This window comes from Paraburkholderia sp. ZP32-5, assembly GCF_021390495.1.
GTDB lineage: Bacteria > Pseudomonadota > Gammaproteobacteria > Burkholderiales > Burkholderiaceae > Paraburkholderia.
Window position 1 is genome coordinate 2,355,822 of record NZ_JAJEJP010000002.1, and the last position, 57,671, is coordinate 2,413,492.

Annotated in this window: 53 protein-coding genes (2 of these 53 cut by a window edge); 31 read left to right on the top strand and 22 right to left on the bottom strand. The window is 59.0% G+C overall.

The genetic code is table 11. From position 1 onward, the window contains the following. Positions 1–520: the 3' portion of an SDR family oxidoreductase gene (locus L0U82_RS29250; RefSeq protein WP_267929716.1), read on the top strand. Its footprint begins 218 nt before the window's first position; the window shows 520 of its 738 coding nt (coding positions 219–738); its start codon lies off the left edge, out of view; its stop codon occupies positions 518–520. Positions 521–673: 153 nt separating this feature from the next. Here the strand turns inward: L0U82_RS29250 and L0U82_RS29255 are convergent, their stop codons facing one another. Together L0U82_RS29255 and nhaR are read right to left on the bottom strand one after the other, a co-directional pair. Then, positions 674–1,297, bottom strand: a complete 624-nt coding sequence (locus L0U82_RS29255) for a TetR/AcrR family transcriptional regulator (protein WP_233836547.1) — start codon at positions 1,295–1,297, stop codon at positions 674–676. A 100-nt stretch (positions 1,298–1,397) separates the two neighbouring features. Then, positions 1,398–2,294: a transcriptional activator NhaR gene (nhaR, locus tag L0U82_RS29260; protein ID WP_233836548.1), complete on the bottom strand. Its 897-nt coding sequence runs from the start codon at positions 2,292–2,294 to the stop codon at positions 1,398–1,400. Between the two features lie 147 nt (positions 2,295–2,441). Here nhaR and L0U82_RS29265 point away from each other — a divergent pair, with 147 nt between their 5' ends. The 12 genes from L0U82_RS29265 (at position 2,442) to L0U82_RS29320 (ending at position 14,635) form a co-directional block, all read left to right on the top strand. Next, complete coding sequence (locus L0U82_RS29265) at positions 2,442–2,936, top strand: CBS domain-containing protein (protein ID WP_233836550.1); 495 nt, start codon at positions 2,442–2,444, stop codon at positions 2,934–2,936. A 79-nt stretch (positions 2,937–3,015) separates the two neighbouring features. Continuing rightward, entirely contained in the window at positions 3,016–3,975 is a 960-nt protein-coding gene (locus L0U82_RS29270) for a Tim44 domain-containing protein (protein WP_233836552.1), read from the top strand. A 156-nt stretch (positions 3,976–4,131) separates the two neighbouring features. After that, positions 4,132–4,740 carry a thioredoxin fold domain-containing protein gene (locus tag L0U82_RS29275; RefSeq protein ID WP_233836554.1) on the top strand — a complete coding sequence of 203 codons (609 nt, stop codon included), beginning with the start codon at positions 4,132–4,134 and terminating at the stop codon, positions 4,738–4,740. A gap of 296 nt (positions 4,741–5,036) precedes the next feature. Then, positions 5,037–5,348, top strand: a complete 312-nt coding sequence (locus L0U82_RS29280; RefSeq protein WP_233836555.1) for an ArsR/SmtB family transcription factor — start codon at positions 5,037–5,039, stop codon at positions 5,346–5,348. Beyond that, the gene (locus tag L0U82_RS29285; protein ID WP_233836556.1) at positions 5,345–6,352 is read left to right on the top strand and encodes a 3-oxoacyl-[acyl-carrier-protein] synthase III C-terminal domain-containing protein; all 1,008 of its coding nucleotides are present in this window, start codon (positions 5,345–5,347) and stop codon (positions 6,350–6,352) included. Before L0U82_RS29280 ends, L0U82_RS29285 begins: the two co-directional genes overlap by 4 nt. 1 nt (position 6,353) lies before the next feature. Beyond that, the gene (locus L0U82_RS29290; RefSeq protein WP_233836557.1) at positions 6,354–7,361 is read left to right on the top strand and encodes an NAD-dependent epimerase/dehydratase family protein; all 1,008 of its coding nucleotides are present in this window, start codon (positions 6,354–6,356) and stop codon (positions 7,359–7,361) included. After that, the gene (locus tag L0U82_RS29295) at positions 7,361–8,209 is read left to right on the top strand and encodes an MBL fold metallo-hydrolase (protein WP_233836558.1); all 849 of its coding nucleotides are present in this window, start codon (positions 7,361–7,363) and stop codon (positions 8,207–8,209) included. The genes L0U82_RS29290 and L0U82_RS29295 overlap by 1 nt, the downstream gene beginning before the upstream one ends. After that, a complete protein-coding gene (locus L0U82_RS29300; protein WP_233836559.1) occupies positions 8,196–9,557 on the top strand; it encodes a F390 synthetase-related protein in 1,362 nt (453 codons plus the stop codon). Before L0U82_RS29295 ends, L0U82_RS29300 begins: the two co-directional genes overlap by 14 nt. Continuing rightward, the gene (locus L0U82_RS29305; protein ID WP_233836560.1) at positions 9,554–10,714 is read left to right on the top strand and encodes an ATP-grasp domain-containing protein; all 1,161 of its coding nucleotides are present in this window, start codon (positions 9,554–9,556) and stop codon (positions 10,712–10,714) included. The genes L0U82_RS29300 and L0U82_RS29305 overlap by 4 nt, the downstream gene beginning before the upstream one ends. 11 nt (positions 10,715–10,725) lie before the next feature. Continuing rightward, complete coding sequence (locus tag L0U82_RS29310) at positions 10,726–11,841, top strand: hypothetical protein (RefSeq protein WP_233836562.1); 1,116 nt, start codon at positions 10,726–10,728, stop codon at positions 11,839–11,841. Between the two features lie 20 nt (positions 11,842–11,861). Continuing rightward, the gene (locus L0U82_RS29315) at positions 11,862–12,863 is read left to right on the top strand and encodes an aromatic ring-hydroxylating oxygenase subunit alpha (protein ID WP_233836564.1); all 1,002 of its coding nucleotides are present in this window, start codon (positions 11,862–11,864) and stop codon (positions 12,861–12,863) included. Positions 12,864–13,198: 335 nt separating this feature from the next. Continuing rightward, positions 13,199–14,635: a hypothetical protein gene (locus L0U82_RS29320; protein WP_233836566.1), complete on the top strand. Its 1,437-nt coding sequence runs from the start codon at positions 13,199–13,201 to the stop codon at positions 14,633–14,635. Between the two features lie 176 nt (positions 14,636–14,811). Here the strand turns inward: L0U82_RS29320 and L0U82_RS29325 are convergent, their stop codons facing one another. Beyond that, positions 14,812–16,395: a hypothetical protein gene (locus L0U82_RS29325; protein WP_233836568.1), complete on the bottom strand. Its 1,584-nt coding sequence runs from the start codon at positions 16,393–16,395 to the stop codon at positions 14,812–14,814. Between L0U82_RS29325 and L0U82_RS29330 the strand changes: the two genes are divergently transcribed. Continuing rightward, the gene (locus L0U82_RS29330) at positions 16,379–16,735 is read left to right on the top strand and encodes a hypothetical protein (protein WP_233836570.1); all 357 of its coding nucleotides are present in this window, start codon (positions 16,379–16,381) and stop codon (positions 16,733–16,735) included. The two genes, L0U82_RS29325 and L0U82_RS29330, sit on opposite strands and share 17 nt — an antisense overlap. 218 nt (positions 16,736–16,953) lie before the next feature. Here L0U82_RS29330 and L0U82_RS29335 read toward each other — a convergent pair whose 3' ends face one another. The 3 genes from L0U82_RS29335 to L0U82_RS29345 form a co-directional block, all read right to left on the bottom strand. Next, positions 16,954–18,399 carry a DEAD/DEAH box helicase gene (locus L0U82_RS29335; protein ID WP_233836571.1) on the bottom strand — a complete coding sequence of 482 codons (1,446 nt, stop codon included), beginning with the start codon at positions 18,397–18,399 and terminating at the stop codon, positions 16,954–16,956. A 102-nt stretch (positions 18,400–18,501) separates the two neighbouring features. After that, the gene (gene dctA, locus L0U82_RS29340) at positions 18,502–19,848 is read right to left on the bottom strand and encodes a C4-dicarboxylate transporter DctA (protein ID WP_233836573.1); all 1,347 of its coding nucleotides are present in this window, start codon (positions 19,846–19,848) and stop codon (positions 18,502–18,504) included. A gap of 163 nt (positions 19,849–20,011) precedes the next feature. Further along, positions 20,012–21,178 (bottom strand): mandelate racemase/muconate lactonizing enzyme family protein, encoded by a 1,167-nt coding sequence (locus L0U82_RS29345; RefSeq protein WP_233836575.1) that lies wholly within the window; start codon positions 21,176–21,178, stop codon positions 20,012–20,014. Positions 21,179–21,297: 119 nt separating this feature from the next. Here L0U82_RS29345 and L0U82_RS29350 point away from each other — a divergent pair, with 119 nt between their 5' ends. The 4 genes from L0U82_RS29350 to L0U82_RS29365 all read left to right on the top strand — a co-directional run bounded on the left by L0U82_RS29350 (position 21,298) and on the right by L0U82_RS29365 (position 24,256). After that, complete coding sequence (locus L0U82_RS29350) at positions 21,298–22,260, top strand: LysR family transcriptional regulator (RefSeq protein ID WP_233836577.1); 963 nt, start codon at positions 21,298–21,300, stop codon at positions 22,258–22,260. A gap of 51 nt (positions 22,261–22,311) precedes the next feature. Beyond that, positions 22,312–22,719, top strand: a complete 408-nt coding sequence (locus L0U82_RS29355) for a GFA family protein (protein ID WP_233836579.1) — start codon at positions 22,312–22,314, stop codon at positions 22,717–22,719. Between the two features lie 477 nt (positions 22,720–23,196). Beyond that, positions 23,197–23,481, top strand: a complete 285-nt coding sequence (locus tag L0U82_RS29360; protein WP_233836581.1) for a hypothetical protein — start codon at positions 23,197–23,199, stop codon at positions 23,479–23,481. 247 nt (positions 23,482–23,728) lie between these two features. Further along, complete coding sequence (locus L0U82_RS29365) at positions 23,729–24,256, top strand: hypothetical protein (protein WP_233836583.1); 528 nt, start codon at positions 23,729–23,731, stop codon at positions 24,254–24,256. 10 nt (positions 24,257–24,266) lie between these two features. Here L0U82_RS29365 and L0U82_RS29370 read toward each other — a convergent pair whose 3' ends face one another. After that, on the bottom strand, positions 24,267–25,169 hold the full coding sequence (locus tag L0U82_RS29370; RefSeq protein ID WP_233836585.1) for a LysR family transcriptional regulator: 903 nt from the start codon (positions 25,167–25,169) through the stop codon (positions 24,267–24,269). A gap of 105 nt (positions 25,170–25,274) precedes the next feature. Here L0U82_RS29370 and L0U82_RS29375 point away from each other — a divergent pair, with 105 nt between their 5' ends. After that, positions 25,275–25,934 carry a peroxiredoxin-like family protein gene (locus L0U82_RS29375; protein ID WP_233836587.1) on the top strand — a complete coding sequence of 220 codons (660 nt, stop codon included), beginning with the start codon at positions 25,275–25,277 and terminating at the stop codon, positions 25,932–25,934. 641 nt (positions 25,935–26,575) lie between these two features. Here L0U82_RS29375 and L0U82_RS29380 read toward each other — a convergent pair. Further along, positions 26,576–27,220 (bottom strand): alkyl hydroperoxide reductase, encoded by a 645-nt coding sequence (locus tag L0U82_RS29380; RefSeq protein ID WP_233836589.1) that lies wholly within the window; start codon positions 27,218–27,220, stop codon positions 26,576–26,578. A gap of 310 nt (positions 27,221–27,530) precedes the next feature. Here L0U82_RS29380 and acpA point away from each other — a divergent pair, with 310 nt between their 5' ends. Continuing rightward, positions 27,531–29,282: an acid phosphatase gene (acpA, locus tag L0U82_RS29385; protein WP_233836590.1), complete on the top strand. Its 1,752-nt coding sequence runs from the start codon at positions 27,531–27,533 to the stop codon at positions 29,280–29,282. 45 nt (positions 29,283–29,327) lie between these two features. Here acpA and L0U82_RS29390 read toward each other — a convergent pair whose 3' ends face one another. The 4 genes from L0U82_RS29390 to L0U82_RS29405 form a co-directional block, all read right to left on the bottom strand. Then, a complete protein-coding gene (locus L0U82_RS29390; protein ID WP_233836592.1) occupies positions 29,328–30,794 on the bottom strand; it encodes an alkaline phosphatase family protein in 1,467 nt (488 codons plus the stop codon). A gap of 91 nt (positions 30,795–30,885) precedes the next feature. Then, complete coding sequence (locus L0U82_RS29395) at positions 30,886–32,016, bottom strand: M35 family metallopeptidase (RefSeq protein ID WP_233836594.1); 1,131 nt, start codon at positions 32,014–32,016, stop codon at positions 30,886–30,888. 194 nt (positions 32,017–32,210) lie between these two features. Further along, positions 32,211–33,131, bottom strand: a complete 921-nt coding sequence (locus tag L0U82_RS29400; RefSeq protein ID WP_233836596.1) for an AEC family transporter — start codon at positions 33,129–33,131, stop codon at positions 32,211–32,213. Between the two features lie 318 nt (positions 33,132–33,449). Then, entirely contained in the window at positions 33,450–34,433 is a 984-nt protein-coding gene (locus tag L0U82_RS29405; RefSeq protein WP_233836598.1) for a LysR family transcriptional regulator, read from the bottom strand. A 106-nt stretch (positions 34,434–34,539) separates the two neighbouring features. On the opposite strand from L0U82_RS29405, the gene L0U82_RS29410 reads away from it, so the two are divergent. Both L0U82_RS29410 and L0U82_RS29415 read left to right on the top strand, forming a co-directional pair. Then, complete coding sequence (locus L0U82_RS29410) at positions 34,540–35,274, top strand: SDR family NAD(P)-dependent oxidoreductase (protein WP_233836599.1); 735 nt, start codon at positions 34,540–34,542, stop codon at positions 35,272–35,274. Between the two features lie 71 nt (positions 35,275–35,345). Further along, complete coding sequence (locus L0U82_RS29415; RefSeq protein WP_233836600.1) at positions 35,346–35,945, top strand: NADPH-dependent F420 reductase; 600 nt, start codon at positions 35,346–35,348, stop codon at positions 35,943–35,945. Positions 35,946–35,999: 54 nt separating this feature from the next. Here the strand turns inward: L0U82_RS29415 and L0U82_RS29420 are convergent, their stop codons facing one another. After that, a complete protein-coding gene (locus L0U82_RS29420) occupies positions 36,000–37,295 on the bottom strand; it encodes a hypothetical protein (RefSeq protein ID WP_233836601.1) in 1,296 nt (431 codons plus the stop codon). 301 nt (positions 37,296–37,596) lie between these two features. On the opposite strand from L0U82_RS29420, the gene trpS reads away from it, so the two are divergent. After that, positions 37,597–38,607: a tryptophan--tRNA ligase gene (trpS, locus tag L0U82_RS29425; RefSeq protein ID WP_233836602.1), complete on the top strand. Its 1,011-nt coding sequence runs from the start codon at positions 37,597–37,599 to the stop codon at positions 38,605–38,607. 66 nt (positions 38,608–38,673) lie between these two features. Here the strand turns inward: trpS and L0U82_RS29430 are convergent, their stop codons facing one another. After that, entirely contained in the window at positions 38,674–39,507 is an 834-nt protein-coding gene (locus L0U82_RS29430) for a DUF817 domain-containing protein (protein WP_442793705.1), read from the bottom strand. A gap of 586 nt (positions 39,508–40,093) precedes the next feature. On the opposite strand from L0U82_RS29430, the gene L0U82_RS29435 reads away from it, so the two are divergent. Next, the gene (locus tag L0U82_RS29435; RefSeq protein WP_233836604.1) at positions 40,094–42,202 is read left to right on the top strand and encodes a beta-propeller fold lactonase family protein; all 2,109 of its coding nucleotides are present in this window, start codon (positions 40,094–40,096) and stop codon (positions 42,200–42,202) included. 211 nt (positions 42,203–42,413) lie between these two features. Here the strand turns inward: L0U82_RS29435 and L0U82_RS29440 are convergent, their stop codons facing one another. The 5 genes from L0U82_RS29440 to L0U82_RS29460 form a co-directional block, all read right to left on the bottom strand. After that, entirely contained in the window at positions 42,414–42,905 is a 492-nt protein-coding gene (locus tag L0U82_RS29440) for a hypothetical protein (RefSeq protein WP_233836605.1), read from the bottom strand. Between the two features lie 24 nt (positions 42,906–42,929). Further along, positions 42,930–44,102, bottom strand: coding sequence for a hypothetical protein (locus tag L0U82_RS29445; protein ID WP_233836607.1), 1,173 nt, complete (start codon positions 44,100–44,102; stop codon positions 42,930–42,932). Between the two features lie 74 nt (positions 44,103–44,176). Beyond that, positions 44,177–44,410, bottom strand: a complete 234-nt coding sequence (locus L0U82_RS29450; protein WP_233836609.1) for a DUF2167 domain-containing protein — start codon at positions 44,408–44,410, stop codon at positions 44,177–44,179. Positions 44,411–44,514: 104 nt separating this feature from the next. Next, entirely contained in the window at positions 44,515–45,669 is a 1,155-nt protein-coding gene (locus tag L0U82_RS39930) for a PDZ domain-containing protein (protein WP_233836611.1), read from the bottom strand. 231 nt (positions 45,670–45,900) lie between these two features. Next, positions 45,901–46,227, bottom strand: coding sequence for a hypothetical protein (locus tag L0U82_RS29460; RefSeq protein WP_233836613.1), 327 nt, complete (start codon positions 46,225–46,227; stop codon positions 45,901–45,903). A 705-nt stretch (positions 46,228–46,932) separates the two neighbouring features. Between L0U82_RS29460 and L0U82_RS29465 the strand changes: the two genes are divergently transcribed. Continuing rightward, positions 46,933–47,781, top strand: coding sequence for a hypothetical protein (locus L0U82_RS29465; protein WP_233836615.1), 849 nt, complete (start codon positions 46,933–46,935; stop codon positions 47,779–47,781). A gap of 155 nt (positions 47,782–47,936) precedes the next feature. On the opposite strand, the gene L0U82_RS29470 is transcribed toward L0U82_RS29465, so the two are convergent. The 3 genes from L0U82_RS29470 to L0U82_RS29480 all read right to left on the bottom strand — a co-directional run bounded on the left by L0U82_RS29470 (position 47,937) and on the right by L0U82_RS29480 (position 50,800). Continuing rightward, positions 47,937–49,097, bottom strand: coding sequence for an IS30 family transposase (locus tag L0U82_RS29470; RefSeq protein WP_233828879.1), 1,161 nt, complete (start codon positions 49,095–49,097; stop codon positions 47,937–47,939). A gap of 294 nt (positions 49,098–49,391) precedes the next feature. Continuing rightward, positions 49,392–49,577, bottom strand: coding sequence for a hypothetical protein (locus tag L0U82_RS29475; RefSeq protein ID WP_233836617.1), 186 nt, complete (start codon positions 49,575–49,577; stop codon positions 49,392–49,394). Positions 49,578–49,873: 296 nt separating this feature from the next. Then, the gene (locus L0U82_RS29480; RefSeq protein WP_233836618.1) at positions 49,874–50,800 is read right to left on the bottom strand and encodes an AraC family transcriptional regulator; all 927 of its coding nucleotides are present in this window, start codon (positions 50,798–50,800) and stop codon (positions 49,874–49,876) included. 133 nt (positions 50,801–50,933) lie between these two features. Here L0U82_RS29480 and L0U82_RS29485 point away from each other — a divergent pair, with 133 nt between their 5' ends. From L0U82_RS29485 to L0U82_RS29510, 6 genes are all read left to right on the top strand, one after another. Further along, positions 50,934–51,776, top strand: coding sequence for an SDR family oxidoreductase (locus L0U82_RS29485; RefSeq protein WP_233836619.1), 843 nt, complete (start codon positions 50,934–50,936; stop codon positions 51,774–51,776). Positions 51,777–52,042: 266 nt separating this feature from the next. After that, positions 52,043–52,432 (top strand): RidA family protein, encoded by a 390-nt coding sequence (locus L0U82_RS29490; RefSeq protein WP_233836620.1) that lies wholly within the window; start codon positions 52,043–52,045, stop codon positions 52,430–52,432. 168 nt (positions 52,433–52,600) lie between these two features. Next, the gene (locus L0U82_RS29495) at positions 52,601–53,371 is read left to right on the top strand and encodes an FkbM family methyltransferase (protein ID WP_233836621.1); all 771 of its coding nucleotides are present in this window, start codon (positions 52,601–52,603) and stop codon (positions 53,369–53,371) included. Positions 53,372–53,539: 168 nt separating this feature from the next. After that, a complete protein-coding gene (locus L0U82_RS29500) occupies positions 53,540–54,565 on the top strand; it encodes an IS110 family transposase (RefSeq protein WP_233831573.1) in 1,026 nt (341 codons plus the stop codon). Between the two features lie 419 nt (positions 54,566–54,984). Continuing rightward, complete coding sequence (locus L0U82_RS29505; RefSeq protein ID WP_233836622.1) at positions 54,985–55,689, top strand: hypothetical protein; 705 nt, start codon at positions 54,985–54,987, stop codon at positions 55,687–55,689. A gap of 790 nt (positions 55,690–56,479) precedes the next feature. Then, positions 56,480–57,671 carry the 5' portion of a S53 family peptidase gene (locus L0U82_RS29510; RefSeq protein WP_233836623.1) on the top strand. 422 nt of this gene lie beyond the right edge of the window, so only the first 1,192 of its 1,614 coding nucleotides appear in the window; its start codon is at positions 56,480–56,482; its stop codon lies off the right edge, out of view.

Genomic DNA, 57,671 nt, shown 5'->3' on the forward strand with positions numbered 1-57,671 from the left:
CGTGCAGAAGACGGTCGAAGCGCTGGGCGGCCTCGATATTCTGGTGAACAACGCCGGCATTCTGCGGATGGGCGATGTGAAGGACATCTCGATCGAAGACATCGACGCGACGCTCAACGTGAATGTGCGCGCACCGATCGTCGCAGCCAAAGCTGCGATTCCGCATCTGAAGAAGGGTGGACGCATCATTTCGATCGGCAGCTACTTCGCCGATCGCGTGCCGGCATCGATGCTCGGTGTTTACTCCGGTTCGAAGTCCGCGCTCGTCGCGTTCACGCAAGGTCTGGCGCGAGAACTCGGCCCGCACGGGATTACGGCGAATCTGGTGCAACCCGGTTCGATCAATACGGACATGAACCCGGTTGAAGGTCCGTTCGGCCCGACGCTGAAAGCACTGACGGCCACCGGCGAGTACGGCACGGGCGAGGACATCGCACAAGCCGTGGTGTTCCTCGCGAGCGAAAACGCCAGCTATATCACGGGCGCGGCGCTGACTGTCGATGGCGGCGCTAACGCGTAACGCGTAGCTGAGATTTGGGTGTGGTCGGCACGCGCCTGGTTTGTATTCGACAGCGCGTGCCGACAGTATGAAAGTACAACTGCCTGATCCGAAGCCCGTTCTACTGCTCGTTGAACGGGCTTTGTTGTTGACCGAATGGTTGCCCAGCTATTGCTATCGGCCAGGCCACGCATTCATCGCCACTTCAGCCGTGCCGGTCAGTTCCGCTCGCGTCGCGCCATCTCGTGCCTGAATGGCCATGCCTTGAACCACGCCCAGATAAAACCGGCTCAGCTGATCGACGTTCGTCGAGCGGGACAACTCCCCGGACGCGACCGCGCGCTTGATCCCCGACCTGAACGCTTTGAGCCCACCGTGGCGCGCCGTCTTCACGGTCTTCGCTATCGATTCCGCGCATCCGTCGCCGGCCGCCAGGTTCACCATGCAGCCCGACGGAATGCCCGCGCCGCCCGGCAATACCGACGCGGCAGCCAGCAGCACGTTACGCACGCCGTCTTTGGCCGTAGGACCATCTTCGATGTGATCCCAGATCAATGAATCAGCAGCCGCGTTGTAGCGCCCTACCGCTTCGAGATAGAGATCTTCCTTACTTCCGAACGCTGCGTATAGGCTTGGCGAACGAATGCCCATCGCCTCGCAGAGATCATTCATCGAGGTTGCGACAAAGCCCTTTTTCCAGAACACCAGCATGGCTGAATGCAAGGCGGCTTCGCGATCGAATTCCCTCGGTCGACCTGAGGTAGCCATATCAATTCCTTTCTGTGTCGATTGACACATTAATGGACTTCCTGCTGAAAATCAACGACGTGCAGCGGGAAGAACAATCTCACCCGGCGGATGCCCGCAGATAACGCGTCGTTTGCATCAACGGAGCCTTCTAGCTAGTGAACAATTCACTGCGCGCCGCATCCATGATCAACGCGACAGCCGGATGACTGATATGGCGTTCGATCGAAATCGCAAAGAACTCTTCCACGATGGTGTCGATCTGTCCGGCCACCATCAGTTTGTGCTCTGCCTGCAACTGGCTCTCCAGCACCGTGGGGGCGAACAGCAGGCCGCAGCCTTCGCGGCCGAATGCGAGAGTCATGGCTCCGTCGTCGAACTCGCCGACGATGCGCGGTGAAATGGCATGCGACGCCAGCCAGTGATCCAGCTTGCGACGCACCGCGGATTCCGTGCCGGGCAGCAACACCGGCAATTGACCGAGCGATAACGGGAAACGCTTTTTGCCGTTCTGGACCAGCGCCTCAGCGCCGAAGCAACTGAGCGTCGAGCGGCCGAGCGGGTGATTGAACGCCTTGATATTGACGTCGGAGGGAATGGGCGCATCCGCGATGATCAAGTCGAGGCGGTGCAAGGCCAGTTGCGCGAGCAGCGCATGCAGCTTGCCTTCGTGACAGATCATCCGCAGCGACAGCGACGCGTTCAGCGCGGGTTCCAGCAGCCGGTAAGCAATGGCTTTCGGTACCGAATCCGCGATCCCGACGCGAAACCGCATCGGTGCGCCGGATTCGCTCTCGCGTCGCAGCGCGCTCTCCAACTCCGAGCCCAACGAGAATATTTCGTCGGCGTAATCGAGCGCGAGCCGGCCCGCGTCGGTCAGTTCGATCATGCGCCCGCTTTTCCTGAACAGCTTTTTATCCAACGCCTCTTCAAGCAACTTGATCTGGCCGCTCAGCGTTTGCGGCGAAATATGCAATTGCTCGCCGGCACGGACGATCCCTCCCGCGCGCGCGGCAATCCAGAAGTAATACAGATGCTTGAAGTTCATGTCGCCTCCAACGATCGACAAACCATACGATTTTCTCGAAGTGTCCGCAATAAAAATACGAATTTTCTATTCCGCGGGAGTCAGTTAGATTCAAGTCTCGCAGCTGGGCACCAGTGGGTGACTCATGACAACTGATAGAGGTGACATATGGCATCAGTCGAGCAATTCCTTCGTTCAAAAGCATCCCGGACGGTGTGGTCGACGCAGGCGTCAGCGTCGGTGTACGACGCGATCGCGATCATGGCGTACAGGCAGATCGGCGCGCTTATCGTCGTACACGATGGGCGTATGGCCGGCATCGTCACCGAGCGTGATTACGCGCGGAAAATCGTTCTAATGGAGCGCTCATCAAGGGATACGCCGGTGCGCGACATCATGACGGCGGAGGTGCTCTACGTAAGCCCGCGGCAAACAACTGAAGAATGCATGGCACTGATGACGGCGCACCGGATATGTTATTTGCCCGTGATTGCGGCCGCGCAAGTGGTCGGAATGGTGTCGATCGGCGACCTCATCGCGAATCAGATTTGCGAGCAGGAACAGACGATCCGGCAACTCGAACACTACATCCACGGCAGCGGATTACAGGTCAGTCAGAGTCGACCGATGCCGCAGAGAGTTGAAAGATTCATGACGCCATGACATTACTTTTTGTAATTCCTTAAATGGCTATTGGAAGTGCGATGCGGGCAGTTCCCTGACTCACCGAAAGAGGTTTCTTATGTTCACACAATTGCTCAATCAACTTCGACGCGCTGCCGCCGCGATAACGCGCGGAACCGCGGCGCTCGGTCTGGCGGCAGTGCTTGCGCTCGGCGCGGTGGCGTCGAACGATGCCGAAGCGAAGCGGGTCGGCGGTGGCCAGAGTGTCGGACGCCAGTCGCAGACAGCGTCGCCGTCGGGCCAGGGGCAATCGGGCCAGCAGGCTCAGGCTCAAACGTCGCAGCAGGCTGCACAGCCGGCCGCCACGTCGGCAAACCGCTGGATGGGTCCGCTCGCCGGCCTCGCCGCAGGCTTTGGCATTGCAGCGTTGCTGTCGTCGTTTGGCCTCGCTGAAGAACTGGCGCAGATGCTGGCGAATACGCTGCTGATCGGGCTAGTGGTTGTCGCCGCGGTGATGCTGTTCCGCTTTATCACGAGGCGTCGTCGGCCGGACCTCGCTTATGGACATGGCGCCGCGAACCGGCAGCAAGCGAACGGCTCGCTATTTTCGAATCCGCTCGGGCAGCCGCGGCCCGAAGCGAATCCGCGGAACTGGCCGCACGCAGTGACGGATTCCATCAACACGGCGAAGGTGTCGGATCATCTGCCCAAGGTAGACCAGGCCGTGTTTCTTGGCTTCGCAAAAAGCATGTTCGTGCGTCTTCAAGGTGCGTGGGACCGCAACGAGCAAGGCGACCTGTTCGAGTTGACGACGCCGCAGATGTTCGCGCAAATCAAACAGGATCTGGAAGCCCGCGGCGGCCAGCCAAGCGTGACGGAAGTCACGCAACTCGATGCCGAAGTATTGGGCGAGGAAAACAGTGCGAACGAAACGCTGGTCAGTGTTCGCTTTTACGGCCAAATGCGCGAAGACCACGCGCAGAACGCCCAGCCGTTCCAGGAGATCTGGAACCTCGTCAGGAGCGTGCACGGCGACCAGTCATGGCGGCTGGCGGGTATCCAGCAGATAGATCGTTAGCGGCGGGTGTGGAACCGGCAGCGGCTTGCTGCCGGTTACCACGTCGAGTATTTGTCGCGCGCCCCGATATCTCTGCTCCGTTGTCAGGGCGCCGCTCGTCCGACACTCATGCATGCTAGAGTCCGACGACATCTATTCGCGTGGAGTTATAGATAAATGAAAGCTTTGGGGTCCGCCATTCTGTCGGCATTTCTGGCGATATCGCCGCTCGCTCTCGCAGCCGAACAGCCGGCGCCAACGTATCTGCCGGCGTCGGCCGCCGCGCAACTGGATAAAACATCGGTGATCGTTGAAGGTGCAACCGGTGACAAGGTGAAGTCCACGATCTATGTGTTCATGGACCCGAACTGCATTTTCTGTCACTACGCATGGCAGGCTTTCCAGCCCTACGAGGCCGTTGGACTGCAAGTGCGCTGGATCCCGCTGGGCTTCCTCAAATCCGATTCGCCGGGCAAGGCCGCGGCGTTGCTCGATGCGACGGACGCCTCCGCGCTTTTGCGCGAGAACGAATTGAAGTTCGTGGAAGCCACAGAATCGGGCGGCATCAAGCCCGCGAACCCTGTTTCGTTTTCGGCCCAATCGAAGCTGAACGAGAACACCAACCTGTTCAAGGCAATGGGCTTCGACGGCACGCCTACGATCATTTACAAGACCGCCGATGGCCGCTGGGCTGATACGAGCGGTATGCCGGCGCTGAGTGCGCTGCCCGCGATGCTCAAGCTGCCTGAGCAGGCGGAAAGTCCTTCGCTTCAACGGTTTCGTTGATATTGGAGCGGTGCGGGGAGCGTTACGGCGCTGACCTCGCATCACCGCAAAGCAAACTTTGAATCACCCGCCCGACGAGCCAGCTTCGGGCGGGCGCAGATCCTCCATCGGCGTCCGCGACAGGCTTTGTCATGTGATCAACCATGGTCCGCAATGCGTCAGCCAAGCCGAATCAGCCTGCCCATTCATATATCCACATCGAAGCGCTCGAATCTAGGTGAACCCTAGCAGCCACCTGTGGCGACTATGGTCAATCGACCTTGACAAGTTTTGACTAAAAAACTAGCTTTATAGTCATGCGCACTCAATTTGCCAAATCCATTCCCACCGAGTGGGAGCGCTTCGCTAGCGTGTTCTCGGCCATGGGCGATAGCTACCGGCAGCGGATCATGCTGTTTTTCGAACCGGGCGAGCGCCTGACGATCAAGCAGATCGTCGACTGGCTGCCGTTGAGCCGAACGGCCACGATCCATCACATTCGCGTGCTGCAGGGCGCTGGGCTGCTGAGTGCCAAGAAGGAAGGCCGCGATGTGTATCTGACAGCAAACAAATCGCTGTTGATTAACGCACTCGACACGACGGCCCGATATGCGGAGGAAGTGCTATGAACCGCAACTCGACACGTGGCATCCGTATCTGCGGCACAGGCACCGCGGTACCGGCCAACACGCTGACCAGCGAAGAAATAGACAGGCGTTTCGGTCTGCCCGTCGGCACGATATTCGCGCGCTACGGCGTGCGGACCCGGCACTATGCGAGGAATGAAAACGCGGCGACGCTCGCCGTCGAAGCCTGCGAACAGGCGCTGCAGCGCGCAGGTTTCGATTGGAGCGACATCGACTGCCTGGTTGCATCATCCGCGACGATGGATCAGGCGCTGCCGTACAACGCCGCGATGATTCTCGCGGCCGTCGGACCGGGCGTCGGTCATATCAGTGCGTTCGATATCGGTGCCAGTTGCCTGTCGTTTCTCGTCGGCCTCGATACGATCAGTTATCTCGTGGAATGCGGCCGATATCGCAACGTGATGGTCGTGTCTTCGGACATCGCGACCTTCTCACTCGACTGGACGACACTCGGCGAATCCGCGATCTTCGGCGACGGCGCGGCAGCGGCCATCATCCGTAAAAGCGAGCCCGGCGAGCGATCCTGCATTCTCGCGTCGCAGATCGAGACGCATGCAAGCGGAGCAAACGACTGCCATATCAAGGCGGGCGGCTCTCGTTACCATCCACGCAGACCCGGCGTCGATTTTGGTCCGCTCACCTTCTTCCATATGGATGGGCCGCGCCTCTTCCGGACCGTATCCAGAGAACTGCCCCGTCTCGTTTCGCAGTTGCTCGACGGCGCAGCACTGACACTCGAACAGATTCGTCTTGTGATCCCGCATCAGGCGAGCCGCCTTGCGCTCGATCATCTGTCGAAGCGCTTGCGGATCGAGCCGGCTCGCGTGATGGATATCCTCGCGGAGTCCGGCAATCAGGTTGGCGCTTCGCTTCCTTCGGCACTGCATCGCGCGATCGAAGATAGCCGGATAAAGCGCGACGAACCGCTGATGCTGCTCGGCTCGGGCGCCGGACTGACGCTCGGCGGCATGGTGCTGGTGTACTGACATGCGGATACTCGTGACAGGCGGCACCGGCTTTCTCGGGCGACACGTCGTATGGCGCCTCAATGCAGCGGGCCACGATGTCGTCTTCACCGGCCGCAACCAGCAGCATGCAGCGACCGTAATCGCGGGCGCGAAACGCGCCGATCACGAAACGCGCTTCGTCGAGCTCGAACATGGCGGCGCCCAAAGCCGCGAGACGATGCTTGAAGCCGCGGCAGGCGCCGAAGCCGCGGTCCACTGTGCGGCGCTTTCCTCACCGTGGGGACGACCCGAAGCCTTCCACAAGGCAAACATCGCGTCGACACAGGAAGTGGTTGATGCCTGTCGCGCTCGTGGCGTGTCCCGGCTCGTCCATATCTCGACGCCAAGTCTTTATTTCGATTTCCGCGATCGCATCGGCATCCGCGAAGACGAACCGCTGCCCTCGCCCGTCAACGACTATGCGCGCACCAAGGGCATCGCGGAACAACAGGTCATGCAGTCGTCGCTCGACTCGGTCGTGGCGCTCCGTCCTCGCGCGATCATCGGCCCTTACGACGCCACGCTATTGCCACGGCTTCTGCGGGTTGCGCGCGTATCGCGGCTGCCATTGATGCGCGGCGGCAACGCGCTCATCGATCTGACCTATGTAGACAACGTCATCGATGCAATCGAAGCCGCGCTCTCGGCCGATCTCCGGCGCGCCGTCATCAATATCAGCAACGGCGAGCCGATGCCCGTGCGAACACTATTCGCGATGCTTGCGGACGCATTCAACATCGAGCTACGCGTGCGCCGAGTACCTTATTGCGTCGCCGACGCCGCTGCTACGTTGCTGGAGTGGGCCGCGTCCTTTCGGCAGGATTGGGAGCCGCCCGTCACGCGATATTCAGTGGGACTGCTCGCCTGGTCGCAGACACTCGATCTAACCCGTGCCCGCGATCTGCTCGGGTATATACCGCAAGTGACGCTTGCCGACGGCATCCGGCGCACGGCTGCGTGGGTCAATCAGTCGGAGCAGACGCGCTGATGACGACGACGCTCGGCTTCCACCTGCTTCGGATTGGCCATTGCTCGCATCCCGAGTGCGTGACGCAACGTGGCGGGCGCCTGGGCAGCGTCCCGTTCCCGGCGCTTGCAGGCCTGCTGCTCCATCCGCGCCTCGGCCCGATGCTGTTCGACACAGGCTACAGCAACGCATTCTTCGCGGCGACGCAGCCATTTCCCGAGCGACTGTATCGGCTGGTGACGCCGGTGTCACTGACAGCAGACGAATCGCTGCCCGCGCAGCTCGCCCAACACGGGCTCGCATTGCACGATATCGGGAACGTGTTCCTGTCGCATCTGCATGCCGACCATATCGCCGGCATCGGAGAGTTGTCGAATGCAAGATTCTTCGCAATGCGCGACGAAGTCGATGCAATGCGCCGCGCCTCTCGCATTGGCGGCCTGCGTCGCGGCTATCTGCGGACCTTGCTGCCGAGTTCGTTCGATGCACGCTTGACCTGTGCGGATGATTGCGAGCGCGTCGCGCTGCCGCCCGACATGCATCCATTCGCGCACGGCTTCGACCTGCTGGGCGACGCAAGCGTGATTGGTGTTCCGCTGCCCGGTCATACGCCGGGCCAGCTCGGCATTCTGTTTCAGACAGCGGGTGCGCGGACCGTGTTTCTCGTCGCCGATGCATGCTGGTCCCTCGAAGCTGTCCGGCACGACAAACCGCCGACATGGATCGCGTCGCGTCTGTTCTCCGACAAAAGGGCATACCTCGCGACCTTTGCCGGATTGCGCCATCTGCTAGGCCGCAACGACGCACTCACCATCGTCCCATCGCATTGCGAATTCACATGGAGGCGCGTAGCCCGTGAATTTCACTGACTTCGCCCAGATGATGGGTGCCTTCGCATCGACACGCTACGGTCTTCGCTTCGATGACCGTGCATCGTTCGAGCGCTGGCAGACGCGGCGGCTCGATGCATTCCTGCAGACGCGGCTAAAGCAGGCGAGCTTCTATCGCGACTACCCATGTCGCGAGCTTGCCGCACTACCCATCGTCGACAAGGCATTCACGCTGCAACGCTTTTCCGCGTTCAACACCCGCGGCATTGCACTGGAGACGGCATTGGCAGCGGCACGCGCTTCGGAGGAAGCCGGCGTACTGCCAGCGCAATTCGATTCGGACCTCACGGCGGGACTGTCGAGCGGCACCAGCGGCCGTCCCGGCGTCTTTCTCGCGAACGCATCGGAGCGCGCGAAGTGGGCGGGCATCATGCTCGACCGCACGCTCGATCGCGACCTGCTCAGGCTGCTCGCCACACGTGCGAAACCGCTCCGCGTCGCGTTTTTCCTGCGCGCAAACAGTTCGCTCTATACGACGTTGCGCAGCCGCCGCATCGACTTTCGCTTCTTCGATCTTCAGGCGGGAGCACATACCCACATCGATGCCTTGGCCGGCTTTGCGCCGGAAGTGCTCGTCGCGCCCGCGAGCGTGCTCGGCTGGCTTGCAGTTGAAACGCTTGCGGGACATCTGCGCCTGTCGCCGCGCAAGGTGATCTCGGTCGCGGAAGTTCTCGAGCCCGACGATGAAACGCTTATCCGCGACGCGTGGAGCAAACCCGTTCATCAACTGTATCAGTGCACCGAGGGCTTTCTCGGCTACACATGCTCACATGGCACGCTGCATCTGAATGAAGAATTCGTGCATGTCGAGCCTGAATGGATCGACGATGCACGCACGCGGTTCATCCCTGTCATCACGGACTTCACACGTCGCACGCAGTTGATCGTCCGCTATCGGCTCGACGATATTCTGCGTGTGCGAGCGACGCCCTGCCCGTGCGGACGCGTGACGATGGCGCTCGATGCCATCGACGGCAGGCTCGACGACGTGCTGTGGCTGCCGTCCCGCCACGGCGGTCCGCTGCTTCCGCTTTTTCCTGATTCAGTCCGGCGTGCCGTCGCACGTTGCGGCGCGGCCGTCGACGACTACTCGCTCGTGCAGTATGGACGCACATTGTCGCTCGGCGTTCGAGGTTCGGAGACTGCGTTCCCTTCGATCCAGCATGCGCTCGACGACCTGATCGCATCGCAGGGCATGTGCAGTCTTCCATACCGGCGCGCCGCGCTTGATCTACGGTTACCGGCGGCAAAACGCAGGCGGATCGTCTGCGCCACGAAGCCATCGGCTGATGACGAAATCCCTTCCTTCGGTCGCGATCACCCATGAAAAGTAAGGTGCTCATCCTTGGCGGACGCGCACCCGTGGCGCTCGATCACGCCCGGCGTTTCGCGCGTCAGGGCTGGCAGGTCACGGTGGCGGACAGCATCCCTTGCCTGATCAGCGGAGCGTCGCGCGCAGTCGATGCATCGCTGCGGATCGCTTCGCCACGCCATGCCCCCGCGCAATTCGCCGCCGATCTCGCCAGTGCCTGCGACAGACATCGCTTCGATCTGATCCTGCCGACATGCGAGGAGGTGTTCTTCCTGTCGCGATACCGGCGGCAACTGCCCGATCAGGTACGTGTGCTTGCCGATGACTTCGACACGCTGCGCGCGGTTCATAGCAAATGGCAGTTCCTTGCGCTCGCGCGAGGCTGCTGCGTGAACGTGCCGGACTCGACGCTCGTCGGTTCGATTCACGAGGCGCGTGAGTGGGCACAAGGTGCGCCCATCGTGCTCAAGCCGGAATTCTCGCGATTCGGCGTGCACGTGCGGCTTTACGGATATGGCGTGCCAGATGATGCACCGCCCCTCCCTTCGCTCGGCAACTGGGTCGCCCAACGTTATGTGAGCGGCACTGAATACTGTTCATACAGCGTCGCCGATCGGGGGCAGTTGCGGGCGCACAGCCTCTACCGACCCACCTGGCGCATGAACAGAAGTTCGAGTTTCTATTTCGAGCCCGCACGAATCGAAGCGATCCACACATTCGTCGCGAACTTCGTGCGCAAGCTCGACTTCACCGGACAGGTGTCGTTCGACTGGATTCAGGATGCCAGTGGAAACGTGAGCGTACTCGAATGCAATCCGCGTGCGACGAGCGGCTGTCATCTGTTTCCGCTCGACGCGCCGCTTCCCGCGGCACTCGCCGGCACGCTCGATCAGTGCATCGAACCCCGCGCGGCAGCACCACGCATGATCAGCGCGGTCATGCTGAGTGCGGGGCTGATCGATGCGTGCCGGCGCCGTGACGTGCGCCGCTGGTCGCGCGACTATCGCAATGCAGCCGATGTAATCGGCGTGCCGGACGACCGGCGTCCGATTGCAGGTGCACTCATCGACCTGATGTCGTATGCGCGGCTCGCGCTTGCGCAGCGCTGCAACATGCGGGAAGCAGCGACGCGAGATATCGAGTGGGACGGCGAAGCGCTGCCTGACGTATGAACGTAACCGGCATGGGTGAAACCCTCTACGCGCCACAGCAATGCTTCGTCGAACTGGCGACTGCATTCTCGACCCTTCATGCAGGCGTTGAAACGCAAAAGTTCGTTCGCAACGTCGACGTGCGCATCGAGTCCGTCACGTTCGGCGGCATGCCGTTTCCCGTGACGATCAACGACATCGATAGTGAAAACGCGTGGGTGTGCTCGCCACTGACGACCTATAGCAGGTACGCACTGGAAGAAACGCGCCGCCTGTTTCCCCGCGCGCTCGCATGGCCACTGTGCGGTGTGATCGGCACGGTAGACCGCTGGTTGCGCAATGCAGGAATCGATCAGGCGGTATCGATCAATAACTGGCTGCTCAGCACGAACCTCTATCCGTCGACCGAGAGCCTCGATTTTGCGGCGATACGTGAGGCGCTGAAGTCGCGTTGGCCTGGACATGCTATCTGGTTTCGCTCGCTGAATTACATGCAGCACGCCGAGTGGCTTCACGCGCTCGAACGCGCGGGATTCGAACTGATTCCCACGCGTCAGGTTTATCTGTTTCATGACATCGATCGATGTGCCGCGAACCATCAGAACCTGCGACGCGATCTGAAGCATCTGATCTCGACACCGCTGCATCGCGTCGCGGGCCACACATTCTCCGACACGGATTTTACGGAAAGCGAGCGGCTATACAGCCTGCTCTATCTCGACAAGTATTCCCGGCTGAATCCTCACTATACGGCGACGTTCCTGAAAGCATGGCAACGCAACCGGCTACTGGACCTCACCGGCTTCAAAGACGATTCGGGGAAACTGCGCGCCGTCGTCGGTATCTTTGCGCAAGGCCGATTGCTGAGTGCGCCTATCGTCGGATACGACACATCGGCGCCCGTCTCGGATGGCTTGTACCGGCTATTGATGGCGCACGTTCTGTCCGAGACTCGCGAACGATCGGGCATCCTCAACCTCAGCGCGGGCGCGGCCCACTTCAAACGGCTTCGAGGTGGCGAACCGGCAATCGAATATAGCGCGGTTCTCTCGGAACATCTGCCGGATTCGTTGCGTCGCGCGCTGCGGCGCCTTCGACTCCTCACTCAACATCTCGGCGTGCCGCTGATGCGGCGCTTTCAGCTATGACTCCATGGAATGCGACGCTGTTGCGTAGCTGGTTCGTCGTCGCGCGGTCACGGCAGGTCGGCGACAAGCCGCTCGCTGTGACGCTTCTCAACCGTCCGCTCGTGATCGCCCGCGATCGCGAAGGCACGCTGATGGCGCTCGACGATTGCTGCCCTCATCGCCACGTTCCGTTGTCGCTTGGGCGAATGACGGACGACGGCTTGCAGTGCGCGTATCACGGCTGGACCTTTCGGGCCGATGGTCGCTGCGTGTCGGTGCCGGGCCTCGTGCCACCCGCTTGCGCGCCGGCTGCACGAGTGGGCAGCGCCAGCGTGATGGAAAACGATGGCCTCGTGTGGGTAAGACTCGACGGCCACGGAACGACACAGAACGGGACGCTGCCCGCGTTCCTTCATCGGCTTTCGCCATCGAGTCGACGTTTTGTTTGGCAGTCGACATGGCGTGCGCGCGCAGTCGATGCGCTTGAAAATTTTCTGGACGCACAGCACACGCATTTTGTGCATGCAGGACTGGTTCGCAGTGTCCAGAAACGCAACATCGTTGAAGCGACGGTATCGAAAACGCCGGGCTCGATCCAGGTGGATTATCGCGGGCAACCGACGCAAAGTGGATGGTTGTACAGACTCTTCGAATCACCTCGCGAAATCGAACGCGCCCACTTCTGCGCCAGCGCAGCGGGTACGGCACAACTGGAGTATCGGTATCAGAACGGAAGCGCACTGTATTTCACGCTTCATTTCAGCCCGATCGATGAAACGCGCGTGCGCGTGCACGGAACGCTTCACGTCGAGAACAGATGGGCGCCTGCATGGGCGTTACGACTGATCGCATGGCCGTTCTTGCGACGGGTATTGGCACAGGATCAGGCGATCGTCGAGGCGCAGCAAAGGAACAGAGAGCGCTTCCGAAGAGGCGAAGGGATATGCAGCGAACTGGACCTCGTAAAACCTGTTCTTGATGCAACGTGGTTACAGAGCAGTAGTCCGTGCAACGTTGTGTCCGTCGTGTCGATGAGCATTTAGTATCGGAGTACGCCACCCCGGCGCCGACGAATCGCGGAACGACTCCTTCGGCGTTAGCACGTTGGCTGATTCAGGATTAGCATCGTACGACACCAACTCCGCTCGCCGGATGAATTGCTGCACCTTCGATACTTGCCGAGATGGAACGTGCCGACTATGAGTCCGGACGAAGCCCGGTCTGTTGGGTTTAGTGGGCAATCGAGCGTCCTCGACGCAGCAGGCGTTCAGACTGGTAAAGTGAGCCCCGTCCCAGTTTTTCTGTGAAGTTGGATTCAGTCTTGCTGCTTTTTCCTTCATCGGGCATACGCGGCCCAACTTTCTAGCGAGTGTGAACCGTGCATCAGGACTTACTCGACGCGCTGACCATCATTGGTGCAATTTCCTCCGTCAGCCGCCTGAAAATCGAAGCCAAGCTACGCGATCTGTCGCAGCGGGAACAGTTGCAGATCGTCGACCTGATCAAAAGCGCGGATAACCTCGCGTATTTCTGGCAGGGAAGCTGGGTGCAAGCGGCGCGCGCCTGGCTGCTAGCGCGTGTAGCGCAGTGGGCCGCGCCGGGCATGTTCCTGCCACCCCGCGACGCCCAGGCGCAAATGGCCGGGTGGGTCGGGCAGTTGCGCGCGATGGCGGAAACAGTGGTGCGCCGGCAGTTGCTCGATCTGGTCACCGGTCGCGCTACGCTGGACGCGTTGGCGCTGGCGCAGTGCAATATCGAGCGGCAGCTATGGCAGCCGGACTCGGCTTTTACCGAACCGCGAAGGCACAGCGACGACAAGTTCTGCTATCTCGTCCATGCGATGCGCCCTACTACCGGACTGGGTGTGCCGGCACCGGACACGCTGCAAATGCACGAGTACACGGTGCAAAAGCTGGGGCACTTCATCGAGACCGGCGACGACCGTTCGCTGACGCTGAAATCCGCCGCGCTTTACCTGAGCAATCCCAGCGTAATCGAAGCCGAGATGCTCAGTTGCTCGCTGATCAGCGAAAAGCATAAGAAGCTCTATGGAAACTTCAGCTTCGGTTTTATCCTCAAGGCGCCCAGCACCAATATCTGCATGGCAAGCAAGAGTGATCTGGCGATTTCCAACTCCAAGGCGCGCGCCGCCGTGCTGGCCATGCAGCCTACTCCGTTGCACCGGCTGGTGCAGGTAGACGACTTCCTGGAGTCGCTGCTTGGCATGTATCAGCAACCGCTGCCCTCGCCGTCACAAGTACTCGAACTCAGTCTGCCCACCGGCCACAACGAAGTGGTGGTGTTGGGTTTTGCCGGCACCGCGCGGGTGAAAGTGGCCGGGATCTTTATCAAGGTCACCGGCAAGAACATGCTGTGGCAATCCTTCGTGAAGGATGACGCCGCACATCAACTGCGGGACATGATTCTGATGTGCGCCGACATGTGCAAGGTGCCCATCGTGCCGATTCAGGACGACAACGTCGAATGTCCGGGCTCGGAGATCGGCTTCCATGAATGGTTGAAAGGAACGAAGAAATCGCCTGCCCCCAGCAACAGCCCGTCGATCCAGGCGACACCGTCGATGCCGATGTCTGGTTCGCCGTCGCTGGTGGTAGGCGACATGGTTTCGGTCTACCGCGATCAAAACGTCATCCGCGAATACGACATGATTGCCATCCGCGGGGATGCCCGTTTGTACCTGGAGCAAGGCATGACTCCAGAGCAGGTGCATCGGCGTTTACACGATAAGGATGGCCTGCCGCACGCGGTGGTGGAGCGTGCACTCGCGTTGCTGGGGCATCGCAATTACATGTAAAGCCCTGCTTCTTTGACGGAACATCAGTCCACCTCGACCGCTTATCGCTCCACTCATTCCATCTCGGCGCATCGTTCCAGCCCGTGACCGTCGCTCGTCGCGATGCTCGCCGGCCAGATGCCGGTGTCAGGTACAAACACGCGGCATTCCTCGGTCGATGCGCCGATCGTCCACCATCACGATCCCAGCACGACGACCGGATGAAGCGGCGATCCAGGGCCTTGCGTATCCGGCGTCCGCTTCATCCCACGCATCGTTTGGCGATACCAGTGCGGAATAGTCGCGCCAAACAGACCGCCGATCGCCGCACTCAATATCATCGGCATCCAGGGCTGCGGCGGAGTACGCCAATGCTCGGCATGGAGGTCCGCGGCAATCCATGTAATGACGAGATAGCCGACGAGTGCCATGCCGCAAGCGACACCTACGCTCTCGGCCGCTCTCAGCCAGCGAGGATCGCGCTCTTCAAGGGCGTAGTTGTCGCAAGCAAACGCAAGCAGAACGGCCAGCGCGGTGGACAGAACGAGCCATTTACTCTGCACGCTGAATGGAACGAGCGACTCGGTGTGAGGCACGGCCAATCTGATTGCATAGACGATTGCCGATAGCGAGAACACCACGGTTAGCGTAAGCAGCCCCGAGATAAGGTAGGCGAGCACCGGCCGTTCGCGCTCGTGGCAACGATTGGCAAAAGCCCAAAGTTGCTTCGGGATAACGGCAAACGCAGCGGCGACACAGTGGTTGATCGCGATGAGTAGGCCTATCGTGAGCCGCCGGGTCATTGCGCCGCCGTCATGCGGCGCCGTGAGCACCGCCACCGCGGCGAACAGCACCACCACGGCGAGCCAGTTGAGTGCGAGAACATTGAGCGGGAATGCAACGCCTCTCAACGCAGTGATCTCGAAGCCCAATGCCTTGAGTTTGTCGGCGATCTGCGCTTCCCTGTTATTGCTGTCAAGCAGTATCCGGGCAGCCATCAGCCGGACGTCCTCATAGGCCGCCGAGGTCAACGCCGAATACGTCCTGGTGGAATCAGGGAGCACAGCAAGCTGCTGAGGCGAAAGCTGCGCAACGACCGTGAAAAAGCCGACGCATTGGGCAAAATAATTCTTCATGCGCTTTTCGAATGCATCGACATCCTCCGCAAAATCCGCCTCGAAACGCGCGCGGGCCTGATATTTCTTCAGCCAGACATAGAGAACAAGGATTCGTGTAAAGCGATACTGCTGTGGAGCCCCATCCTTGTCGGTACTGATTTCCGCGACCAGCGCGGTTGGCAGATCCTCGCTCTCGCGAATGTACTCCCGGGCTTCTTCGACAAGACGCTCGGGCATCTCGAACGGCGCATCCTTCATGCGTTGTGCCCAGCGCACAGCGCCAAATGGAATCTCGCCCATTCGATGGAAAAGCGCGAGGATCTTGTCATCGATTCCGTGCAGGATCGGCACGGAAGGCAACAACGTGGTGAGCATCAACGCGGCGACGAGGGGCGCTTCCAGTCCATCGATTTTCGTGCCCTCGGTGCCCGTTGGATGCAGTATCGATAGCCACTGGGGGTTTTGCTGGATCGCCAGCGTGAGACCGGTCCACAGGCCCGCGCAGGACAACACGTACATCACGGAGCTTGCCAGGTACTGGAAGCGGCTGGTTTGAGAACGTACAGCCCTGGGCGTATTAAACCGGCTCCAGGCATAAAAGCCGACGAGAAGGCAAGCGAGCACGTGGCTCGCCGGCAAATGCGCGATGAAATTCAAGCCCATCACTCACCTCCATGTGAAGCACTCAGTGGCGAAACTGCGAGTCACGGGCAAGCGCGTTGGCGTGACGGTGACCACAGGCAATCAGGGAAAAAGCCCGCACCGCAGGCTCACGGGAGTTCTGCAAAAGCCGCACCAAGCGTGCGAGCGGGCCATGATTAGCGAGGGCTTTCTCGCGCGGACGTCAAGGTCCGATGAGCGTCGGGTCGGCAGTAATGTTCAGGAGAACCTTGCCGGCGAAGCGCCTCGAGCATCTGGCGCACGACTGGAATCGCCGTTTTCTCCTGATCACAAAAGCAACCCGAAGATGCGATTGCGCGCGCTGGACGGAGCGTCGGACTAGCACAGTGTCGCTGTCGGAACGACAGGTTCGTTGGTCTGTTGGTATTGGCCCAACAGTGGATGAATGCATGGCCAACGCGCTGCACTCTGGCAAGCGAACGGCCATTTGCACGGCAAAGCCGGCTCATGAACGACCGACAGGGGCCGTGGCTTCAACCTGTCGACGCAACCCACTACAGCCCGCGAGAGCGGCGAATACTCATCCCGCGCCGATCAGGGTTACCGTTTGCCGCTACCGCTACCACCAGTAGGCTTGCCCCCAGGCTTACGTGAACCCGCAGCCGCCTTGCTGGCGGGTTTGCTGCGCGGCTTCTTCACGCTGAATGGGCTACCGCTAGTAAAACGTGCGCTTTCACCCGCAGCCACATCGCGCGGCACCTCGGGCTTGCGTTTGCTTTCGCCACCTTGCGCCCCCGGCTTCTTGCCGGGCACCTGCACAGCACCCTGCGCAGCTTGCGGCACCTTGGGCTTCTTCGGTTTTTTGGGTTTCTTGATGATCTGGCCCGTCGCGCTGGTTTGCGGCACGCGGTGCTCGGCTTCAAAACCCGGCTCTTCTTTACGCGGCAGCGTCTGCCGGATCAACGCCTCGATTGCGGCCAGTTGCGGCGCTTCATCGGCGCAGACGAGCGACACCGCCACACCGCTTGCGCCCGCGCGGCCGGTGCGGCCAATACGGTGCACATAGTCTTGCGCGACGATCGGCAGATCAACATTGATCACGAGCGGCAAGTCGTCGATATCCAGCCCGCGCGCAGCCACATCGGTGGCCACCAGCATATTGACTTCGCCGGTCTTGAAGCGCTCCAGCGCGCGCAGGCGCGCGGGTTGCGGTTTATCGCCGTGGATGGTGTCGACCGCGTAGCCCGCTTCATCCAGCACGGCTGCCAGGTAGTCCACGCCATTGCGGGTTTTGACGAACACCAGCGCGTGTTCCCAGTTGTTTTCGGCCACCAGGTGCATGAACAGATCAGGCTTGTTCTTTTTATCCACCGGCACGACCCACTGCTTGATCCTGGCCGCGGTGGCATTGGGCGGGCTGACGCTGATATCGACCGGGTCGCGCAGAATGCCCGCCGCCATCGCGCGGATATCGTCGGTAAACGTGGCGGAAAACAACAGCGTCTGGCGCTGCGTGGGCAACGCCGCAAACACGGCGTTGAGTTCGCGCGCAAAGCCCAGATCCAGCATGCGATCAGCTTCATCCAGCACCAGCGTTTGCACCTGATCGAACTGCACCGCGTTCTGGCGATTGAGATCCAGCAGACGGCCCGGCGTGGCAACGAGCACGTCCACGCCTTTGCGCAACTTCATCATCTGCGGGTTGATACTGACACCGCCGTAGGCGGCCAGAAATCGCAAATCGAGGCCTTTGCCATAAGCGATAAAGCTTTGCAGCACCTGCTCAGCCAGTTCACGCGTGGGCACCAGCACCAGCACGCGCGCGCGGTTGCTGGACACCGACGGGCCGTGCTGCACCAGCCGTTGCAATAGCGGCAGCGCAAAACCCGCCGTTTTGCCGGTGCCCGTCTGCGCCGCGGCCATGACGTCCTTGCCACTGAGCACCACGGGAATCGCCTTGGCCTGCACCGGCGTCGGGGTCTGGTAATTGAGGTCCTGCACATTACGCAGCAACGCATCGATCAGGCCAAGCGAGGCAAAAGACATGGACGTATTCCGGGCTAAAACCGCAATTCTAGCGGTTGCCGCGCGGATTGCATCGCGCACCGATCGATTGTCATGCACGCGCGGTCAGCGCGGACGGCCCCCCTACCGAACCGCCACTTCGCAACCCGAAGCCGACTCAATCGCCGGATGCCCAACTGGCTGCAAATCGTCGAGCCCGTCGATATTCTCCCGATTCAGCACTGCACGGGCTCTGTTCAGATCGAGTTGCCCTTCCCAGCGCGCCACCACCACAGTCGCGACACCATTGCCGATCAGGTTCGTCACTGCGCGAGCTTCGTTGAGGAAGCGGTCGACGCCGAGCAGCAGTACCAGACCTTCAACCGGAATCTTGTGCATCGATGCGAGTGTGGCAGCCAATGCAACGAACCCCGCTCCGGCGACCCCAGCCGAGCCTTTCGATGTCAGCAGAAGCACGCCGAGTACAAGCAACTGGTCCCAGATGGACAGATCGATGTTCATCGCCTGAGCAATGAACAAGGCCGCCATCGTCAGATAGATTGCCGTTCCGTCCGCATTGAACGTGTAGCCGGTGGGCAATACCATCCCGACCACGGGACGCGAGCAGCCCATCTTCTCCATCTTGATCAGCATCTGCGGCAATACCGCTTCCGTCGACGCCGTGCCGAGCGTGATCAGGATTTCGTCCCTGATGTAGCGGAGATATTTCCACAGCGACAGCCCGCACATCTTCAGCACGAGACCGAGTACCACAACGATGAAAACAATCGAGGTCAGATACAGGCAAAGCATCAGCTCGCCGAACGACGCGAGTGTGCCGATTCCGTACTTGCCGATTGTGAAGGCCACGCCGCCGAATGCGCCAATCGGTGCAACGTACATCACGATCCGCACGACGCCGAACATGCCTTGCAGAAACATGTCGAGCATATCGACGAAAGGCGCGGTTCGCGGACCCAGTTTCGCAAGCGATATCGCCAGCAGAACCGAGAAGAAAATGATCGGCAGCATTTCACCGTTGGCGAATGCCCCGACAATGCTATTGGGAACGATGCTCATGAAAAATTCGAGCATCCCATGTTGCTTTGCCGCGTGCGTATAAGTGGCGATCGCCGAGCCATCGATATGCGACGGATCGATATTCATCCCGCTGCCGGGCTTGATCACATTCACGACGACCATGCCGATCACAAGTGCGATCGTCGATGCAACTTCAAAGTACAGAACCGCCTTGACGCCGACTCGACCCGCTTCGTGAAGGTCATTCATGCGCGCGATGCCGACGACGACCGATGCAAAAATGATCGGTGCCAGCAACATCCGGATCAACTTGATGAACAGATCTCCGAGCGGCTTCATTTGTGAGCCGATATCCGGATAGAAATGCCCCACCAGGATGCCGGCGACAATGCCGATCAGAACCTGTACGTAGAGCCTGGAAAGGGTTTTCCTGAGTTTCGAAACCAGCATGCCTGTCTCCTGGGACTGGTGTCTTTGGTGGAAAAGCGGCGAGCGACATCACTGCGAAGCGCAGTCTGCTGTGATGAGCGCGGCGGTCTTTCGCGTGCGACGAATTGTTTTTATTTTTCGCCGCACCGGCGCGAAGCACCGGTGCGTTTGCAACTGCCCAGCGCTATGCGGAGAGCTTTTTCATTTCGACGATCAGATCGGACTTGCCTTCGAAGCCGATGCCGGGAAGATCGGGCATCGTGATATAGCCGTTATCCACCTTGACGCCATCGGGGAATCCACCGTACGGCTGGAACAGATCCGGATAGCTTTCGTTACCGCCCAGTCCAAGGCCGGCAGCGATATTCAGCGACATCTGATGGCCGCCATGCGGGATGCAGCGGCTCGGCGACCAGCCATGCTCGCGCAACATGTCGAGCGTGCGCAGGTATTCGACGAGGCCATAGCTCAGTGCGCAGTCGAACTGCAGCCAGTCGCGATCGGCACGCATGCCGCCGTAGCGAATCAGGTTGCGCGCGTCCTGCATCGAGAACAGATCTTCGCCGGTCGCCATCGGATTGGCGTAGTAGTTGCGCAGCGTGGCTTGCAACTCGAAGTCGAGCGGATCGCCCGGTTCCTCGTACCAGAACAGATCGTATTGCGACAGCGCCTTCGCGTACTGGATCGCGGTATCGAGATCGAAGCGGCCGTTCGCATCGACAGCGAGCTTCTGACCATCCTGCAGCACGCTCAGGATCGAGTCGATACGGCGCAGATCTTCATCGAGGGATGCACCGCCGATCTTCTTCTTCACCACCGTGTAGCCCCGGTCGATATAGCTGCGCATTTCGTCTTTCAGCTTCTCGTGATCCTGGCCGGGGTAGTAATAGCCACCCGCCGCGTACACGAAAATCTTGCGATCCGGCTGACCATTGCCGTAGCGATCGGCGAGCAACTGAAACAGCGGTTTGCCTTCGATCTTCGCGACGGCATCCCAGATCGCCATATCGATCGTGCCGATCGCGACCGAGCGCTCACCGTGACCGCCGGGCTTTTCGTTGGTGAACATCGTGGCCCAGATCTTGTGCGGGTCGAGATTGTCGCCCGTATCGTTGACCAGCGATGCCGGATCGGCTTCGAGAATGCGAGGGATAAAGCGCTCGCGCATCATGTTGCCCTGACCGTAGCGGCCATTCGAGTTGAAGCCGTAGCCGACCACGGGCTTGCCGTCGCGGATCACGTCCGTGATCACGGCGACCAGACTCAGCGTCATCTTGCTGAAGTCGATATAGGCGTTGCGGATCGGGGAACTGATAGGAACGGTTTTTTCGCGGATTTCAACGATTCTCACGGCACTGTCTCCAGAGGTTTAGACGAGTATTGCGTCACGTCAGCTGCAATATGGGAGGTAGCTTAGCGGTGAAAAACGCTGCTAGACTGCACTTTCATTCATTTCATTTTTCACATCTGGTGAATACTGAAACCCAAACCGCCACCGATTTCGAGTTTTTCATTTTGCTTGCAAAGCTCCGGAGCCTGTCCGGCGCGGCGCGAGCGCTCGACCTTTCGCCGCCTGCCGCGACGAAGCGGCTCGGTGTGATCGAGCAACGCCTGGGTGTGCGTCTGGTGAATCGCACCACGCGAAGCGTGAGTCTCACGCCCGAAGGCGAAACGTATCTGCGCTACGCGTCGCAGATCGTCGGTCAGGTCCGCGAAATGGAAGAAGCGATTTCCGGAGCGAAGCGCGACCCGCACGGACTTCTGCGCATCAACGCGACCCTCGGATTCGGGCGGACGACGATCGCGCCGATCGTGTCGGAGTTTGCGAAGCGCTTTCCCGCTGTCGAGATTCAGTTCGAGGTGACGGACCGGCCCGTCGATCTGACCGAAGGCGCGTTCGATATCGCAATCCGATTCGGCGAATTGCCCGATAGCCGCCTCAGTGCCCGGCGGATCATGAGCAATCGCCGCTTTCTTTGCGCGTCGCCGAAGTACCTGGAAAAGTTTGGAACGCCGGAACGGGTCGAGGATCTCGCGCAGCATCGGTGCATCATTCATCGACAAAACGATGATGCGTACGGCGTCTGGCGTTATATCGTGAACGACCATACCGAGGCCATCAAGGTGAAAGGTGCGCTTTCAAGCAACGACGGTGACATCGCGCTTCGCTGGGCATTGGACGGACATGGCATCCTGATCCGCTCGGAATGGGATCTGGCAAAGTATGTGCAGAGTGGGCGGCTTAGTCTGGTATTGCCGAATACCGTGCTGCCTTCCGCCGATCTTTTCGTTTATTACCCGCGGCAGAAGAATCAGACCGCTCGTGCGAGAGCGTTCATCGACTTTCTGGTTGGCCGGTTTCAGGCGCCGTTCACGCCGGTTGATACGGGTGTCGAACCGCGTGAAAGGCAGAAGCGAAGCGCTCGCAAATGAGTTCGCGTGGCGACGTATCGATCAACGACTACCAGTTGAATAGAGCGTGTTATGACTACTCCATTTTCCGGCGGATGTGCATGCGGATCCATCCGCTATGTATGCGCGCGCGCGCCCGTTGCGACGCTGAACTGCCACTGCCTGGACTGCCAGCGCTCGAGTGGTGCTCCTTTTGCTTCCGGCTTCATCGTGCAGGTGTCGGATGTGACGATCACCGGCACGCCGAAGACGTACTCGGTTCGTGCCAGTAGTGGCAGGCTCGCTACTCGCAGCTTTTGTTCCGATTGCGGCTCTCCTTTGTTCACGCATGGCGAGGCGGCTCCGGAAGTTATGTCTATTCGTTTCACTACGCTGGATGATCAGTCGGAATTTCAGCCGATGCTGGATATCTGGACGTCTAGCGCGCAACCGTGGGTTTGTCTTGATCAGGCGATGCCTCGTTATTCTGAGTCGCCGTAGTCTGGTTGTTGCAGAAACGGATTTCCGCGATCGACCCTTAGCCGTGGTCTAACTCATACAACCGCAGCGGCCGCTTGCTGGATGCGATGGTCATCGACGCAATCGGACGTCGAGGGACGTACTCATAGCTCGCAAGCTGCTTAATCAGATCGTCCGTTTGATGTCTGGTATCACGCACTCATTGCCCTCTTTACAGCAGTGCCGGTCTGTATCGACTCGTTCCGTTGATCAAGATCAACCCGCCATATTGGATAGGCGCGACGATCCAACCAAAGGACAGGCCGCTCGCAAGATTCAACGACCGTGATGAGGGCCCGACGCGAGGGTGCGCAGCCCCCTGTTTCCAACAGATGATTGAGCACACACCGTGGTGATCACGCTGGGGCCTGTTCACGCCGAGGCTTGGCACCCCTGAGCAGGTCCGCAATCGTTATTGCCAATGAAACTCAATCGGTCGACGTCGTGTAGGAGGCAAACATGAAGAAGCTGGTGATACTGATCGGGCTCGTGCTCTCCACAAGTGCATTTGCGGAGTGCGCGACAAATTCGCGCGGTGAGACTGTGTGTGGCAACGGGCAGACGGCTGGCGGTTACAACCGGAATTCCGGAACGGCATGGTCGGCCCAGAAAAATCAGAACGGGGTTACGACGACGCAGACAAACCGGGGTGGGCAGGCAAAAACCATGAACGGCAAAGGCGTAGCCAAGGGACCCGGCGGCACGACCTGCTACCGCACCGCGAATAGTCACGGCTGCAATTGAATGCGCCTTCATCGCCCCGCGCTTCCGGCAACCGCCATTCTGTTCGCGCGACTGGCTAGTATTTGCCGGTTAGCTCGACCGTAACGAAGGCCGTTAGCGGTGGGCGGTGTCAAGCCACTCTGCGAAGATCTCACGCCAACTTCCGTTGAGACCGCTTGTCATCGGCTATCGACATTCCGATACGCCCGGCGTTGTACCAGGCACGCCTCCTTGTTCGTTTCCTGGGTCAAACGCTTAGGAGAGGGATATGAGTAAGCTGGCTGCCATGTGCAAGCATGAGTTCATGGAGATGCTGCCACCGACCATCTTCTTTTTTGTGATTCTTCACATCGTCGCGTTGGTCCGCACGTTGATGTCGGAGGGTACCTTGCCGTCGTGGCATACCTCGGGCACGGTCACCATCGTCGCGCTGATCCTCGGCAAGTCGGTATTGGTCGCGAACATGTTGCCTTTCATCAATTGTTTCCCCGAAAAGCCGCTGATCTGGAATGCGGGCTGGAAGACCTTGATCTACACGCTCGTGGCGCTGGTCGTGCATTTTCTTGAACACTTGTACGATTACTGGAAGCTTTCGCCAAGTCTCGTGGTTGCCTATCACAAGCAGCTCACCGAACTTAATTGGGCCCATTTTTGGGCAATTCAGATTCTTCTCGTGACCCTGATTCTCAACTACTGCGTGCTGGCGGAACTGTCCCGTATCATCGGGCGCCAAAAATTCAAAGCGATTTTCTTTGGCCCGATGCCGACCAATCCAGCGGGACAGGCCACCATGTAATGGCTGGACTTCACCCCCCTTCAGCCGAAATAGCTTCAACCTCCCCCACCAGATAATCGACCAACGCACGAGCCGCCGGACGTATAGCCCTGCCCGGCGGAAACACTGCATGTATCTCGACGGGTTCGAGCTGCCAGTCCCGCAGTATCTGCACGAGGCGCCCATCCGCGATCTCGCTGCGGCATCCCCACAAACCCACCGGCAAGATGCCGAGCCCGGCGACCGCCGCGGCCGTCGCGCCTTCGTTCACGGTCGTCGTGACGCGGCCTTCCGCGCGAAACGCAGCCTCCAGTCCGTCCTTTCGCAGCACCCAGCCTAACGACGCCACGCTCGATGGGCCCAGCACAAACGTATGCCGAGCCAGATCGGCTGGATCGACGGGGCTGCCGGCGCGAGCGAGATAGCTCGGCGCGGCAACCAGCAGTCGCGGCGAACGTCCGATCAGTCTCGATCTGGCGCTCGAATCCGGCAGAGCGCCGAAGCGGATCGCCACATCCGCGCCTTCCGCAATCAGGTCCTGCCGATCGTCCGACATCAACAGGTCGACGTGCAACGCGGTATGCGACTCCATGAAGCGTCCGATGCGAGGAATGACCTCGCGAATACCGAAGCTCGTGGATAGCCCCACGCGCAGGTGTCCGCGCAGTTCGGAACTGCCGCGCGCGACATGGTCGGCTTCATCGAGCGCTTCGAGAATTGCCTCGACGCGCATCAGATAGTCGACGCCCGCCTCGGTGAGTTTCACCGCGCGGGTGCTCCGGACAAAGAGCACCGTGCCCACGTCCGCCTCGAGTTCGGAAATCTGCCGCGATACGGATGGCTGGCTGATGCCCAATTCGCGGCCCGCCTTCGTAAAGCTCGACGTACGCGCGACGCGGATGAACAGCCGCAGCACCGAGAGTTTGTCATTCATTTGACTGGCGAATAACTGAAAGTCATCTAGCCATTCTACCCGTCACGAGCCAAATGAATCACTATGACTTCACGCCAACACCGGCGAGCAAACACGGAGTCAGAGATGAAACTGCAACAGAAACTGGATGCCTTCAAGTCGCACTTCGAAAGCAAGGTTGCACCGCCCGAAGTGGTCGAACTCTTTCACAGGACCACGGCGGAGCTGATCGCAACGGGTCAGGTGGAGCGGTCGCTGAAGGTGGGCGACCTCGCACCGACGTTCACGCTCACCACGGCGGAAGGCGAAGTCGTATCGTCCACGGCAATGCTCGAGCACGGGCCTTTGGTTGTGACGTTTTATCGGGGCGTCTGGTGCCCGTACTGCAACATCGATCTGCAGGCCATCGAGGAAGTCGCGAGCGAGATCCGCGCGCTCGGCGCGCAACTCGTTTCGATCTCAATGCAGACCGCGGCGAACAGTCTGAAGTCGCAACGGCAGAACAAGCTCAGCTATCCGATCCTCGCTGACGAAGGCGGCAAGACGGCTGACGCGTTTGGAATCCGCTTCCGCCTGCAGGATGAACTGATCGAGGGCTACAAGCAATTCAATGTCGACTTGCCCGTCATCAACGGCGAACCGAGCTGGACGCTGCCGATGCCGGCCCGATATGTGATTGCGCAGGACGGCACCATTGCCTACGCCGAAGTAAGTCCGGACTACACGCAACGGCCCGACCCCAGCGAACTCGTGACCGCACTGCGGCAACTGAAAAGTCTTGTTTAACAAGCTGTTCGGATCTCGCCTACGCGCAGTAGGCGAGATCCGATCGTGTGGCTCGGCGTTGGTGCCTTTGCAACCGCTCAAAGCAGATACGGAGCAGGCGGCTAACTGACCGTTATTGCTTTTATCTCCGCCCCTCAACAAAAAGCTTTCTCACGAATTACAGCGCTCGCAAATAACCGCCATTCATTCGTTGCCAAATACTCTCGGCTACCGTTTGTCGGATATACCCCGGCTACTTGCATTGTGATGGAAGCATCGGAAGTACCACACCACTACCCACTGCCATCGCACCAGGCACAGCGACGCCGGGCCATTGGAGGGCTTTCATGCCGGGATTCCCCGCGAGACTTGAGATGCCATGCAACATCTTTTATCGGTTTCGTACACGTATTGGGCCGTTTTTCATCTCTGACAGAGACGAGCGATGGCATGTGGTCTTTGACGGCGAATCTCTCGGCAGCTACGAGAATCCAACGCAGGCGGCAAATGAGCTTGCCAGCGGTCATACGGCTTCATTGCGCAATGGAGAGGACACGTCGACGCTCGGTATCCCAAAGGACATCTCGAGATGGGAACGAGTACCGATCTAGTTACGAGCGGGAACTCGAAAGGCTTACTCCGAACTGCCGCCGACCCACGGCTCAGTGCTTCGGCCTACCCGTCCCCTGCAGTGCCACTCTCATACTCATTTCCAGATCCTGAAGTCGCGCGCCGAACTCCGCCAGGCTGCCGCGCCCCTCGCCGAACATCTCGCCGTTCACATAAATCGTCGGCACCACGCTAATTTCACGCACCGCCACCTCACGTTGGAATACTCCCCCGTCGATCGTGATGTTGTGAATTCGCGGATTAATTACCGTCATCATATTCAGCGCTTGCACCACATCCACACAGCTTCTGCACGATAGCGAAATATAGGTTTCGAAATAATAGTCAGATTCCAGGGTGCGAATCTGATCGATGGTCGGACCGTCGGCGATAACCGGATGTCCGCCAACCTGGAGTATCGCAAGCACAAGGGACGAAAACTCGGGCCCGGTCGGAATGCCGGCAAACTGGATGCGGGGCTGTGCGCCTGCCTGCCTGATCGAGAACGACGGCTTGCGGTCGTCGCCGTGCTGTTCTTCGATAACCGTCACCAGCTCTGTCAACGATGCGATTTCGCTCAACATCGCCAGCATCTCGTGCGATTCCTGATTATCACCGGGGGAGACGATCAATTCGACAGGTCTGCGGATGTTTCGCAGATATGTTTGCAGTTGTGACCTGAGACTGACGTTTAACATGGTTCGATCCCCCTAGGCCCTGCACTAAGTTATACGACGAAGTGACAGGAACTGAAAGAAATCCGCACACAGCACTGAGCGCCAATCTGCCGGAGGAATCGGAAACACGCTAGGCTAAGCGGCCGTTCCAGTCATCGATCTGTCATTCAAACCCGCCGCCTGCACGCTACCATCTAGCGCTGCACGGAGGGCGGGCGGACAGTCGCGGGACGATCCGCTTACGCACAGACTGCAAGTCGCCCGAGCCCGGCCCGCGTTTTTCCCGACACACACCTCGCGTTGAGCCCTGTCACGACAACAAGGAAACGACATGACAAAAAAGGAAGACCCGTCTGTTGAACTCTCGCAATCGACCGAAGCTGAGCAAGCTCCGTCCGCGCCGAATCCGCGCCGCCGCACGTTCCTCGGCGGCCTTGCGGCGGTCGCCGTCGGCGGCGGCCTCGCCGGCTGCGCATCGCCCGAGGGCACCGGCGATGGCCGCGCCACGCGCGGCCTGGCAGGCGCCGAACTCGATGCCGCACTGCGGGACAACGTGAAGACGATCGTCGTGATCTATGCGGAAAACCGCAGCTTCAACAATCTGTTCGGCGACTTCCCCGGTGTCGAGAAGCCGCTGTCGGCGGTGAAGGCCGCCGACTCCGCTCAACGCGACCGCGACGGCAAAACGCTGTTGCCGCGTCTGCCCCCGGTGCCGGGCGGCTGGCTGTTGAAAGACCAGGTCGCCGACGGCGTCTCGTACGCCGCCGGGCAGCAGTATCAGACCAACCTGCCGAACGGCCCGTTCGCGCTGAAGGGTCCGGCCGGTGAAAACCTGCCGCTGTCGCTGATTACGCACGATCTGTGGCACGTGTTCTATCAGAACCAGATGCAGATCAACGGCGGGCGCAACGACATGTTCGTCGCGTGGGCCGATTCCGCCGGCTTCACGATGGGCCACTACGCGAACACGAGCTACGACCTGCGCATGTGGGATCTCGCCAGCGAATACGTGTTGTGCGACAACTTCTTCCAGGGCGCATTCGGCGGCTCGTTTCTGAACCACCAGTATCTGGCCGCGGCCACGCCGCCGCGCTATGCGAATCCGAAAGAGAGCATCGCGAAGTTCCAGATCGCGGAGACCGTCAGCGGACGCCCCGACGACCCGAACCTGAAACCGCTGGCGGCATCGCCCGCAAGCGCGATGGACGGTATCCCGAAGTTCGGCCCGAGCGCGTTGACGCCGCCCGAGACGCTCGCCGACGGCGCGACGCTGAGCTACGCCGTCAATACGATGATGCCGCCTTACCAGCCGACGCCGCTGAAGACCGGCGCCAACGGCGAGGTCGATTTCCATCTCGATGCGAACGCAATGGCCGTTCCGCCGCAGACCCATGAGCACATCGGCGACAAGCTCGACCGGCGCGGCGTCGAATGGGCATGGTATGCGGGCGCGTTCAAGGAGACGCTGGAGACTCAGGGCAAGAACCTGTCGAATGGCTCGCCGGTGATTCCGAACTTCCAGTATCACCACCAACCGTTCAACTACTTCCGCAATCTCGGGCCGAATACCGAAGCTCGCGCAAAGCGCCTGCGCGACGGCGGCCTTGGCGACGACGAAAGCACCAACCGCTTTCTGGCGGACGCGCGCGCGGGACGTCTACCCGCTGTCACGTTCTACAAGCCGCAGGGCAACCTGAACATGCATGCGGGGTATGCGGACGTCGCGTCGGGCGATCGCCATATCGTGCACGCGGTCAAAGCGCTGCGCGCGAGCCCGCAGTGGAAGAACATGGTGGTCGTCATCACCGTCGACGAGAACGGCGGCTGGTGGGATCACGTCGCGCCGCCGAAGGGTGACCGCTGGGGTCCGGGCACACGCGTTCCCGCGCTCGTCGTCTCGCCGTTCGCGAAGAAGGGCTACGTCGACCACACGGTCTACGACACGGGCTCGATCCTGCGCCTCGTGACGCGCGTGTTCGGGCTCGAGACGCTCGACGGTCTGAAGCTGCGCGACGACTCGATGCGCGCGCGTGGGCAAACGCCGATGGGCGATCTCACGCACACGCTGACGTTCGGCGCATAACGGCAACGAAGCCGGTGCCGTCGCGACGGCACCGGCTCCCTTCCCTCACTCCTTGCCGCCGCGCCGGCTGCGCAGACGCTGCATATGCTGACTCCACGCGGCCGAGCGGTCGCGGATGAAGTTCGTCAGTTCGGCGCTCGAATCCGGCAGCGGGTCCGGCTCCACGTCGTAATGACCTTTCTCGTTGCGCACCGGCAGCGCGGCGACGCGCGCCGCCTGCAAGCGGTCGAGCCGCGACGGCGTCGACGCGTTCTGGTGATGCGGGCTCGCAGCCGGCACGGCGACGTTCGCGAGCGGATCGTCGTCGCGCGGCTTGTCGAGCGTGAGCGCGTTACCGAGCGACGGCGCGGCCGCGTCGCGTTTGGTCAGCGTTTTGGTGCCCCAGCGCTCGTGAATGGTCTTCAGCACCGACGTGTGGTCGATCGTTTGTCCCTTCGGCGCGCGGAACACGGTGCCGGCTTCGATCAGCGGCGACACGAGTACGGCGGGCACACGCAGGCCGAAACGCGTGAAGTCGAAACCGTATTCGCCGACCGTGCCGTCGCCCGGCGGCGTTGCATCGGACGGCGGCACGACGTGATCGTAATTGCCGCCGTGCTCGTCGTAAGTGATGACGAGCAGTGTCGAGCGCCACGCCTTGCCGTTGCGCAACGCGTAATAGGTGTCGTGGATCAGTTGCTCGCCGGCCGCGACGTCGTAGTTCGGATGCTGGCTATTGCCGGTCGCGTCCCAACTGGGTTCGAGAAACGTAAACGCGGGCAGCTTGCCGTTCGCGGCGAGTTCCTGAAAATCGCGAAAGTGTCCGAAGTGGGACTCGGCGGCGTGCTGCACGTCGGGAAAATCATGACGCGTGAGCGGATCGCGGTTATAGCCGAAGATCGCCCAGTCCACTTTCGCGTCTCCGAGGTCGGTGATCCGGCCGAAGATGCTCGGGCACGTGAAGATCTTGACCTGGTTGTCGAGATGGCCCTGCGACGTGCCCGCGAGCGCGAACGCGCGATTGGGCATCGTCATCGTCGGCACCGACGCGAACCATGCGTCGCACACCGCATATCCGCGCGCGAGTCCTGACAGCACCGGCAGCAACTCGGGCGTGTACATACCCATGATCTGCGACGGCGTCGTGCCGGGCAGCGAGTCCTTGTAGTGCTTGGCGAGATCCGAGGCGATCGCCGATTTGAAGTTCAGCACGAAACCGCGGTTGTCCGGCACGGCGCCGGAAGCGGGATCGTCGGTCGAGAACAGCTGGTAGTTCGTGTTGTAGAAACCTTCGCCGGGATCGGCGCCCGGCATCAGGTACGGATGCGGATCGCTCGCCTGAATGCGATAGACCTGGACCTCGCGGCCCGTATCGTCGGGATTCGATTCTTTGCCGGTGAGGCCGTCGAACGGGTGATCGAGCGGCGAACGGTTTCCGGTGTCGCTGTAGAGGAAGCCGAGCATCTGATCGAACGAACGGTTTTCCAGCATCAGATACACGATGTGGTCGATTTTTCCGAGCTTGTTTGCCATGGCTGCCTCCTTTGCAATGTCTGCAAAGTACGGCGCTTGCGTGATCGTTGTGTGACCGGAAGCCTCGACTCAAGTCGACTTCGAACCGGCACTATGCTGGTTGGCTTGCATGCTGTCTGTGATGTTTCGCAACCTCACAAAAAATACGATATGAATCGGCGTTATTGATGGCAGCAGCGGGATCCACTTTGGCTAACGTGAAACAGGTGATGGGCCCGTAACCTTGTGCTCTTCCTTCGCCCTTTTTGGGGGGCTGGTGACCGAGCTTCAGATAAACTTCATCCTTCAGATATTCATCGCGGGTACCCGCAAATAAATGGGTCGCCTCATGCAGCAGCGCGCCTCCTCGCGATATCTGCATAGCCTCGGTGCTATTTTCGGTCGGATCGATGGCGGCGATTTGCTGTTCAAGCGCAAGCTTCGTACTGGCGGGATCGAAGAAGTCCACACACAACCTGATCCCATTGGGATCTGTTTCGCTCTTTGCGTCGCCCCAGCCCTTCTTCGTTACCACGGCGCCAATTGCCCCTGACGACGAACACCCCTTCTCCCTCAGTTCGGATGCGGCCTTGACGTTTTTGCCGGCATAACGAAGAGCCACATACGTCGACTGAAGACCCGCCAGCGTACGCTGAAGTTTTTTCTTCACCTGCTCGGTGACATTGGGCGTATCTCCGAACCACATTCTCAACATACCGAAATAGGTATCGGCCATCGCGCCGCGAATGGGATTGGGAGCAGCGCCATGAGCGGCATGATTGGCCGCGACCAGGCCATACGTGCAGAGTTCGATTGCTTCGGCGCGCGACGCGAGCGCGTACAGCCTTTCTTCTTCAGTGGCATAGGCCCAAAAACTGCCGGCCAGATAAACGCCGCCTGCGCCACTTGGGATAGCGCTGCCTGCCTGCGCCTTCTGGTCGTCGATATATTGTTCGAGTATCCGGTTGTCCCAGCTTTCCGGGTCGAGACGCGATCCTACTGGACGCCGCGTACCGATCGTCTTCGCTATCAGAATCGCCACACGTCTTGATTCAATCGTCCCATCCAGATCGATCGGACGTACCCGATAAAACGGCAGCGCGAAATTGAGCGCGTTATTAATCGCCGTGACCTGAGTTCTGTTCTTTTTGCTCAGGGCACTCGCGATATGTTCGAGCAGCTCCGGCCCATTGCGCTCGCGCGAGATTTTCACCATCGCCTTTTCGATGTACGTGTATTGCATGACAACACCTTTGATAGCAGATAATTTCCCGGCACCGATCCGGTGAGATGGCACATTCTGGGCGCGGTGGTCGGAGTCAGCGTGATTGTATTTACGCGTGCCGCGAAGGTCTGTAGTACAAATGCGCTACATGGCCCACGCATTGCGGCCCCTGCAATGGCCCCGCGATGAAAGCCCCCCGGAAGGCAAGGCCGCTACAGAATGTGCAGCCAGCCGATCAGCGTGATGACCGAGAACAAGGTGGTCATCGAGATGACGCCGCTCACGACCGCTTTTTCCACATCGTATTGCACCGCGAGCACGTAAGCGCTCTTCGCGGTCGGCACGGCCGCGCACACGACAGCGGCGACGGTCGCCATATGATCGAGCCGCACGGCGACACACACGACATACACGACGAGCGGCACGATCGCGAGCTTGAGCGCGGTCAGCAGCGCGTAGAGCGTCATGTGCTCGCGTAGATCGCTCAGCGTCAGTTCAAGTCCGATCGAAAACAGCGCGCAAGGCGTCAATGCCTCGCCCAGCATCGTCAGAAACGACGCGGCCGGGGCCGGCAACGTCACGCCGACGACCGACCAGGCCACGCCGCAGATAGTCGCGAGAATGACGGGGTTGGTCGCGATCTGCCGAAACAACGCTGTGCCTCGCAGGTTGCGCGACGCGTCGGGTCGATCCATTTCGAACAGCACGACCAGTAGAGGAAAGATAATCGCGCCGACGAAAATCGTTGCGATAGCCGCGGCGAGCACGCCGGGCTTGCCGAACAGCGTCTTCAGGATCGGCAGCGCGACGAACCCGGTGTTGGTCATCGAAACAGCGGCGGCAAGCATCGCGCTTTTGCGCAGGCTGGCTCCGCGCACGATGCGCTCGAACATCGCCACCGCCGCGAAGCAGATCATCGAACCGCCGCCGAATGCGGCGACGAAGCGCCAATCGAGAAGCGAGTGCAGCGTCTCGTCCGCGATCGTCACGAACACCAGCGCCGGCATCGCTACGTGATACGCGAAGCTCATCAGCGGCCCGGCCAGGTTGCGCGGCATGTACCCGGAAGCGCCGGCAAGCCATCCAACCAGGATGATCGCGAAGATCGGAAGTACGGTGCCGGCGAGATCCATGCTGGTCTCCTGACAGTCGGATGCCTGGGGGGCGGACGCGCTGCTTATGAATGGACGGAATTATCGCTGAAAGCCCGCGTGGCATTGAAGGAGTTGCCGGGTTTGGGCTAAGGGGCGGACGCAAGTTGCGTTCAGGCGCGAGCGAATGGCTGTTATTGCCTGGCGGCGACACGCTGATCGCTGGCCAGGCGACCTTAGTGTCGGTGTGTTAGTGCGTCTTCACGAATGCCATGAGCGGACTGGTTGCGATCAGATGATGTTGGCGGTAGTCGAGCCGTTGCAGCCATTGAAGCGTCGAGAAAGCCAATCGCTGTTTATCTACTTGGCGGACTTCCGCCGAGGAGTGGCCGGCTTTCGGGTTTGTTTGCCTTTGCGTGACACGGAGCGCTGAACGTCAGCCTTTGGCAAGCGCTGAGGATTGGCAAGAAGCTCGACCAGCCGTGTCTCGCATTCGGAAAACGAGTACCCATGCCGCTGCGACACCATGAACGTGAGGGTTCGCATGTGCCATGCGCGCCGTTGCAGTTCGACGAGTGTTCCATTCGCGAGATCTTCCGCGACCATATGATGCGGCATATGCCCCCAGCACAAGCCTCCCCTGAGCAGATCGTGCTTCGCGCCGAGGTCATTCACGCGCCACTGGCGTTCACTGGCGACCCCCTGCTGGGTCTTTTCCGCATCCGGCTGATTGTCCGTTACGACGAGCTGGATGTGCCGGCCAAATTCCTCCCGCGGGATCGGTCCCGCGATTGCAGCCAGCGGATGCGATGACGCACAGACGGTCACCATTCGCGCTTCACATAAATGCTGCCTTTCTATGGCACCTGGATTCAGCTCGGGCACGTCCATGATCGTCACCGCCAATGCACACGTGCCGTCGAGAACCAGACGCTCGCCGCCCTGCATGGTCGTCATGCGCAGATTGATTGCAACCGTTGGAAAGTCCGACTGCAGCGTACGCAGGCATTCAATCAGGTGCGCGCGCGGAAAATAGGTATCCACGGCAATCGACACTTGCGGCACCCCGGCTTCGGCAATCGAAACCGCGCGCATCTTCATTTCCTCGGTGCGTGAGATCACGCCGCGCGCATCGGGCAGCAGGCTACGGCCCGCGGCCGTCAGCGTCGCTTTGCGCGTGTTGCGCTCGAACAGCAACACATCGAACGCACTCTCGAGCGCGTTGACCGCGTGACTGATCGCCGACTGTGCGCGCCTCAGCTCCCGTGCAGCCCCGGAAAAGCTCCCCTGATCACACACGGCGACAAAAGCCCGAAGCTGATTGATGGTGACGTTGTCCAGCATGGCTATCTAAAAAGTAGATGGTATTGATAGATATTCAGTCAATTGGCTTCATGAATCAAGTGCTCCAGAATCGGGCTTGTCGCTATTGTTTCGAAGGATGCATGACATGAACAGACTGAATGGAAAGACCGCCGTGATCACCGGCGGCGCGACCGGTATCGGCCGCGCGGCGGCGAAGCGCTTCATCGAGGAAGGTGCCTTCGTCTTTATCTTCGGCCGCAGGCAGGAAGCGCTCGACGCTGCCGTGGCCAACCTTGGGCCCAATGCTCGCGCGGTGAAGGGCTCGGTCTCCGATCCGGCCGACCTCGACCGGCTCTACGCGGCGGTGAAGTCCGAGCGCGGAACCGTCGACATCGTCTTCGCGAATGCCGGCGCCGGAAGCCAGCTTCCGCTCGGCAAGATTACCGCCGAGCACATTGACGAAATCTTCGACACCAATGTGAAGGGTTCGATCTTCACGGTTCAGAAGGCGCTGCCGCTGATGCGCGACGGTGGTTCGATCATCCTGACCGGATCGAGCGCGGGCACCACGGGCGCCCCGGCATTCAGCGTCTATAGCGCGAGCAAGGCGGCAGTGCGCAATCTGGCGCGGACCTGGGCTGAGGACCTGAAGGGCACCGGCATCCGCGTCAACGTTCTGTCGCCCGGGCCGACCGCGACCGAACTCGCGGTGGAAGCGCTCGGCGAAGAAGGCATGAAAGTCTTCGCCTCGCTCAATCCGCTGAAGCGCATGGCCGATCCGGCGGAGATCGGAGCGGTGGCTGCCTTTCTCGCGTCGCAGGACAGCAGCTTCATGACCGCCAGCGAGGTCGCCGTCGACGGCGGCCTGGCGCAAATCTGACACGCTACGCCCTGCTGGTCGCTCCATCGATATCTGGATCCCGCAGGGCGTGGTCAACCAAAGGAAAATTTATGAGCTACGCAATCATCGGCTTCGGCAAAATCGGCCAGGCGCTTGCCAGGGCGTTTGCCCGCAACGGCATAGAGGTAGCCGTCGCAACCACGCGCGAGCCGGCAAGCTTTGCATCCGATGCAGCCGCGATCGGCCCCACGATCATTCCCACAACCCTGATGGAAGCCGTCACGGCGGACATCATCTTTCTGGCTGTCCGTTTCGAGTCGCACCCGGAGGTCGCGAAGGCGCTGCCCAACTGGAAGGGAAAGATCATCGTCGACGCGATGAACACGTTAGCGCCGCTCGAAGAACTGGACGGCCTTCCCTCCTCCGCCGTCGTTGCGAAGGCGTTCGCCGGAGCCAGGCTGGTGAAAGGCTTTAACCATCTGGTCGCTGCCGTCCTTGACCAGAACCCCGCCATACATGGTGGCAGGAGAGTCGTGTTCCTGGCGAGCGACGATGACGGCGCCGCAACGGAGATTGGCGCGCTTGCGGAAAATCTCGGCTTCGCGCCGGTCAAACTCGGTGGGCTTATGGAAGGTGGACTGCTTGTGCACGCGCGCGGGAATAGTTGGGGTCAACTGATTTTCAAGGACCTGGTCAAGTTCGACGGATGAAACGTAAGCGCGAATTCGATGCGAATCAGCGCCCGTTCAATCCCGTTGATTCGCTCAGTCGCACGGTTTCCAGTTGACGGCGTCGTCCCAGATCACGTTGTTCACTGCGAGGACGGTGTCACCACCGATCCGATCGACATTCTGGAATTCGGCAGAAGTTGTCGGTGCCTGGATACCCGCGATACGGATTTGAATCCGCGTGCCCGACGTACCCTCCGTGAAACCCGTCACGAAGTACGTTGTAGCCTGTTCGTTTCCGTAGACGGTGTGACCGAGCGAGGTACCCAGCGCTCGCCTCCATGTTCCCGGAACAGACTTGCAGATTTTCGTTCCGACCACCCGAGCCTGGGTAGCGGCAGCTTGCTGGGCGTCGTGCTGGTTTTTTTCGGTCGCCAGCCTTCGCGCATCGAACTGATCGATCTCCGCCATATAGGCTTTTTCGTTGCCGGAGTGCGCCGCGATGTGATGGAGCAACGTAAGTGCATTTCCCTGCTGGAGTTCCATGTGCTGACGCGTAGCGTTACTGATGTCGTCGGCAGAGAAACGGAAGCCGGCCGCAATGAGTGCATCGACCACGGCCAACTTGCCTTGAAGGTATTGCTGTTCCGTCATGCCTTCCTGGAGCATCGTACGATCGACGAGATTGGTTAGCACCTCGTTGCTCGACATCCTCCAGTCGACGCCGTGGCGATGCATGATCGAAATCATCGCTGGCTGCGAGGCATACGGCAAATCAAGGATATCCCGTAACCGGATTACGTTGGGATCTCCGCCTGCCTGGATGGCGGCTTCGACCGCTGCGCTATCGCCACGACGCAACGCCTGCACAATCCGCTGATCTGCTTCTGTCGCCGGAGACTCGTCATTGCCAACCGACGAGTTGTCCTTTCGCACGGTATGGTTCGAATCTGATGTAGCCGTATTGCTCTCATGGCCCGCCGGGGACCGGGCAGAACTATCGTTGAATGAAATGACAGCGGGAATGCCGTCTCGAAGCTGATTCCCGAATCCTTGCGTGTCAATCAAATATCCCGCTTGATTCGAGACGCTGATATTCCTCGCCTGGTTGTAGACCGTATAAGTAAAACCGGGTTTGGTATCAAATTTAATATAGTAGAATTTTTCGCATAAAGCGCCGCCACCGCAGACGCCTACAACGTGATTGCCAGCCGCGACGACATACTCTTTTGCGAATGGGGTTTTATGTCCGTCTACATTACCGGTTCGATCCGCCAGAATGATTTTTGAATTGCCTTCGAGATCGTTGCCGGAGGATTGTTGAACTTCAGCTGCGGCACATCCAGTAATGCTGGCAACTATTATGGTTGTTGCGAATAATAGCCTCTTCATGCTAATCCCCGAAAAAACGATAAAAATTATTTAGTGTGCAAAAAGCTGACGTCTGCGGAAAAATTGTACCTTCAAGCCGATGCAAGTAGACAACAACGCCGCGAACGAACCACCCCGCCGCGCTATACTCGCCACTATGGATACGAAACCAATCTCGTTGAAGCTGCACGGTTGGTGGCACGCCTGAATCCGGCGGCCCGTTTTCCCACGCATATCGCAAACGTGATGCCGCCAGTCCTGGCGGCATTTTCGTTTCTACACGCCGACGACTGGTGGCATCGAAACCATGAGGCTCCAGGCTATGACCCAGGCAAACCGTCACACGATTCTCACCGGCGACCGGACTACCGGTCCGCTCCATCTCGGCCACTATATCGGCTCGTTGCGCGCCAGAGTTCAACTACAGCACGAAGCAAACCAGTTCCTGCTTCTTGCCGACATGCAGGCGTTGACCGACAACGTCGGGCGGCATCAGAAAGTCACCACGAATGTCATTGAAGTCGCGCTTGATTATCTGGCCGTCGGTATCGATCCGGCGAAGTCTACGATCCTGATTCAATCGCAGGTGCCTGAGCTCGCGGAGCTATCGCGGTATCTGCTCAATCTGGTCACGGTCGCGCGGCTCGAGCGCAACCCCACGATCAAGGAGGAAATCCGGTTGCGAGGGTTCGAGCGCGATATCCCCGCGGGCTTCCTGACGTATCCGGTCAGTCAGGCCGCGGATATCACGGCATTCAAGGCAACGCGCGTGCCGGTGGGCGATGACCAGCTACCGATGATCGAGCAGACCAACGAGCTGGTGCGCCGCTTCAATAACACCGTCGACCGATCCGTGCTGCTCGAATGCGAGGCTGTGCTGTCGCACGTCACTCGATTGCCCGGCATCGACGGCAAAGCGAAAATGAGCAAATCGCTCGGGAACGCCATTACGTTGGGCGCGACGCCGGACGAAATTACGAAAGCCGTCAACAACATGTATACCGACCCGACGCACTTGCGAGTCAGCGATCCGGGGCAAGTGGAGGGGAACGTCGTTTTTGCGTTCCTCGATGCCTTCGAGCCGGACGTACAGAAAGTGGACGAACTCAAAGCTCACTATCGTCGCGGCGGGCTCGGCGACAGTGTGGTCAAGCGAGTTCTTAACGAGCGACTCCAGGCCGTTATCGAGCCGATTCGCACGCGTCGTCACGAGTTGGAGAAAGACCCGGCCGAGGTGATCGCGGTGTTACGCAGCGGGACGATGCGTGCGCGGGAAGTGGCCGGAAAGACGCTTTCGGAGGTTAAGGGGGCTTTGGGTTTGAGCTACTTCTAGAGCACCGGCCGCAAGGGGGCTGAATCAGCAACGCGAGCAGCGAATGCATAGGACGCCCCCTAGTTTTCATGCACCTGGCACGTGAATTCTCGCTTTGACATGCTTCAGATTGGCCACGATCGTGAACGTCATGACAATCAGCAGCGACCACGAACTCCACTTGCCCGCACCGACGGTAGCCCACGCGCCGATCTGGTTGGGATACTGCCAGATCGCGAAGAAAGTACCGAAATTTTCAGCGATCCACAGAAAGAAGCCGATCAACACGAAGGCCAGTAGCAAAGGCATCTTTCTGCGACGATCCAGCGGGCGGAAATAAACCGTTGTGCGGGCATACAGTCCGACCAGCACGCATGTCAGATACCAGCGGTAGTCGCCGATGTAGCGATGCGTAAAGAAATTGGCATAGATCATCACCGCTATCGCACCCGCCATCCAGTGCGGTGGATGATGCCGTACGCGAAGCTCCAGGATACGCCATGCCTGAATCACATAGCTGCCGACCGCGGCGTACATGAAACCCGAGAAAAGCGGCACACCCCAAACCTTGGTATACGCGAAGTCGGGATAGCTCCATGCCTGGATTCCTTTCGATGTTTTGAAAACCTCGAGCGCGAATCCGATCACGTGGAACAAACTGATGGCCTTGACTTCGTCGACAGATTCGAGCCCCGTCCAGATCATGACTACCTGAGCCGCCAAAGCAATCACCAGTAGCAGATCGTAGCGTGGGATACCTGCCAGGCCGGCACGCGGCACTGCAAATATCGCCAAAAAAACCACCGCGGCAAACAGACAACAGCGAGCCTCCTTGATGCCGAAAGCGAGGCATTCAAAAAGTACGCGCCTTAGGCCTGTCAGAGGGCGGCCGCGCTGTGAGGCTGGCAGGTAAAAATTCATCCGATGCTGGCGCTGCTGCGCTTTCGTCGTAACCATCGATAGTCGAGTTAGAAAAGGATGTTTAGAACGCAACGGTCGGCGCCGCTCCATGTTGCAACCTGACAAACGCAAAAGTACCTCGATCACCAGAGCGCATTAGCATTAGTTACCTGCCTGAATCCGATCACCTTGCGAACCGCCCGATTGTCGGTGATCTAAGCGCTTCCGTCGACTGTGGCCGAGCCGGAACCGTCACCGGCGGCTGAGCAACCTGACATTCCACTTCGGACAAGTAACGGGCATTTACCTCGGTTTATCTACCATCGAGAAAACAGCTAGCACAGCACATTGACGCTTCAAGCATGGCGCCAAAAAGAAAAAATCAACGCCCAACGAACAGGTCGCGGAAAATTCTTGTATGACGATAGCGTCGGTACTAGACTGCGTCGCTGAGAATCTGCAGAGCACTGTCAGCGCAGCACCGATCGCGTCAATCAACAGAAAGCCAATAGAAAGAGTAGCTAACCGTAGGCGCGCAACAGCGTCCCGGGTATCTGCCGTTGTCTCCATGACCGGCGTTCCCATCCCTTGAGCGGGTATCGATAAAATGTCGAAACGTTTTATTCGTGCGGTCATTGCGGTGTTATCTCTGGGTCTCGCGGCATGTCACGGCGGAGACACGCTCAACAGCACGCCGGTACAGAATTACCTCGTAGCAGGCAACATCACGGGACTGAGCGCGGGCGGCGCGCCGATCACGCTGGTCAATAACGGGCAAGACAAGCTCACGCTCGACGCGAACGGCGGCTTCCATTTCCCCACCCCACTCGCCAATGGCGCGACGTACTCCATTACGATCGCCACTCAGCCCCCGGGCGAGACCTGTACGGTCGTCAACGGCACCGGCACGGTAAGCGCGGGTAACGTCACGTCGATCTCGGTGAGTTGCAGCGCGATCCCCGCGCAGTACACGGTCGGCGGCAACGTTGCGGGTCTGAATAGCGGTGCATCGGTAACGCTCAAGAACAATGGCTCCGATATCGTTACCGTGTCGGCCAACGGCTCCTTCGTTTTTCCTGCCTCACTCGTCAATGCGGCGGCATACGATGTCACAGTCGCCACGCAGCCTAACGGCGAAACCTGCACGGCAAGTCACGCGCTCGGCACGGTCGATAACGCGAACGTCGCGAACGTCAGCGTGGTGTGTACCGCCAATGCACCGACGGTCTACACGGTCGGTGGAATGTTATCCGGTCTGGGCACCGGCGCATCGGTGACGCTGCTCGACAACGGTTCCGATACGAAGACCGTGTCGGCCAACGGCGCATTTACGTTTCCCACCGCACTGGCCGGCGGCGCCTCCTGGAACGTGACAGTAGGAACGCAGCCCGTCGGCGAGACGTGTACCGTCAACAATGCGAGCGGTACGCAGATCGGCGCGAACGTGACGGCCGTGAGCGTGGCATGCAGCGCGAACCCGACGTATTCGATCGGCGGCACCGTGTCGGGGTTGCGCGCGGGTGCGTCGGTCGCGCTTCAAAACAACGGTGCGGACACGCAGGCCGTAGCAACCAACGGCAGCTTCGTTTTTGCCACGCAGTTATTGGGCGGCGCGTCGTACAACGTGACGGTCTCCACTCAGCCCGTGGGCGAAACCTGCACGGTGACGAATGGCAGCAATGTCGTGGGTGCGGCCAACGTCACGTCGGTGAACGTAACCTGTGTGCCGGCCCAGTTCGCCTACGCGGTCGAATCGGCCAATGCGATCTACGGATACGCCGTCGATGCAACGACAGGGGCGCTTACGCCCCTCGCAGCGAGCCCGTTTCCGGCGTCGGGCGATCCCAGCAACATCGCGATCACACCGACGGGAGCGTTCGCGTACGTCACATTGTCGGGCAATAACACGGTGGCCGGATTCGCAATCGATGCCGGTACCGGCGCATTGACCCCGGTGGCCGGCGGCCCGGTTCCCGCGGGGGCCGATCCGCACGCGATCGCGATCACGCCATCCGGGAAATTCGTCTACGTGACCAATCTGAACAGCAACACCGTGTCGGGCTATTCGATCAATGCCAGCACTGGGGTGCTCACCCCGATTGGGGGAGCGACGGTCCCGACGGGCAATTCGCCCTACTCGATCGTGGTCGATCCCAGCGGCAGATTTGTGTACGTCGGAAACTACAACGACGCGGACGTCAGCGGTTACACGATCGACGCGACGACGGGTGCACTCACCCCGATGGCCGCGCCGTTTCCGGGTGGGCCCAATCCCTTTTCGATTGCGGTCAATCCCGCGGGAACCCTCGTCTATACGGCGAATGCCGGCGGCGGTATCTCCGGCTGGTCGATCGACCAGACGACGGGTGCTCTCACGTCGACAGGTCTGACCGCCGCGGGTATATCGTCGGATGCCATCCAGATCAATCCTGCTGGAACAGTCGTGTACGCTAGCGACGAGTTCGCGAGCGGCGTGAATGCCTACACCATCGGCTCGGGCGGTGTACTCACAGCCATTGCTGGAAGTCCGTTTCCGTCGGCGCCCGGTGCCGACGGCATTGCGATTTCCACGTCGGGGAAATTCATCTATGTCTCGTCGTCCGGTGGGGGCGTGTACGCCTCCAGTATCAATACGACTACCGGCGTGATGACGGTCATTCCGGGTAGCCCCTTTGCGGCGGCGGGTAATACGCAATCTGTTGCGATTACGCCCTGAGGGGAAAATTGCTACAGCCCCCGTCAATCTTGCGCTTCATTCTTCGAGGAGCTGTTGCGTCGCTGTAGCCTGCATGTACAGCGATCTGCTCAGCAGTAGCAGTCCTTCGACTTGTGGCGCGCAGCACTCGCGCCGTGCCAGGACGTTCGACTCGCATCGCCCGCGAATGCGGACGATTCAAGGTCATACATTCGCTTCATGACAGATACGGCTACTTGATGTGAGTATTTTTCAGGCCGCCGTGCCCATCAAATTCATATTCGACCGATTTCGTGCACTGGTCGCAATTTCCGCCGCCCCAAAAGTCGATGTGAATACCTGTCGGTCCGTCGCACGCAACCTTTGCGACGACCCATAACTTGTGTTGGATAAGCGCATTGTCTTCAGGCGACAATGATCGGACCGATGGCAATATTTCGGACGGCAGGCCCTTACGGGTAAGCCACACCTGTTCCTTCGCCGCGGGGACATCGCCGAGGCAACTTTGGTATTTTTCAGGATTCGCGGCACCTTCGACGTGAATAGTGCCGATCGGACATTGAAATGACTTTGTATACGCGATCGTTTGAATTGTTTCCCCTTTGCTGGGACAAACATCCGCAATTGCCACCATCGAATACAACAAAAGTCCGGCCGATATCAAGCGTCGCATGGTTCGTGATATATGCGCAGTAGAATCGAAGAGCTGCAGGTTACCGGGCATGGAGCGAACGGCAGCAGACCGCCCTTACAAAAACGGCTTGTACTGCGGCAGCGCTTTCACGCAATTCGCGATCTGGCGTTTTTCGATGAAAATCCTGTGGTTGTCCATGTAAGAGCCCAGCGCATATGGGTCAGTGTAAAACTCAATGCCCTCAGGCGTCACCAGATAGTCCTGCGGGATGTCATCGCGCAGGACTATATCGTGTTCCCCATGACTCGTGGAGTTGGCGAGGTTGCGGCCGGGAAATACGGTATAGGCATTTTCCGGCTGTGCCGCTTGATCCGCCACAAGCCCGACGACCATCTGGTCGAACAGCTGATTTTCGCAGGCAAGGCTGGGCTCATAGAAGGAATCCAGATAGACCTGCTCGTACTGCCCATCACGAAGTTCGTAGTGAGATATGGAATACAAATCCCCGATGCCGTGGGCAGCGCCCAGTCGATACTCATTCGACAATTTGGTAAGAAACAGGAAATCTGCAGACGCCCACTCGGCAGCCAACGTAGAGCTATCCTGGACGTCGCAATATGACTCGGCCGCGCTGTCATTAAGTTTGTCCAATAATGTGTGCAGCGCCGCTCTCTTCGGACCATGCATGGAGTCGTCCATGATCGGATACGTTCTCACGTTAATACTCCGTCTGGAATCCCACAATTGAATGGAGTCGTCGGTTAAAAAGCTATACACGCTTGTCCTATAAGAGAACGCCCGCGTCATATGAAAGTGCATTTCCTTGTGCAGCGTGTCGCTGGACCAGACACCTTCGATTTCCGCCCAGTCTTTCGAATGCGTCGCTGTGAACGTCTCCGATGTCGATTTGCCTGAGTCCGATTCTTTGTCGTCGGTGATATGAGGCCACTGCACTATGCCCATTGTGCGAATCAAAAGACCAGCTTCTCCTGACACCGAGACTTCGAGATGGAGTTTGGCGCGCCGACGGTGCCGCGGATACCAGTACTCGCTTTGAAGTCCTTCAGCCGGCATCTCGTTTTCAACCGCCGCCGGCGGTGGCTGAAACAGATTCATCTGAAACGGCGTACCGTCCTCAAACGATCCTTCATAGAAACCACCAGATATCCATTCAGCCTGCTTTTCGTCGAGGCGTTTGCACTCAGTCGTAGGATTGTCCGCACGGGCCGTCGTCGCGCCCAGAAGCATCGCGACGGTCACAAGGACGTAGGCAACAGTTTTTCTCATGTTTTATGCACCTGTTCTGCGATACAGCGGGTTCCCGCTTGCCAAAGGCCGAACATCGAGCGCAAGCGCCCCGTTCATATGAACGTGACAATGGCAACCCATTTAGCGTCCGCCTCATCCGGCATGATCATGCCAACGAGTCTTTTGTCATCGACCGTCTGTCCCATTGAGCGCAGCAAGCGAGCCGCGGCGGACGCGGGCACAAACTTGTCACTTGCCGGAAAAGCAAGCGTCGCTTCATTGAAGATCGAGATCTGGCCCGGGCCAGACAGTGCGGCCTGATTAAACTCCTCGGAAGCAGCAATCAAGCGGACACTCGTCTGTACTACGTGAGCCAGGCATTATTCATAACGCGTATCGACCAGCTATCCCGAACTTTCAATCCAATTGAAGCGTTCCGTAGACTGATCGCTCATGGCGTCGCAGGGTTCAGCACCGCCGTGTGATCGCCGGACGCATTGCGGAATACAACATGGATGGGTGCAGGGGCGAGGCACGTCGCGTCCAGATGATCGTAGAACGCCGGCACATCGCCGTCGTCGATCGACACGATCTGATCCCCTGGTTGTATCCCGGCTGCCTCAGCAGCGGAACCTTCGATCACTGAACTGACCACACCGTGTCCCTTGTAAAGCCAAGGCGTAAAACCCGCCGCGCCAGGGTTCTGAGCCGACGAAACCATGCGACACGGAAACGACATTTTGTCGCGACGACTGAGCCACATCTTGCCGGCCAGTTCATCGATAGTCATGTCGAATGCTCCCAATACGCGCAGGCCGACCACCCCGTCGACGGGCACTTCGTGCACCAATACGCGATCGCGCGGCGATGGTCGAATCGGCACCGGCAGAATGTCGAGGCGACGCGAAAGACTGACACGCGCTGTCCGCCGCTGACCGCCGATCTCAAGCTCGCTCGCGGTTCCAACCTGCGACCTGACGATGCCGTCCGGGGTCCACCCCCTGACCGTCAACTGGTGAGGCGATTTGTCGAGCAGGTTCCTGCCGAGTGACGAAGCTTCCTGGAAACTCACCGAAGCAGCGGAGAAGGTCACACGAAATCTGCCGGGCTGTCCGTCGAGCGACAAATTAACCGCTGGCAGACGATCGAGGTCCGCTCCGTTCGCGCTTTGATCCAGATTCAATTCGATTGAATCAGGCGGCGGGACGGTGGCGGCCGTCCGCGGGGATAGCACCAGGCGACTATGCGACAGATCGAGCCGCACGATGCGGTTGCGGAATACTTCGACTCCGAGCGCGCCTCCGTAGTTTGGAACAGGAACGTAAGCCGACAGATCATGATCGGGGAAAACGTGCGCACCATTGAGTGACGTCTCTTTGTCGCCCAGCCGCAGAGTCGCGTCCGTCAGTTGCAGGTCCTCCTCGATGTGGTTGCTACTGCCGTCAATAAACACCCCCTTGTCTCGGGTCGCGAGGCCCGCGTCCATGACTACAGCAGGCGTCAGGAGAGTGTGTTGGACCATACCTATGCTGAACCGGTAGGGTCCGCGTCCATTGACGTAGCCGACAACGAACAAGCCGAGCGATGGACGGACTTCGAGTGGCACGAATGTCTCATTCTGTTCGTCACCACCGATCTGAAAGTCCTGAGCGCGGATTGGCCCAGCCATGCACATCATTGCTATCAGAAGAATTGCACTGCGCCGCACCAGCCACCCCCAATAAACATTTTTATTGCGCCGCCAATGCATCCTATTGAAACGGCTGCGTTTGTATTACGCGCTTTCATCTTGTTGAATTTGATCCCGCGATTCCGCGCGTGGCGCGGTACTTTAGGCTTACGGCGTCTTTTCCGCATCCTTCGCCAGATGCAGGCTCAGACGTAGCGGCTGCCGCATGTCGGGCGGCGGCTGGGTCATTAAATGGCCCGTGAGAATCCGATGCAGGTTCGCATCCGCAGTTGCATCCCCCAGCGAATCAAATTCGACCTGCTTGACGCGGTCGTCCGCGCCGATCCAGGCACTCACTCTGATGACTAGCGGCGGCGGACCGCCGCTCGTATTCGGAGTCCGGTCTTGCAGATACTGGCGAAACGCATTGGAGTAGTCGTCATCCGCCTGCAGCCAGGTCTCAAACTGATACCCGACGAGCTGCGCATACGCCATCCATCGCTCGGGCACATCCGGTGATTGCGCTCGAGCAGGCGTGGCGAATACAAGCACCAGTCCTATCACTCCAATAGTCAACTCGATCCAGTTTCCTCTGCGTGCCATCCCCGTTCCCCGCGACTCCGCGTCTCACCAGCCTACGGATTGTTTGTTCGAGTTCTTACGAGTTGAATCTGAAATGCGCTTGCAATATTCGCTTCGATGAAACTCTTAGGCTCCGTTTAATTGCCGCATGAAGCCTTACGCTTTGTTAGCAATTCCGCTTTCCGGGCAAAAATCGCAAGCAGAGAAAATATCTCATTCAGCGGGAAAGCTCCGTGAACATTTGGCGACGGATGTTACGGACGATCCTGGCGGAGTAAGGTAAGGCTCCGGCTTACCGCGGTTGCGCAGCAGCATCAATGCCAACTTCCGCAGCCGCCCCGTTCCGGTCGTCCGACCACGTCAGCATCGCTGTGTGCTTTAGTGAATTCCGCCGCCATTCGAATCTGAAAAACCACCAGGCATGAAGGCTTGAGGAAGTCGACATGCTGATATGATCGCCGCACCTAATTTGCCTGGTCCGTGTCTATGCGATTTTCCGTATTGATCGTCACAGCAGCAATACTACTTTCGGCATGTTCTGCCATGGCGCGTGACTCTCATTCCAGAGCAGAAATCGCCCCCCAGACGCCTAGCTCGGCGAGTAGCCCGGATCAAGCTGTGCCCTCTCCGGAGGCTGCGGGCGGCAATCGCACAGTGATGGTTGACCGCTTCGTGCAGCGACTGGCCGCTGTCGCGGACGCTGGTGCAATGTTCGACGTCAGCGCCACGATGCACATGCTCGACATTGGTTATCGTGCGGAGACATCCAATGCGATACCGTCGCCGGCGGATTGCCGTACATATTCAGATCCGAAACAGGAAACGAAAACGACGGTTACTGCGGATAAGCAAAGCTGGTACTGGCACACCAGTTTCGGCGACAGCAAGTGGCTCACCGCGCAGGCACTCGCAATTAGTCCACCGTCGATTCTATATACCATTGACCACACGATTCGATGCACAGACCAGTACCTGATACAAGACGGTACGGAAGCTCATCTGCAATTTACTTCATTGCCGGCCTACGCGTGCATCACCAAATCGGATCTCTATCACGCGTTGCCCGCTGCGCATCCTGCGGGTGGCAGCATGGGTATTCCCGTGATGACTTCATTCGTCGGCTATTCGGGCCAAACCAACGATGACATTGGGACCAGGCTCACGTTCACGTTTTACTCAAATTCGCCGTGCGCCGTACAAGCAGAGATTCAACAATCGCAAGAAGATGGATTTCGATTTCAGCGAGCGCTTTGGGAGCATCAGGTATGCATTGCCGAAGAACAGCATGATTACTGCGTCGCACACGGTGGCCCCTCAATCAGCCCGGCAGATCTGGAAGGCATCTCCACATACGTAGATGCACATTGCCCGACAATCAATGCGATGTATCTCAAGGAACCACGTTCTGGCGGAATCCCGCCGAGGCTGTCGTTGCAGCTATCCCGGGCAAATCCATGTGGGTTTTAGATACCGATCAAGGAGGCCGCAGTATCGCCACAGGAAGTAACGAGCCATTCCTGCGGCTAAGCATCATGGGCGAATGAATGTCTATTGAGAACAAGCAGCGGCTATCTAAACGTCGCCTTGCTTACGTTCAGTAATGGCCATTCCTTGGGGCGGATTCAACCGGTCGATGCAACGATTTGGTTAAATCGCTCAGCCGGCGTATCGAAGTCTAGTGTTTTTCGGGGACGTTCGTTGAGCCGCCTGGCGACGGCATCCAGTCCGGCCTGTGAGTAAGCAGACAGATCAGTACCCTTGGGGAAGTATTGCCTCAGAAGCCCATTCGTATTTTCGTTCGAACCGCGTTGCCAGGGATGATGTGGGTCGCAGAAATAGACCTCAATGTCGGTTGCAACGCTAAAGCGGTGGTGCTCCGCCATTTCCGATCCCCTGTCCCACGTCAGCGATCTATAGAGTTCTCTCGGGAGTTTGCTGGCGTGTCGTATCAGCGCGTCGACCACAGCCGCAGAATCCTTGCTGGGCACTTTTACCAGCATCACGAATCGACTTTGACGTTCGACGAGAGTTGCAATCTGGCTCGTCGCGTTGCCATACAGCAAGTCACCTTCCCAGTGCCCAGGTATTGCGCGATCCTCCGCCGTCGCGGGGCGTTCACTGATCGACACGGCGTCGCGAATGTTCGTGCGACCCTCAGTTTTCAGTGTGTGATGACGGGATCGGCGCATGGTTCGAAAGCGTCGCAAGTGCTCAAGCAGTTCTTTTTTCAGGGCACCACGAGCTTGAATATAGAGGCTCCGGTAGATTGTCTCGTGCGACACCAGATAGTCCTTGTTGACCGCATAAGCATGCCTGAGCCAACCGGCAATCTGCTCAGGGGACCACTGCAACTTCAGCTTTGCAGCGACAACTCGCGCCAGCGTCTGGTTTCGCATAAGTTTGCAAACCTTCGGCCGTCGTGCCCGCTGCCACGCGATCGCATCCGCCTGGCTTGCCCGATAGCCCTGGCTGCCCCCGTTGCGCTGCAACTCACGACTTATAGTGGAAGGGGCGCGTCCCAGCCTGGCTGCTATTGACCGGATCGACAATCCGGACACCAGTGAACGGGAAATCTCCTCGCGCTCCGCGAGCGTCAATGCCTGTGGCGCACGGTGCCTTTGCGGCGGCTGGATGCCACCGTTCTCCGATAGTATTCGCTGAATCGAAGAATGGCCCCGATCAAACAGTTTGGCAATCTGATGAATCGTATCGCCCTTGCGCCATCGGTCCCACATCAGCGCTTTCTGGGTCTCGGAGTAATAAATTCTCGGTCGCTGTTTCATTTGCAACTCCTCCGCTGCTCACGCAGATTCTAGGTGTTGCATCGACCGGTTGAATCCGTCACCCGCAATGGCCAGTCACGCTGCGCGCTCTCACTGACAGAAAACTGACCGGGCACGTAATCGTGCGCAAGAAAACGGTCGTAATACCCTCGGAAAGAACGCTCCCGCCCACAACAACCCATCGAATTAAGGCGGAACGATCGGTACAACGACAACGCAGACAAAGCCACCAGAAGCAAATTCAAAGAGGCCCCTCGTTAACGGGGCCTCGATCTACGAAATCGCCGTGCACCGTTAGTACGTCACCGAAGTCCCACTGCCAGTAAAACTATGCTGGGTAGGAGAGTCATTTGCATAGTCGGAAACGGCCTGGATGATGTTCTCGATTTGCTGCGGCAGTCTGCCGCCGCTGACGGCGGTCATTGCCGCACGATCCATTTCGACGGTCACGGCGAGGTCTTTGATTACCAGCGTGTTCATTTCGATTCTCCAAGGGCAAATTAGTCAGCGAGGAATGTCAGAGCCTGTATTGGGGGTGTCGCCACTCCTCGGTCAGGATCAAGGCAAAGTGCGTGCCAAACGGTAGCGCCGCGATAAGCGATCACGCAACCGTTTGAAAATATTGGATTTTTAATGACAACCGGCGCGAATTGGTAGACCGACGTGCGCGCCGCAGCCGGTGGGTCGGACCCAACTCTTCGTCTGGCTCTGTGGGTTCGATCGCGACACATACGGTCCACAGACCGACATAAAAGGCCGTGCTACCGCACGCCCCGCTACGTCGTAAATTTCTCGACCGCTTCTGCCTGAAAGTGCTTCGGTGAACGTCCGACGACGCGTCTGAACGCATTGCTGAACGCGCTCTCGGACGCGTAGCCAAGCGAGCGTGCAAGCACGTTGATGCGTGTCCGGTTCTCCAGAAGAGCGCGCTGCGCAAGATGCATTCGCCATTTCGTCAGATACGAAAGAGGCGGCATTCCGGCAACGGTCTTGAAGTACGCGGCGAACGTCGCACGTGACATCGCCGCTGCCTGCGCAAGCTCTCCAAGTTGCCAGGCACGGCCGGGATCGTCATGCATCAGTTGGAGTGCAGGTGCAAGCCGCCTGTCGCTCAATGCGCGAAGCCATCCAGCCGGCGGCAATCCGGCCGCCTCGAAATGCGCCCGCAGTATCTGGATGAACATCAAATGCGCGAGTTGGTTCGATGCGATATGCGCCCCCGGCAAGCTACCCTGCCGCTCCCGAACGAGCTGATCGAGCAGCCATCGAAGTACTTGCGCCTGGCTTGAGGTCCCGCGCACATGAATCAGAGGCGGTAGCGCGTCGAGCAAAAGCTGGCTGGACGCGATGCTCAACTCGACCTTGCCGCCGATCATGAAAAACTCGTCGCCTTCGCCGTGATGGACGATGTTGCCGACGCGCCCTTCGAGCACATCGGCGAGATCGACGCTCTGCGCATTCAGGTCGGTCCCAAGAACATGTGAGCGCGGCTCGCTGAGCAGAAACACGTCCCCGCTTTCGATGCGAATGGGCTGCTGGTCTCCTTCGAACAGGATCCAGCAGCTTCCCCGTGCCAGGCCCCAAAACTTGACTGTATTCGCACGCGGAAATTTGATTGCCCATGCTCCGCCGGCAACCAGCCCACCCGAAATGACGGACCGCGCGCCCATGAAGCTCAGAAAGTCGGAGAAAGGATCGATCATGATGGCTGGATTCTCGCGCATGAAACTGCGACTTTCAAGTATTCAAAATCTGAACACCCGGTTTTAAGCTGCGTCGACTGCCTGGACTTGCCAGGTAGACCCCGTAGCCGAACAGATCGGAAAGGATGCCAATATGACGAAGCAGACATGGTTTATTACTGGAGTGAACAGCGGCTTCGGCCGTCTGATGACCGAGCAGCTCCTTGCCCGAGGAGATCGCGTTGCCGGTACCGTGCGAGATCTCAATTCGATGACCGATCTCAAGGAGCGCTACGGTGCTGCTCTTTGGCTCGCCAAGCTCGATCTGACAGACACCCAGGCAATCCGCGGCGTCGTCGACCGGGCATTCGGTGAACTGGGGCGTATCGATGTGGTCGTGAGCAACGCGGGTTACGGGCTATTCGGTGCGGCCGAAGAAATGACCGACGATCAGATCACGCATCAGATCGACACGAACCTGATCGGCTCCATTCAAACCGTGCGCGCGGCGCTTTCGCATCTGCGGACTCAGGGCGGCGGGCGCATCATCCAGTTGTCATCGATGGGCGGGCAAGCGACGTTCCCCGGCGGCTCGCTGTACCACGCCGGCAAATGGGGCATCGAAGGGTTCATCGATGCGGTTGCGCTGGAGGTGGCCGGCTTCGATATCGGTTGCACGTTGGTCGAGCCGGGCGCGGCGCGAACGGACTTCCGCTATCGAAGCGCACAACTGTCGCGCAAACTCGATGCCTACGATGCGTCGCCGGCGCGTGCCGCGCATCGGATCGTCGAGGAAAGAACCAGCGTACCGATCGGTGATGCCGCGAAGATGGCCGCCATCATGATTGCCAGCGCCGACCAGCATCCCGCGCCCAAACGCATAGCGCTAGGCAGTGATGCCTACACCGTGATGCACAAGCAATTGAGCGACCGTCTCGCTGCTCTGGAGGCACAGAAAGCGCTCGCGTTCTCCACGGACTTTGGGCCAGGCATGTAAGCCTTGCTGCAAGGCGACTGGTGGACCGTCGCTCGCTTTGGAATGCAAGAAAAGGAGCCGACGGCAGTCGGCGCAACAACGCAGCGGCATCGAAGCCGTCACAAGAGAAAAAAATGCCGACCCAATCTTTGAATTCGAGCGCGCGCCCTCGGCTCGACCGGCAGCGTTAATATGAAACCACTCCAGCGAGCGGCACACCTGATGTTTCCGACATCGTGCGCCGCCGGCTGGAATCTTCTCCAATCGTTTTCAATGGGCGGAACATCATGTCACACAAGCTCCACAAGATCGGCGTTGCCAGTCAGATCGGCGTGTACAGCGACGCAACCGAAGTCGGCCCGAATCAACGCTGGCTGTACACCGCGGGCACGCCGGGACTCGCGCCGAATGGCGAAATTGCGGACGATATCGTCGGCCAATCGAAACAGGCGTGGCTGAACATCATGGCCATCCTCGAAAAGGCCGACATGGACATCACGGATATCGTCAAGGTCACGACCTCGCTGACCAGCGATGCATACATCCGCGACTATGCAAAGGTGCGAGCCGAATTCCTGAAGGGCTACGAGCCCGCCTTCATGCTGCAGATCATTCCTGGTCTGGTACGTCCGGAAATCCTCGTGGAAATCGAAATCATCGCCGCTAAAGCGGTCTGATTTCGAAGACGTCGCGGCGGAACTGCTTGCGCGAATCGCCGGCATGTCATTCACGCGCTGTATGTTTCGAGGCTAACATCGGCGCATCATGTTGACTTAGTCGACCCCGAAATCCGACAAAAGCCTTACACGCCTTCTAACAAAACCACATCACAAACCAAGAAAAACATGCTGCCACAGGTCAATCTGATTCGCGCAAAGAACGGGGACTTTCTTGCCTTCTACGAGAGAAACGGCATTTCCAGGGTACTGACGGAACACGGCGTTTGGGATGAGCTGACGGTTTCGATCGCACGGACGTTGGTCGATATGACCGACATGACGCCGATGATTCTCGATATCGGCGCCAACCTGGGCACGTTCACCGTTGCACTCGCGAAGCACATTGCGCCACGCGGCGGCAAGATCTATTCGTTCGAGCCCCAGCGCATCGTGTTCTACCAACTCTGCGGCAACGTTTTCCTGAATCAACTGGAGAACGCCTATCCGCAGAATATCGCGCTGTCGGGTGTCAACGAGCGCAAGGAAATTCCCGCGATGAATTTCCACGCCGCATTGAATATCGGCGGCTACTCGCTCGTTCCGGGCAAGGACGCACAGGAGAAACTGGAAACGACCGATCCGTGCGAATTCAGGCGGCTCGACGACTTCGAACTCCCGTCGAAGATCACGATGATCAAGATCGACGTCGAAGGCATGGAGATGGAGGTCTTCCGAGGCGCGATCGATCGCATCTCGAAAGACGGCTTCCCACCTATCCTGTTCGAATCGTTGAGCAGCGATCCAAGAGCCGGCGAGGTGCAGGATCTGCTGACGGGCCTAGGCTACAAGCTGCTGCGGTACGCCGACGAAGACTGGCTGGCACAACACCCCGAGTGGCCGACCGAGATCACGCTGATGGAGAACGGCACTAGCGTCGTCTATGCGAAGGTTCGCTAAGCCAGTGCATTCTGTAAAAACTCGCTGCTGCTGTCGGTTCACAGCGAACTAACGCACTACAGGTTCCGCGAAAGCCCCTCTTCCGAATGGAGGGGCTTAATGAGATGGTCACCCCCACCCTGCACGCGGGTTACGCTGCAGGGTGTTTTCTTTTCTGGAGAGGCCATCATGCAGACCGTGACGCTGGTTGGAGTCGATCTGGGCAAGCATTCGTTTCATCTTCACGGTCAGGACCGGCACGGCAAAGCCGTGTTCCGCCGGAAGGTGAGTCGTAAGCAGCTGATTGAATTCTTCGCCACCTTTCACTGCTGCACGGTGGTCATGGAAGCCTGCGCAGGCGCTCATCACATGGCCCGGAAACTTGCTGGCTTCGGGCATCAGGTCAAACTCATCTCGCCGCAGTTTGTGCGGCCCTTCGTCAAGAGTAACAAGAACGATTTCGTAGACGCGGAAGCAATCTGCGAAGCAGCGTCACGTCCGGCCATGCGCTTCGTGACGCCCAAGACAGAATCGCAGCAAACGCTCTCGACCTTGCACCGACTTCGCGAATCTATGGTTCGGGATCGCGTTAAGACATGCAACCAGATGCACGGCTTCCTGCTCGAATTTGGCATCAGTCTGCCGATTGGAAAGGCTGTCATCAAGCGCCTGCCGGCAGTTCTCTCCGAGCATTCGCTCCCACCGCGACTGGTGGCGATCCTCGATCGTTTGCATTCCCACTTCAAGTATCTCAGCGAACAGATCGACCAAATCGAGACAGAGCTGACCCGGCAACTGGCCGATGATGACCTTGGCCAGCGCCTGCTAGGCATCCCGGGTGTCGGTCCGATCACGGCGAGCGTACTCGCCTCCGAAATGGGCGATGGCAAACAGTACGGCTGCAGTCGGGACTTCGCGGCGTCCATCGGTCTCGTGCCGCGCCAGTACAGTACGGGCGGCAAGGCAAACCTGCTGGGCATCAGCAAACGCGGAGACAAAAATATACGTCGCCTGCTTGTGCAGTGCGCCAGAGCCTACATGCAGCGGCTGGACCGGCAGACAGGCCGGTTGGCCGCATGGGTTCGGTCGATGCTCACACGCCGACACTCAAACGTGGTGGCCTGCGCTCTTGCCAACAAGCTGGCGCGAACCGCCTGGGCGCTGGCAACGCGCAACAGCACGTTCGATGCGGGAGCGGGTGCCTTACAAGTCTGAGCCCCCGACTCTCATCCACGCTTTGTGAAGTTCCGACTTCCTGGTTTTGCGACCGCTGAAATTTGATGACGTGAACGGCACACCGGCCTGGCGAACACCCTGTCAAAGAAATTGGCCTTCGAAGCCGCGGGCTTTTTTAGGATCGTCAGGCGCGATTCTCATCGTGGCGCGGGGAGCGATCCCCACAACGACGCCGGATAGATTTAGGCAAGCCAACCACAACATCGAAGATCAGTGTTGCAAAAACGGGGGTGACCATAGATTTTCTTTGCGTCCGTTATCGCGCAGATAGTCAGCAAAAGCATGCCGACCGATGCGCTAAAGCGTGTCATCAGGAAAGAGGCGATCGCCGAAGTGCTCGCCGGAATCGCTACAATCGCCCGCATGAATTCCCCTCTCAACCGCATCGAGTGCAAGCCATGCTGACCTCCTATTTCTGGAGTGGCGACGTCATCCGCAGTCGGTGCGTCAGTGACGTCGTACTGTCAGGTACGGTCGACGTGCCTGCGCCGTCTGTACGTCTACTGGCGGATTGGGAAAGGGAGATATCGACGCGCATGGTGCTGGAGCCTGGCGATGTCGAGGCGATGCCGCTGGCGCGAGCGCGCGCACGTTGGCCGGACTACACGCGCTGCGTGCAGGCCATGTCCGACCGGACGTCCGCACTGGGGATACCCGAGGTGCTTGCATCAAGTGATGTCGCGCTGATGGCTTGCCGCGGCGCGAGATACCACTACGACGCCGAGCAATATGGCAGTGCCGCCTTTTGCAATCTCTTTCTGAGTGAGGACCGCGGGCTGGATTTGCATTTTCCGTCGTTGGGCCGTCGCATTCCACTAACCCGGGGAACAGCGGTGATCTTCGATACGGGCCAGCCTCATGGCGTCATTCGGCGCGGTGCAAGCGGTTTCAATGCGGACGACTTCGCGACTGACGACGATTGCGTCCAGATATTTCTGACCTGGGAGCTTCCTATTGAAGATGGTCATGTTACGCACGCACTGAAGGTTGCCTTCGATGTCGATTCATCGACCTCGTTGCAGCTGGATGACGAACAGGTTCGGCTGGACGGTGAACGGGTCGTCGTGTGTTCTGAGTCTGGGCGTTGGCGTCTTTTTGAATAAACGTCAGCGCAGCAGCTACGGTGTTTTGGTTTGACTGGCCGAATCCGCCATTGCTTTTCTGCCATTCGAACTCTTGCGAGCGCGAATGTTGGTTTCACTGCCGGTCAATGTCTTAACTGAAATTTTAATTTCAGCGTTAATTGATCGTAATCGCGCGCTGTAAGTCAGTCAGCAATTCGCTATGGCACGCGCCGTCGCATTAAAAACTTAACGTGAAACGATTGAGAAATAGATTCCGCGAGACACTGGGGAATCTCCCACCGTTTATTCATTATGAATATTTTGTACGGCGCGAGTCCGGGAATCGGTCCGGTTGGCCGCCGTCTTTATGTGTGCTAGCGCTCATTTGTCAGCTTCCAACGCGATACTCATAATCTATAAACATATCTGTTGGCGCCTAGTCCGTCCACAATTTAAAACAGTTTTAATTAAGAACACTGCGGCAATGAGACCTGGACGAAAGTAAATCGATGCTCCGATAAAAAAATTCCGGCGAGCAAACCGATCAGGGTCCGCGTAGCTGAAGCGTTGCCGCGACCGCTTCCGTGGCGTGCGGGAAATGCACCCACGCCGCCGCTCAGTTTTTGAGCAGAGACCTCACGTCGAAAACTGACAGATTGCATCTGTTGAAGACTGGAACTGCCTCATCACGTTACGGCATTGAAAGATTTTTAGAAAATCTTTTTATGAATGTTGTTTTTGCTTCAGATCCCGTCCAGTCCCGGAAACGCGCGCCGTGAGTACTTTCAAGCCGGGAAAATGCGATGCGTCCTTTTAAGGAGATAGCGTGATGAGCCGAAAACTGTTCCACGACAGTATTGCAGCACTACCTGCGCAGCCCGGTCCGACCCCGAACGGTCTCAAGGTCAACGCGAAAAGCCCGGCACAAGACAGTGACGAAATGAAAGTCACTTTCGCGCTAGGCATCGACGACAAGCTTCGTCAGGAATTAGAGTCTCGCGTGGAAAAAGGTGATGTTGTCCCTATTAGTGAACTGAACTCGAAATATGCGGTACCTCAGTCGGAGGTCGACCCATTAGTTGCCTATTTGAAAACTCAAGGCTTCAAGATCGATGAAGTATCGAACGATCGAACACGTGTGGTGACTCATGCCACTGTGAAGCAGATCGAAAGCAGTCTGCAGGTCAATATGGTTCAGGTTACCCGGGATGGAATCACCTACACCGTTGCAAAGGACGCGCCGAGCTTACCCTCCGACGTGTCCAACGGCGTTCATGCAATTCTTGGATTACAACCCTGCTTCCATGCTCATAAGCATTTCCGCCGGATTACGCCAACCAATCGCTTCGAACCATCCAATCCGGCAAGTAAAACCGGCGAACCTACCGCTGCGCCAAACATCGCCAACTCGCCGCCCTATCTCGTGGGTGAAATTCTTAAAGCCTACAACGCTGCCGGACTGAACCTCACCGGGAAAGGGCAGATCATTGCAATTCTGATCGATACATTTCCCGCCGATAGCGATCTGCAGAAGTTCTGGCAACGCAATGGTCTTGCGACCACCATCAACCAGGTTACCAAAATCAACGTCAACGGAGTCACGCTCCCGCAGATTGAAGGCGAGGAAACGCTTGACGCGGAGTGGACTAGCGGAATTGCGCCTGACGCGCAGATCCGTATTTATGCCAGCGGCACATTGCAGTTCGCCGATCTGGATCGCGCACTCGACCGCATTCTGGCCGATCTCGCTCAATTCCCGGCTATGCGTCAACTGTCCGTCAGTTTGGGGCTGGGCGAAACCTTCATGCAGCAAGGCATCGTTCGAAGCCAGCACCAGCGATTTCTCCGGCTTGCCGCCGCGGGGGTCAACGTATTCGTTTCCACCGGCGACGCGGGATCGAATCCCGACTCTACCGGACACGCGTCGAACGGCCCGTTGCAGGTTGAATTTTCGTCATCCGATCCCTGCGTGGTTGGTGTCGGGGGAACGACACTCGTGCTTGCATCAAACGGCACCGTCA

Coding starts and splice junctions, on each gene's coding strand:
- L0U82_RS29255 (WP_233836547.1), bottom strand. CDS start 1,297: ATGTGTCAATCGACACAGAAAGGAATTGATATGGCTACCTCAGGTCGA.
- nhaR (WP_233836548.1), bottom strand. CDS start 2,294: ATGAACTTCAAGCATCTGTATTACTTCTGGATTGCCGCGCGCGCGGGA.
- L0U82_RS29265 (WP_233836550.1), top strand. CDS start 2,442: ATGGCATCAGTCGAGCAATTCCTTCGTTCAAAAGCATCCCGGACGGTG.
- L0U82_RS29270 (WP_233836552.1), top strand. CDS start 3,016: ATGTTCACACAATTGCTCAATCAACTTCGACGCGCTGCCGCCGCGATA.
- L0U82_RS29275 (WP_233836554.1), top strand. CDS start 4,132: ATGAAAGCTTTGGGGTCCGCCATTCTGTCGGCATTTCTGGCGATATCG.
- L0U82_RS29280 (WP_233836555.1), top strand. CDS start 5,037: ATGCGCACTCAATTTGCCAAATCCATTCCCACCGAGTGGGAGCGCTTC.
- L0U82_RS29285 (WP_233836556.1), top strand. CDS start 5,345: ATGAACCGCAACTCGACACGTGGCATCCGTATCTGCGGCACAGGCACC.
- L0U82_RS29290 (WP_233836557.1), top strand. CDS start 6,354: ATGCGGATACTCGTGACAGGCGGCACCGGCTTTCTCGGGCGACACGTC.
- L0U82_RS29295 (WP_233836558.1), top strand. CDS start 7,361: ATGACGACGACGCTCGGCTTCCACCTGCTTCGGATTGGCCATTGCTCG.
- L0U82_RS29305 (WP_233836560.1), top strand. CDS start 9,554: ATGAAAAGTAAGGTGCTCATCCTTGGCGGACGCGCACCCGTGGCGCTC.
- L0U82_RS29310 (WP_233836562.1), top strand. CDS start 10,726: ATGGGTGAAACCCTCTACGCGCCACAGCAATGCTTCGTCGAACTGGCG.
- L0U82_RS29330 (WP_233836570.1), top strand. CDS start 16,379: ATGAAATTCAAGCCCATCACTCACCTCCATGTGAAGCACTCAGTGGCG.
- L0U82_RS29325 (WP_233836568.1), bottom strand. CDS start 16,395: ATGGGCTTGAATTTCATCGCGCATTTGCCGGCGAGCCACGTGCTCGCT.
- L0U82_RS29335 (WP_233836571.1), bottom strand. CDS start 18,399: ATGTCTTTTGCCTCGCTTGGCCTGATCGATGCGTTGCTGCGTAATGTG.
- dctA (WP_233836573.1), bottom strand. CDS start 19,848: ATGCTGGTTTCGAAACTCAGGAAAACCCTTTCCAGGCTCTACGTACAG.
- L0U82_RS29355 (WP_233836579.1), top strand. CDS start 22,312: ATGACTACTCCATTTTCCGGCGGATGTGCATGCGGATCCATCCGCTAT.
- L0U82_RS29360 (WP_233836581.1), top strand. CDS start 23,197: ATGAAGAAGCTGGTGATACTGATCGGGCTCGTGCTCTCCACAAGTGCA.
- L0U82_RS29365 (WP_233836583.1), top strand. CDS start 23,729: ATGAGTAAGCTGGCTGCCATGTGCAAGCATGAGTTCATGGAGATGCTG.
- L0U82_RS29370 (WP_233836585.1), bottom strand. CDS start 25,169: ATGAATGACAAACTCTCGGTGCTGCGGCTGTTCATCCGCGTCGCGCGT.
- L0U82_RS29375 (WP_233836587.1), top strand. CDS start 25,275: ATGAAACTGCAACAGAAACTGGATGCCTTCAAGTCGCACTTCGAAAGC.
- L0U82_RS29380 (WP_233836589.1), bottom strand. CDS start 27,220: ATGTTAAACGTCAGTCTCAGGTCACAACTGCAAACATATCTGCGAAAC.
- acpA (WP_233836590.1), top strand. CDS start 27,531: ATGACAAAAAAGGAAGACCCGTCTGTTGAACTCTCGCAATCGACCGAA.
- L0U82_RS29390 (WP_233836592.1), bottom strand. CDS start 30,794: ATGGCAAACAAGCTCGGAAAAATCGACCACATCGTGTATCTGATGCTG.
- L0U82_RS29395 (WP_233836594.1), bottom strand. CDS start 32,016: ATGCAATACACGTACATCGAAAAGGCGATGGTGAAAATCTCGCGCGAG.
- L0U82_RS29400 (WP_233836596.1), bottom strand. CDS start 33,131: ATGGATCTCGCCGGCACCGTACTTCCGATCTTCGCGATCATCCTGGTT.
- L0U82_RS29405 (WP_233836598.1), bottom strand. CDS start 34,433: ATGCTGGACAACGTCACCATCAATCAGCTTCGGGCTTTTGTCGCCGTG.
- L0U82_RS29410 (WP_233836599.1), top strand. CDS start 34,540: ATGAACAGACTGAATGGAAAGACCGCCGTGATCACCGGCGGCGCGACC.
- L0U82_RS29415 (WP_233836600.1), top strand. CDS start 35,346: ATGAGCTACGCAATCATCGGCTTCGGCAAAATCGGCCAGGCGCTTGCC.
- L0U82_RS29420 (WP_233836601.1), bottom strand. CDS start 37,295: ATGAAGAGGCTATTATTCGCAACAACCATAATAGTTGCCAGCATTACT.
- trpS (WP_233836602.1), top strand. CDS start 37,597: ATGACCCAGGCAAACCGTCACACGATTCTCACCGGCGACCGGACTACC.
- L0U82_RS29430 (WP_442793705.1), bottom strand. CDS start 39,507: ATGAATTTTTACCTGCCAGCCTCACAGCGCGGCCGCCCTCTGACAGGC.
- L0U82_RS29435 (WP_233836604.1), top strand. CDS start 40,094: ATGTCGAAACGTTTTATTCGTGCGGTCATTGCGGTGTTATCTCTGGGT.
- L0U82_RS29440 (WP_233836605.1), bottom strand. CDS start 42,905: ATGCCCGGTAACCTGCAGCTCTTCGATTCTACTGCGCATATATCACGA.
- L0U82_RS29445 (WP_233836607.1), bottom strand. CDS start 44,102: ATGAGAAAAACTGTTGCCTACGTCCTTGTGACCGTCGCGATGCTTCTG.
- L0U82_RS29460 (WP_233836613.1), bottom strand. CDS start 46,227: ATGGCGTATGCGCAGCTCGTCGGGTATCAGTTTGAGACCTGGCTGCAG.
- L0U82_RS29470 (WP_233828879.1), bottom strand. CDS start 49,097: ATGAAACAGCGACCGAGAATTTATTACTCCGAGACCCAGAAAGCGCTG.
- L0U82_RS29475 (WP_233836617.1), bottom strand. CDS start 49,577: ATGAACACGCTGGTAATCAAAGACCTCGCCGTGACCGTCGAAATGGAT.
- L0U82_RS29480 (WP_233836618.1), bottom strand. CDS start 50,800: ATGATCGATCCTTTCTCCGACTTTCTGAGCTTCATGGGCGCGCGGTCC.
- L0U82_RS29485 (WP_233836619.1), top strand. CDS start 50,934: ATGACGAAGCAGACATGGTTTATTACTGGAGTGAACAGCGGCTTCGGC.
- L0U82_RS29490 (WP_233836620.1), top strand. CDS start 52,043: ATGTCACACAAGCTCCACAAGATCGGCGTTGCCAGTCAGATCGGCGTG.
- L0U82_RS29495 (WP_233836621.1), top strand. CDS start 52,601: ATGCTGCCACAGGTCAATCTGATTCGCGCAAAGAACGGGGACTTTCTT.
- L0U82_RS29500 (WP_233831573.1), top strand. CDS start 53,540: ATGCAGACCGTGACGCTGGTTGGAGTCGATCTGGGCAAGCATTCGTTT.
- L0U82_RS29505 (WP_233836622.1), top strand. CDS start 54,985: ATGCTGACCTCCTATTTCTGGAGTGGCGACGTCATCCGCAGTCGGTGC.